Origin of the sequence: Cognatundibacterium crateris (genome assembly GCF_010078235.1) — a bacterium.
Lineage (GTDB): Bacteria > Pseudomonadota > Gammaproteobacteria > Burkholderiales > Burkholderiaceae_D > Undibacterium > Undibacterium crateris.
In genome coordinates this window covers 403,700-461,370 of sequence record NZ_JAABOS010000004.1, presented here as the reverse complement: position 1 = coordinate 461,370, position 57,671 = coordinate 403,700, and the positions used below count along the sequence as shown (strand labels likewise).

The window sequence follows — 57,671 nt, the reverse complement described above, 5'->3', positions numbered from 1 at the left end:
TCTGATTTTGCGGCACGCAGCTGCGCTGTTCCGGCAACAGGGCTATGACCACACTACCGTACGCGATATTGCAGCGGCCAGCGGCATGCAGGCCGGCAGCTGGTTTTACCACTATAAATCCAAGCACGACATGCTGCGCGCGGTGATGGAGCAGGGATTGCTGGACGCTTTGGAAAAGATAGAGGTGATACAGCAGCAGCCGCTGAATGCGCGCGAACTGTTCACGCAACTGGTGACCGCGCATCTGGAAACCCTGGTCGCGCCGGAACATGATTTCATCCCGGTTCTGCTGTATGAATGGCGCGCCTTGAATCCGGAAGCGCGACAAGAGATCGTGCATCTGAAAGACCGTTATGAAGCGGTGTGGGAAGCGTGCCTGCACAGACTGAAAGTCGAGGGTAGCTGGCACATGCCGGGGGAGTTCGATAAGCTCTGGATGTTTGGCGCGCTCAACTGGACCGCACAATGGTACCGTCCGCGCGAAGGCCAGACGCTGGCGACACTGAGTGCCGACGCTGTCCGTTTTTTGCTGCGTTGCTGAGCCAGTACCGGCACTGACTCAGCAACGCAAAGACTGACACCAGCAGAGATCAGGATGCGATGTAACTGGTTTTCATGGTGGTGAAAAACTCGACCGCCGCACTGCCCTGCTCACGCGCACCATAGCTGGAACCCTTAGTACCACCGAAAGGTACGTGATAATCAACGCCGGCAGTCGGCACATTAACCATCACCATACCTGCCCGCGCATGACGACGGAAATGCGTCGCATACTTGAGTGAGGTGGTACAGATACCGGCGGTCAGCCCAAATTCCGTATCATTCGCGAGCTGCAAAGCATGCTCATAATTCTTAGCCGGAATCACCGAAGCGACTGGCCCAAAGATTTCTTCGCGCGTATGCTGCATGGCCGGATCGCAATCCACGAATAAGGCAGGATTGAGGAAATAGCCGTCGGTATCACGTTGCAGGCGCTCACCACCAAAAGCCAGTTTCGCGCCTTCGTCTTTAGCGATCTGTATGTAACGCAAATCCTGATCCAGCTGTGACTGATCCACCACCGGGCCGATGTCGACGCCTGCGTGCAGGGCGTGACCTACCTTCAGTTGGCCCAGTTTTTCTGTGACAGCCGCCACAAAACGGCCATAGATCGCCTCTTCTACGATGATGCGCGAAGAAGCCGTGCAGCGCTGACCGGTAGAGTAGAAGGAACCCTGAACCGCCGCATTGACGGCCACCTCCAGATCACTGTCCGCCAGTACCACCAAAGGATTTTTACCGCCCATTTCCAGCTGAACTTTGGCGCGTCGCGCTGCACATGCAGCGAGTACCCGGCTGCCTGTTGCGACCGAACCGGTGAAGCTGATCGCATCCACGCGACGATCATTCACCATCGCTTCGCCAACCACACGGCCAGGTCCGGCCACCAGATTGAACACGCCGGGCGGCAAACCGGCACGGCTGATAATTTCTGCCAGCGCCCAGGATGAAGCCGGTACTAATTCGGCTGGCTTGAGCAACACGGTATTGCCAAAAGCCAGTGCCGGTGCGACCTTCCAGGCCGGGATCGCGATAGGAAAATTCCAGGGCGCGATGATGCCAACCACACCCACCGGTTCACGGCTCACATCGACTTCGATGCCAGGACGCACCGACGCCAGTTTGTCGCCACGGATGCGCAGGGCTTCCTGTGCAAAGAATTTGAAAATCGCGGCAGCACGCCCTACTTCTCCTATCGCTTCCGGCAGCGTTTTACCCTCTTCGCGCGCGAGCAAAGTACCCAGCTCAGTTTTACGCGCCTGGATTTCAGTACCGATCAGATCGAGCGCATCGGCTCTTTGCTGTACACCCGAATGACGCCAGCTCAGCGATGCCTGATGGGCTGCCGCAATCGCTGTCTCCACCTGTTCTGCTCCTGCCGTCGCGTACTCGCCAACCACATCAGCGCGGTCAGACGGGCTGCGTACGGTAGTGTGCTGAGCGCCGTCTGTCCATTCACCGTTAATCCATAATTTTTTCATTATTCTGTCTCCTTCAGGCTGCCCGCTGCCAGGGCAGCAAGCGTTGATGTTTTGGCGGGAAACACAGGCTGACGCAGCTGTGGTGCTTCCCAACCGTATAAAAACTGACAGGCCGTGCCGCATATCCGGCCCTGACATGGCCCCATACCGGCGCGCGTCACCAGCTTGGCAGTGCGCCAGTCAGCATGTTGCTGTAAGCGGGCGGCACTCACGTCCTCGCACCGGCACACGAGGGTATCCGGTTTGCATAGCGCGCGCAATCCGGCTCTGAGTGCAAAAGTCGTTTGCAACAAATGCGCAAATGCCAGCGTCTGTTGCTGCACGCGTCGTGTGGCAGCCGGAATCGCCTGTGCGGTTGCGGCCAGGCCTGCGATCTGGCCCTGGATCAGCGCCTGTTCCACACCGCCGATACCGGTCACCTCACCTGCGGCCCAGATGTTGCGTACAGACGTCATTTGTTGCGCATCGACCTGCACTTTACCTTCTGTCAGCGCGCACTTCAGCGTATGCGCCAATTCCAGATTCGGCGTTAAGCCATAAGCACAGGCCAGCACATCGCAGCTAAGTTCGATTTCCTGCTGTCCCTGGCGCAGTCGCACTTGCTGCAAACGCTGCTGACCGGATGCCGCCAACACCGTGCTGCGCGCGCGATAGCGTACTTTTCGCAAAGACCAGAACAAGCCCAGCGCCTGCCAGGCTTTGGCGCGCTGCTGGCGCAATAATTGCAAAAAAAATCTGCACAAAGCGGACCAGGGCTGATCTTCAGCAATCAGCAACACCTGCGCGCCAGCTTGCTGCGCAGTCTGCGCTGCAGCCAGTAGCAGTGGGCCGCTACCGGCGATCACTACGCGTTTTCCCTGCAAGCTGGCACCGGCCTTGACTAAGGCTTGCAAGCCGCCCGCGCCCATCACACCGGGCAAAGTCCAGCCCGGAAAAGGCAATAAAATTTCACGCGCACCGCTGCATAAAATCAGCTTTTCCCAGCGTATTGTCAGTACCTGATCGTCCTGCTCTGCCACCAGAGTTTGCGCATGCAGTGCGACGATGCGCGTCGCAGGCAGGTATTGCACCTGTTGACGGCTGCTGATGTGCTGCCACATTGCATGTGCACGTGCATCTTTCCAGCTGGTTTCGCCACCGCGCCAGATCTGGCCACCGGGTGCCGGATTTTCATCCAGTAAAACGATACGCACACCCGCCTGCAGCGCAGCGCTGGCCGCTGCCAGACCGGCTGGCCCGGCGCCGATAATCAGGAGCTGCGCAGAAATCTCTTGCTGTTTCATTTTGCCTCCATCGTCTGATGGGATGCAGTCTGTATCACCATGCAAGGCTTACACAGAGTCTGACAAGCGAGACGTTGCGGCTGTCCATTAATCGTGACCCGGCATTCCTGGCATACACCCATGCCACACAGCGCAAAACGCGGCTCACCGCTGACAGAGCAGCGCGTCAGCCACTCATCCTGCTGCATGAGTAAGGCCGCAACCGTGATACCCGTCTGCGCCTTGATTGGTCTGCCATTCAGCCAGAGCTTGATGGCTTCCTTTTGATCTTGCATAGCTCAGGTCTCCGGCTGGATGAAACGGGATGGACAATAGTGTGCGGCATGCACCGCAGGTGCGCGGCCAGCCATCTGATCCGCGATGATCTGCGCGGTGGCCCAGGCAGTAGTGACGCCTAAACCTTCGTGTCCGGCTGCGATCCAGATTGAGGGATGATGAGGATGCACACCGATCAGGGGATGACCATCGGCTGTCGCTGGCCGCATACCCGCCCAGGCGCGCAGAATGCGCATCTCGCTCAGCCCAGGCAATAAATGCATCGCTGCATTCAATACCGCCGTGAGTGCCTCAGGATCAATCGCGGTATCGGTCTGATGATCCTGGCGGCAGGAACCGATCAGCCACTGACCGGTAGGACGCGGCTGTACATTCGCAGCGACAGTCAGACCATCCGTCCGCATGGTAGTTTGGCCGTAGGCCATACTGACCACCTGATGCTGTAAGCTGCCCGGATAACGTTCAGTAATGGCGAGATGGCCTTTGCGTGGAAATACCCGCAGCTCAGGTAACAGCTCGCTGAGCTGTCCGCCAGTCGTCACGACGATATGCGCGGCATGGATGCGTTCGCCATTAGCGAGAACCACATGATCCGGCGCCAGCGACTGCACACGGCGCCCAGACAAATAGCGGCCACCGGCACCCACCAGTTGCTGACTCAGAAAATGAGCCACTGCGGGTGGGTAAATCACACTGTCCTGCTGCACCCGCACCGCACCGGCTAAACCTTTGCGCAATGCGGGTTCCAGCCGCGCCAGCTGATCACCGCTGATGGCTTCGGCCTGCCAGTCATGCGCATTCAGCCGTGCCGCACGCTGATGGGCTTCAGCCAGTTGAGCCTCATTTTCAGCGACCCATAAAGTGCCACAGGGATGATGCTCACCAGTGCCCGGAAAGGCTTGCAGAAACTCACGCCACAGGCGCAGTGAATACAGACAGAGCTCCAGTTCCTGCTCACTTTCATCAAGTGCCACCAGATGCCCCATACCGGCTGCCGTCACGCCGCAGCCAGCACTGGCGGCGTCGATCAGAGTGACGCGGTAGCCCTCTTGTTGCAAGGTCCACGCACAGGCCGTGCCTATGATGCCAGCACCAACTACCAGCACATCGCTATGCAAACTCATCGCGCTGAAATAGGGGCTCAGGCCAGTTGCGGCAAGACCGGACGGGTCGCCAGTGCAGCGCGCACCACGGCCTCGGCACGGCTACGCACTTCACCCTGCAAAGGCTGGCGTGGCAGGCGCACACGCTCATTGGACTCGATCACCATGGCTTCAACCAACTTGATGTTTTGTACCAGATAGCTGGACACATCCAGATCCAGTAAAGGGCGGAACCAGCGATAGATAGTGAGGGCTTCGGCATAGCGACCAGCCTGAATCAGCTTATAGATCGCAACCGTCTCATGTGGGAAGGCCACCACCAGACCAGCCACCCAGCCTTTAGCACCGGCAGTCAGCGCTTCAAAAGCCAGATTATCGACACCGGTAAACAAGTCATAGCGATCGCCCAGGCGGTTAATGATTTCTGTACTGCGACGGATATCATCCGAGGATTCTTTGACGGCCACAAAGCGCGCATCATCGGCCAGCTCTTCCAGCATATCGGTCGTGACATCCACCCGATAGGCAATACGGTTAGAGTAAATCATGACCGGCAAATCAGCCGCAGCCGCGATGGCACGCAGATTGGCGATGGTTTCCTGATGATTGGTATGGTAAATCGTGCTTGGCACCACCATCAAACCATCGGCACCTGCGCGTGCCCCTTTTTCAGCCAGGGCACAGGCTTCTTTGGTTGAGGCTTCAGCCACGGTCAGCAAGGCAGGCTTAGCTCCGCATACTTCTTTGCTCAGTTTCAGCACATCGATACGTTCGGCGTGGGACAGGAAAGGTCCCTCCCCCAACGAACCGCAAGCGATCAGTCCATCGCAACCGGCATCCATCAGATATTGGAAGCAACGCTGCATTTCCTTGAAATCGAGCGTATCTTCAGGAGTGAATTTTGTCGTTACTGCAGGAATAACACCTTGCCACATGATAGAGCCTGACTTTCTCCGGCCGCTGCCGGTCTGGATGATAGATCTGTCCCACTCAGTCATGGTCTGCCTCTCACGGCAAACCATGATCAACTGAGCACTGCTTACCTCCGCAGCATAACGCAAAGCCTGCGCTGGCTGGCATGAAGTTCAGTACACAGTGTAAGGCGCAACAGATCTTACGTCTTGACCGATGCACAGCATCTGGAAGTAGAAATCTGCACAGCCAGTCTGGCCTGTCTGCGGCAGCAGCAAAAAAAAATGCGGAATCACCAGAATGATTCCGCATAGCAGATGTAAGCAGAGGCGTTCAGCCCAAATCAGCCACCCAGGCCTAACAGATAGATACCGTAAGCAACGATGCCCCAGCCTGCAAAGCGCAGTTTACCCGCGCTGGCCAGTCGTTTTCTGGCCAGGAACAAGGCGGCACCCAAGGCTTGCAGCAGACAGCTGGCCAGTGTGAATCCCGCCGCATAAGCGAGCAGGCTCATACCTGGAGCTAACTCAGCGCCATGTGCGTAACCATGCGCGGCACCAAACACGCTGATCGCCAGCACGCCCGCCATGACCGGCACCCGGACTGCCATCGCCATCACCAGGCCACCGCAGAGTACGGATGCTGCAATCAGATACTCAGTCAGATGCGCCACCCCAAATGCAGCACCGAGCGAGGCACCCAGACACATTGCCAGCGTAAATTGCAGACTGACTGCATAAGGACGCAAATTGCTTTGCTGCACAGACCAGTAACCCACTGCCAGCATCGCCAGCCAGTGATCCGCACCAGTGAAAGGATGTATCAGTCCGGCCAGCCAGCCTGAGCTACCATGCAGGCCATCGTGCGCGAATGCGAGGCCAGGCATGGCCAGCAGACTCAGGCACAGCATCAGTAAGCGTGTTTTATTTTTCGAATACATAGAACAAGTCCCCTTATACAAATTTATAAATACTGCACCGGTCTTCCGTTTTTTCTGGCTAATCAATATATTGTTGCCGAGGTTTTCTTCCCCAACTTATTGCAGCGTTTTTTCCACGTCCAGCATGCCCTGCTCACGAATAAAGCGCACCACTTCCTCCAGCCCTTCACCGCTGCGCAAATTTGTCATCACGAATGGACGGCTGCCGCGCATACGGCGTGCATCCTGCGCCATCACATCCAGATTGGCGCCAACATACGGTGCAAGATCAGTTTTATTGATGATTAATAAGTCGGAACGGGTAATGCCGGGGCCACCTTTGCGCGGAATTTTTTCTCCGCCGGCCACGTCGATCACATATATGGTGAGGTCCGATAATTCCGGGCTGAAGGTAGCAGCCAGATTGTCGCCACCCGACTCCACCAGGATCAGATCGAGAAATGGAAAATCGGCACTCATGCGTGCAATCGCTTCCAGATTGATGGACGCATCTTCGCGGATCGCGGTATGCGGGCAACCGCCCGTTTCCACCCCCATCAGACGTTCCGCTGGCAAGGCATTGGCGCGCATCAGGATTTCCATATCCTCTTTGGTATAGATATCGTTGGTGATCACTGCCATTTCATAATCACCCCGCATGCGCTTACACAGCATCTCGCAAAGCGCAGTTTTGCCTGAGCCGACCGGACCGCCGATGCCGACTCTTAAAGGGTTAGGATTATTCAGTTTGTTCATAGCTAGTCCTGTTTTTGTTTTCTGTTTGTTTTCTGTTTATTGCTGTTGTCCTGCGTAGGAGACGGCGCTTATACCGCATCCTCAGGAGCGGTATAAGCGACTGTATTGCACCTCATGCTGCATCGATAACAGAGACAAGCCCGGTGCCCAGTTACTGAGACTGGCATCGTCCAGTTGCTGCGCCAGTTGCGCGGCCTGCTCCAGTACTGGCCCCAGCGCCAGCAATAAGCGCTGACCAGCCACCTGCCCCAGCGGCACCGATTTGACGCAGACCAGCACCTGATTTTCTGCCCATGCATACAGGCTGCCGAGTAAAGCCTGCGCCGGCGGCACTTGTAAGCTGATGGCAGCACAGGCATAGGCGGTCGGAAAAGGAATCTCCGGCAAGCTCTGCAAAATTCGCGCCGCATCCGCATCGACCACCTGCAAATCAAGCAGCAGCCTGGACAGCGAATAACCCATCTGTATCGTCTCGGCGCGGAATTCCGACGTATCCCGTGCTGCGATAAACAAGGTATTCCAGCTGCTCACCGCTTCCGCATCGGCACTGGCAAAGGCGAGTAACAGGCGCCAGGTCAGCGCAGCCTCGAACGGTGCCACCACTTCCAGTGCATAGGCGGCTATCCAGTCTTTGGCCTGTGCGGCATTCGTGACGTGGCCCTGTTCTATTGCCGCTTCCAGTCCTTGCGAATAGCTATAGGTACCGACCGGTAATGACGGGCTGGCCAATTGCAGCAAATGCAGTAAGGCATGCGCCTGCATCGCCTTAACTCCGGCCTTCAGCGCAGCAGATGTGCATCGTTTTCACTGTGTATCTCCGGGCCGGTGTATGCGCTGACGCAGCGGTATCGGTGCCAGCGGATGATGTCCGTGATGGCCGTCGTGATCCGCATGATGATGACCGCCACCATAGGCACCCGATTCGGGTTCGAAGGCGGCCATTTCCTCATTCACACTGGCCCCCAGACCTTGCAACATCTCTTTGAGTACAGGGTCTTGCCGTATGCGTAAAAAACCTGCCCCGACCTGAGCCTGGGTATGGCGGTTCCCTAAATGAAAAGCGCAACGCAATAAGCTTTGCGCTGAATCGCATTCCACTTTGTAAGTCGGTTCAGCCGCAGCCAGAATTTGCACCGTGCGACCATCGCTGGCCATCAGCAAATCGCCGTGGCGCATCACGCTGCCACGTACGGTCAGCACCGCCACTTCTTCCCCCGACAGCAGTCTGGCGCGTAAGCGTGATTTTTCCCGCAATTCATAGGGCAATTCCAGCTGGCCGTAGAGCTGTTCAGCCTGTTCGGTTTTGGTATGTAAAGTCAGCATGTTGTGTATCCCTGGAATGAGGCCATAACGCCGCTGCGGCAGTTTTGCGCCAGTCCAATTCGATTAAAACAAAAAATAACGCTGTGCCAGTGGCAGGCTGCTGGCCGGTTCGCACACCAGCAATTCGCCATTAGCGCGTACCTGGTAGGTTTCCGGGTCGACTTCCATGTGTGGCGTCAGGCTGTTATGCACCATGTCCTGTTTGCGCAGACTGCGCATATTGCGCACAGCGATTAATGTTTTATTGAGTTGCAATTGTTGTGCCAGCCCGGCATCCAATCCGGCCTGCGATACGAAAGTGAAGGATTTTTTCAGACCGCCGCCAAAGGCGCCGAACATCATGCGGTAGTGCACAGGCTGAGGCGTCGGTATCGATGCATTCGGGTCGCCCATTTGTGCCGCAGCGATCATGCCACCCTTGAGTATCATGGAGGGCTTAACGCCGAAAAATGCCGGTTTCCACAGCACCAGATCGGCGATCTTGCCCACTTCTACCGAACCCACTACATGGCTGATACCATGCGTGATAGCAGGGTTGATGGTGTATTTGGCGATATAGCGTTTAGCGCGGAAATTATCGTTGTGACTGCTGTCTTCAGCCAGTGCACCGCGTTGCTGTTTCATTTTGTGCGCAGTCTGCCAGGTGCGCATAATCACTTCGCCCACCCTGCCCATCGCCTGCGAGTCTGAAGACATCATGGAGATTGCACCGACATCATGCAGGATGTCTTCGGCAGCGATGGTTTCACGCCGTATGCGCGATTCAGCAAATGCAATGTCTTCTGAAATAGCCGGGTCCAGATGGTGGCACACCATCAGCATATCCAGATGTTCATCCAGCGTATTGACGGTATAAGGCCGGGTTGGATTAGTCGAAGATGGCAACACATTAGCCTGCCCGACCGCAGCGATAATGTCGGGCGCATGACCACCACCCGCTCCTTCGGTATGAAAAGTATGAATAGTCCTGTCCTTGAATGCCGCCAGCGTATGCTCGAGAAAACCGCCTTCATTCAGCGTATCGCTGTGGATCGCAACCTGCACATCCATACGGTCTGCCACGCTCAGGCAATTGTCGATCGCCTGCGGCGTACTGCCCCAGTCTTCATGCAATTTCAGCCCAATTGCACCGGCATTGATTTGCTCTTCCAGCGGCAAGGGCAAACTGACATTGCCTTTGCCCAGAAAACCGAGATTCATAGGAAAGGCATCGGCTGCCATCAGCATGGAATGTAAATGCCAGGGACCAGGCGTGCAGGTGGTGGCGGCCGTGCCGACCGCCGGACCAGTACCGCCGCCTATCATGGTGGTGACCCCGCTCATGAGTGCTTCTTCTATTTGCTGCGGGCAGATAAAATGGATATGGGTATCGACCCCGCCGGCCGTGATGATCAAGCCTTCACCGGCGATGATCTCCGTCGCGCCACCGATGATCATATCCACGCCGGGCTGGATATCTGGATTACCCGCCTTACCGATAGCCGCGATCAAACCGTTTTTCAGGCCGATATCTGCCTTCACGATGCCCCAGTGATCCAATATCACGGCATTGGTGATCACCGTGTCCATGACTTCACTATGCGCACGCTGGGACTGCCCCATGCCGTCGCGTATTACTTTGCCACCGCCGAATTTCACCTCTTCACCGTAGATCGCAAAATCTTTCTCGATCTCGATCACCAGGCTGGTATCTGCGAGCCGGATGCGGTCACCCGTGGTCGGTCCAAACATTTCGGCATAGGCCTGACGGCTGATTTTCATATGCTCTCCTTCAAAGCGCCCATGACTTTGCCATTGAATCCATAGACCCGCCGGTCACCGGCCAGCGCTACCAACTCGACGGTGCGCTGCTGCCCCGGCTCAAACCTGACTGCGGTACCGGCCGCGATATTCAGCCGCATGCCATAGCCTGCGGCGCGCTCAAACAGCAAGGCCGGATTGGTTTCGTAAAAATGAAAATGGGAACCGACCTGTATCGGACGATCGCCGCTGTTCGCCACGACCAGCGTGCGGGTCGCGCGGCCGGCATTGAGCGTCAGCTCACCGTCTGCAATCAATAACTCTCCGGGTATCATAGTGACTCCTAGGGGATAGGATGATGGACGGTGACCAGCTTGCTGCCGTCCGGGAAGGTGGCCTCAACCTGGATATCGGGGATCATTTCCGGCACCCCCTCCATCACCTCATCACGACGCAGTATCTGTGCGCCTTCCGACATCAGCTGGGCGACGCTCTTACCGTCGCGCGCACCTTCCATGATGGCCGCAGTAATCAATGCCACGGCTTCGGGATAATTCAGCTTCAGGCCGCGCGCTTTACGCCGCTCGGCCAATAAGGCTGCGGTAAAGATCAGCAGCTTGTCTTTTTCTCTGGGGGTCAGATCCATCGCATTTCGCTTTCAGGCAAGGATTAATCATGTCACCCTTAAGCATTGCAAGAATCACTCCAGCTTATACAGAGAGCTATCCCCAGACTGTCTCACCATAACAGTGCAGCCTGCTCCGCATTGGCGCATGGACGCAGCGACAAGCAGCACAAGGCATTGCCGGGCTACCTCAGCCCGACCCCGACTTAGGATTACAATACGCGTCACACCTCAGACACCGACGCCAACTCAACCGACCTGAACTGACTGCACCATGAATTTTTCCTGGCTCAATGACTTCTTAGTCCAACATCAGCAACTGCTGGTGTTTATCAACGTCCTGCTACAGCAATTGGGCTTACCGGTTCCGGCTGTCCCGACCATGATGTTTCAGGCCAGTCAGGTCACGCACTGGCTGAGCTTACCAGCGCTGCTACTGGCAGCAGTCTGTGCCTCACTGCTGGCGGATCTGATCTGGTATCAGGCAGGAAAACAATTTGGCTACCGCATATTGAAGTTTTTATGCCGCATGTCGATCAACCCCGGCTCCTGTGTGAATCAGACTGAACAACGCTTTGCACGCTGGGGCATCTGGTCACTGGTATTTGGTAAATTCATTCCCGGTTTTTCCACCGTGGCACCACCGGTAGCGGGCGCGCTGGGTATGTCGCGCAGCCAGTTTCTGCTGGCTTCAGCCATCGGTGCTGCCTTGTGGGCCGGACTGGCGCTGGCGGCCGGCTATGCCTTGCAAGCCCAGATCGCGATTATGCTGGCCCTGCTGGCGATACATGGCATACGCATTGCGCTGGTATTTGGCGCGATACTGGCCAGCTGGATAGGCTGGAAATTCTGGCAGAAAAAACGCTTCGAACGCATGGCAGCCATACCCCATATTCAGGCCAGTGATTTGCAAGCCCTGCTACAACAGGGTCGCCAGGCGCAAATCATTGATTTACGCAGCCCGGCGCTGGCGGCGGAAACTGGCCTGGTGCCGGGTGCACTGCAGACAGAACTCAGTCATCTGGCCGACCTGAGCGAACAGTTATCGCGTGATACCCTGACAGTGACTTTCTGTGCCTGCCCCGGCGACGCCAGCGCAATCCATGCCGCACATCGCTTGCAGGAACTGGGCTTTACTCAGGTGCGACCTTTACGCGGTGGTTTTGATGCCTGGCAGCAGGAGACGCAGGCAAAGTAAAGCGGCAGACCGGCAGGCTCAGGTTTGCCAGATACGTGGTATCTGCGCAGCCTTGCCACACATAATGGGCCGCAGATGCTGCCAGACCAGTTGCACCCAGGCGCGCGCGACTTCGCTGGAGTCACCCAGATAGCGGGCCACCAGCACGTTTTTGCTCACACTGGCGCCCACTGCTGCACCCGGCTCCTGATCATCACACAGTTGTTGCATGGCCTCGCGCAAGGTCTGCATCTGTGCTGCATCTGGCAGACGTCCGGCCGCCAGCACAGTGGCTGAAACGGTATGCCCGCGCAAACCCAGCAAACTATGCATGGCGGCTGATCCCGCCTGCAACTGCCCTTGCTCTGACCATAGCAAATGCTGATCGCGCCAGATGCGGGTGCGCTGGGACAGCGAACCCTGGGTGAAACGCTCGCCACTGGCCTGACGGCCAAAGCACAGAATTTCAGACCCCAGATATTGGGCATCGCCTTGCAATCTGACTTCCTGCAGCATGTCCACCTGCGCAGCGTCAAACACGATGGTTTCCTGCGGCAGCCATTCCAGCACGCTGCCCGCAGCCAGCTCCAGATGCACCGCCTGATGCGAAGCCTGCCCCAGACTTTTATACCATTTGGCAGCGCCCGGTGTGCTAATCAGCGCATGGCTGCCAGCAGCGCAACTGACTTGTATCTGCAAGCGGTCGCCGCCCACGATGCCACCGGGTGGATGAATGATGATGGCATGGCAGACATCCGGTCCTTCCGGATATAAGGCTTTCTGTACCCGTAAAGGGCCATGATGCGAGCGCTGCAGCAACCTGCTCGCATCAAATGCACGGGCAAAACCCAGCTGCAGCTGGGCCTCCCATGCACTTTGTTCTTGTGGCGCTTTCTGTGCTGCCTGGCTTGTTGGTGCCACATCAGCCTGATTCTGTGTCATGCCTGCCGGTCCGTTTAGTATTTATCACAATTGGGAAAAGCAGGAAGCATGCCGGAGGAGAGGGTTAACGCATTTGCGGATAGCCGGTGATTTGCTGTATCTCTTTATACAAGGGCTGCAGACGCGCATACATTTTCTGGTACACGCGGTGATACAACTCATTGTAAATCTGATGGTGATGAACTATGGGTTCAAAAGTATCACCTATGCGCGTCATGGCTGCGATGGCACTGGCAAAATCCGGGTAAAAGCCCAACCCTACCGCGGCATCAATCGCAGCCCCCAGGCCGGAAGTCTCGTACACATGCGGGCGTGAGGTCGGCAGCCCGAAAATATCGGCGGTCAATTGCATCGCCGCGTCGCTTTGCGAACCACCGCCCGAAATGCGCAGACTGGTAATGGCGACGCCACTGCGCTTTTCTATGCGCTCCTTACCGTCACGCAGCGCATAGGCCAGGCCTTCGAGTATCGCGCGATACATGTGAGCGCGCGTATGTACATCGCCAAAGCCTATCATCGCACCTTTCGCTTCCGGTCCCGGCACTTTAATGCCCGGCGTCCAGTAGGGCTGCAGCATCAGACCCATAGAGCCCGGCGGCACCGCATTCACCAGCTCATCGAACAAGGCTTCCGGCAATACGCCCTGCTGTTCAGCCTGGATTTTTTCATGATGACCAAACTGTTCTTTGAACCAGTTCACCATCCAGTAGCCACGGAATATCTGTACTTCATTGCTGTACGCGCCGGGGATCGCAGCCGGATACGGTGGAATGAAGGGCACCACTTCCACGTATTTGCGGCTGGTGGTGTTGATAGTGGCGGTGGTGCCATAACTCAGGCAACCGATATGTGGCTGCTGACAGCCAGCGCCTATCACTTCGCAGGCCTTGTCAGCGGCAGCTGCAATCAGCGGTGTGCCCGCCGGAATGCCAGTCGCTGCGGCGGCCTCAGCGGTAATCGCGCCCAGCACGCTGCCGGGTGGCAGCAATTCGGGCAGGGTTTCCGGACGCACTGCGAGTGCCTGCCATTTCCAGTCCAGCTTACCGGCCCATTTCAAGCCCTTGTAATCAAACGGAATATAGCCGACCTGAGAACCGGTAGAATCGACGAAACGATGACATAGCCGGTAATTCAGATAGCCGGACAACATCAGAAATTTATCGGTTTTTTCCCAGATCTCGGGCTGATTGACTTTGATCCAGTTGGCTTCTGCCTCACCACGCAGAAATTGTATGGTGTCGTGCACGCCAGCGACCCGGAACGCGGCCAGCCACAGCGGATGCACAGGCGGCACCACATCGGTACGACGCTGATCCAGCCAGGTAATCGCCGGGCGCAAGGGCTGCCCCTGCTTATCCAGATTGACCACCGTACCGCGCTGGGTAGTTACCGCCACACCAGCCACCCGCGTGGGTTCTATGCCGTGTGTGGTCCACAGGTGCTGGCAAGCCTGACACACGGCTTGCCAGTAATCTTCGGCATGATGTTCGGCCCAACCCGGATGCGCAGAAAAATAAGCTTCCAAATGCACCTGAGATTTCGCCACGATATTGCCGCGCAAATCAAACAAAATGGCCCGCACACTTTGCGTTCCATTATCGATAGAAAGTAGGTATTGCTCAGACATAGGTCCCCTGCCCTGTTGGTTCCTGTCACGCAGTGGTGCAGAAATCGCGTTTTATTTTTTGTATTTTAAATTTTTGTGTTTCAACGCTTTACTGATACCGGCGTTGCTGATGTTGCTGATGTTGCTGATGTCATTGATGTTGCGCTTGGTACGCACAAATGCTGCACACTGTAACAACGCTCCCATAATGCCAGATAATCCGTCCATTCCTGCAGCCAGCGCGCATCACTCCAGCCCAGCTCTTGTTGACAGATACGCCTGAACAAGTCTGCATGAGCCGTTCCACCTGCCTTCAGCAGCAAGCCCAAGCGGGTACGGCGTAACAGTAAATCCTCCAGCTGCCAGACTGCCTCAAAGCGTGCGGCCCAGCGCAGCTCTGCGACCAAGGTCTGGGTACCGGGCAGCGTCTGCAATTCTGTCTGCTGCGCGATCGCAATCAGCGCCAGCGCATCCTTGCCCCAGCGGCCACACAGACGGCGCCATTGCTGCGTATTTAAGCCCGGTGGTAACTCGGCCATGGCGGCGGCTGTCAGCGGATCAGGGAACAGAGTATCAGCCGCTTCGACATCTTTCCAATGGGGGAAATATGGTTTGAGCTGTTTTAACGCATCCAGCGCAATCAGACGGAAAGTCGTCAGTTTGCCGCCGGTCACAGTCAGCAAACCATGCTCCAGCCAGACCGCATGATCGCGCGCTTCTTTGGATGGATCAGCCTGTCCGCTATCGATCACAGTCCTGACACCGGCATAGCAAGACACAATATCTTCGCAGCTTAGTGCCAGTGAAGGAAACTGGAAAGCCAGCGCTTCCATCAGATAATCCAGCTCAGCCTGACTGATACGGGCTTCCTGCTGGACATCCAACTGATGATCCACATCAGTCGTACCTACCAGCGTCACCCCTTCCCATGGATACAGGAATACCGGCCTGCCATCGCGTGGATGCATCAGACTGACGGCCTGTGCCACCGGCAAACGCCAGGCCGGGAAAATCAAATGACTGCCACGCAAAGGCCGCAGCTTTTTAGCGCTATCGGCCTGCACTACGTCTGGCCGCCGCAAACCCGCAGCCCACGCGCCGGTGGCGTTAATCACAGTGCGGCAAGCGATTTGCAAACGCTGACCGCTGACCTGATCCACCACTTGCACCGCGCTTGCCTGACCATCGCTGTACAGCACGTTTTCGACCGCTACATAATTCAATGCAACCGCACCGGCAGCCTGCGCTTCCTGCAAAACCCTGAGCACCAGCCTTGCATCATCCGTTTTGGCATCGGCATAACACAGCCCGCCCTGCAAATCCTGCTGGGCGATATGCGGCGTGAGCAAGTTGAATTCATCCTTGCTGAAATAGTGACGTGCACGCTGGCCCGCCATGCGGTCATAAATCGCCAGGCCCAGTGCAAACATCCAGCGTCCCGGTTTGCGTCCGCGATAATCGGCAAACGCAAAACTCTGGGCTTCCACCAGTCCATCCGCTTGCTGCATCAGGCGTTCACGCTCGCGCACAGAATCGCGGGTCAGATGAAACTTCGCTTCTTTCAGATAACGCAAACCACCGTGTACCAGTTTGGAAGAGCGGCTGGAAGTACCCCAGGCGAAATCGCGCTGTTCCAGCAAGAGCGCAGATAAGCCACGCTTGGCCGCTTCCAGCAAAATACCGGCACCGGTAATGCCACCGCCGATCACCACCACATCCCACGCTTGGCCACGATGCTGCAGGGCTTGCGCGATGTCAGTGTTCGCGCGGTTTTGCCAGGCCGGATGTTTCATGATGCATCCTGTACAGCATCAAATAATTTGCCGGGATTCATACGCTGCTCAGGATCAAAATGGTGCGCCATTGCACGCAGCGCACTGAGCCCGAGTTCACCTTTTTCTGCCTGCAGATACGGTGCATGATCCCGTCCCACACCATGCTGATGGCTGATGGTGCCACCCAGTCTGACGATGGTCTCGGATACCCTGGCCTTCAGGCGCGTCCAGCGTGCCAGATCGGTGTCATAGTCGCCGCTCAGGCGGAATACGAAGGTGGTATAAACACTGGCACCCTGCGCATATAAATGCGATAAATGGGTGTAGGTATGCACCTGCTCTCCAAACTCTGCAAAGCTCTGCTGCGCGGCCAGCTCCACACCCTGCATCATCGCGCGGACTTTAGGCCAGTCGCAGGCGGTTTCCACGGTATCAATCGCATAACCGTGCTGCCACAAGGTATTGCGCAGATAGACGTTACGGAAGCGGCCCTGCTTCCATTTTTCACCCATGGTTTTACCGATATGCACACCACGATGCGAGCCAGCAATTGCCAGTGCCGCGCGTATTGCAGTGCTGACTTGCGCGCGGCTGCCACTGGCACCGATCAGCAACAGGCATTTCTGTTCTTTACAATTGCGCAGACTCAGGTAACGCTCCAGCCAGCGTATCAGGCTGGCATGACCGGCCAGCGTGAGACTGGTCAATGTTTCGGTCGCATTCGATAAGCGCAGCATGGACAAAGGCAATTTGCTTTGCGCGATCTGTTGCACCGCCGCCTGCGCCTGTTCCCAGTCAGGAAAGAACACTGCATGAAAGGCTTCCTGTTGCGGCAAAGGGCTGATCCTGATGGTCGCTTCAGTCAATATGCCCAGCCGTCCTTCGGAACCGAGTACCCATTCACGCAGGTCGGGGCCCGCTGCCGATGCCGGGAAAGTTGGTAACTGCAGACTGCCCGCCGGTGTCTCCAGTCGCCCACCGGCGAACAGCTGTTCTATACGTCCATAACGCAGCGATTGCTGGCCCGATGAACGGGTTACCACCCAGCCGCCCAGCGTCGAATATTCAAAGGATTGTGGAAAATGGCCGAGTGTATAAGCATGCGCTCTTAACTGCGCTTCCAGATCAGGACCAAACACCCCGGCGCCGAAACTCGCTAACTGCGACTGCCTGTCCAGACTGATGAGCTGGCACATGCGCTGCAGCGAGACTGTCAGCACCGGCTGTCCACTATCCACTACATTGATGTGTCCGGCAACGCTGGTGCCACCACCATATGGAATCAACGCCACGCCATGCTGCTTTGCCCAGGCCAGCAAATTGCGCACATCAGCACTGCTCTCAGGAAAAGCCACACCATCTGGAAAATGTGCGATGCGTCCGTAACGCAGTGCCAGCCAGTCCGGCAAGCTTTGGCCCCGGCTATGCCGTACGCGGGTCGCAGCACTCGTATCGATCAGAGGATGCGCTGGCAGCCTGCTGAGCGGCACCTGCGCACAGACTTGCTCCCAACTGGCATCGCTGAAGGGTGCCGCCTCACCTAAGCGCTGCTGCAAAAACTTTAGCGCCTGTGGCTGCACAGGCAGACTATAAGTATCATCGCCCCAACCATTCCAACGTCTCATCCTCATCCTTTCGTCTTTTCTGTGACACGAGCGACGCCAGCTTGCAGTCTGCCGTGTAGTCGCTTATTTGCCAGTCTTCTGATTTTGATCAGCTGCCAGCCAGGGCGGGACAGACTGAATGTTATACTCAGCTTAGACCCAAATCCACGTCAGGTATTGCTGATTCATGTCACAGGAATTGTTCTAACATGCCAGAGCATCGTGCCCATTCCCCCTTAGCAGCCCGCAGCGCGCCAGGTGCCAGCGTTGCACTGGCCTATGCACAGCCCTTGCTGGAACTGCTGGAGGAACGTGGTCAGAACCTGGCGCAAATCATTCAGGATGAGCGCGGGAAGCCGCTGTTCAATCCATCCGGCGAAACTATGTCAGCTACGTCCTATCTGCGCTTGCTGGATGAAGGCGCAAAGCGCTGCGCCGACCCGCAATTTGGCCTGCATGTCGGTGAAAAGGTGAAGCTGGGTACTTACAATGTGTATGGCATGCTACTCATGAGCTGTCGCGATTTTGGTGAGGCGTTTCAGCAAACCATGCGTTATGAGGCATTAGCGCATGATCTGGGCCGCTCCGAGCTGATTGTGGAAGGCGATGTGGCCGAGTACCGCTGGCACAGCCATTTTCCTGACGCCAGCCCGCACCTGGCCGAAAGTGTGTTCGCCGGTATCCGTGTGTTCGGCGACTGGTTTGCAGGCAGCAAACTGCCGCATGCACCGGTTTTTTTTCAGCATGCTGCACCGGACGATATCAGCGAACACCGGCGCGTATTCGGGCCCGAGGTGCACTTCGGTGCCAGCTGTCATCACAGCCGTTTTCCAGCCGTATTACTGAACTGGCCGGTGCCACATGCCGACACTGGCTTATCGGCCATACTGCGTCAGCATGCAGATCAATTGCTGATGCAAAAGCACAGACAACACCGCGAACATGAGATCGTACACAGCTTAAGGCAAGCCATGGGCGAACAACTCGCGCACGAACAATGGCGCTTGAACGACATCGCTGCCACCCTGCAACTGAGCCCACGTACCCTGCAACGAAAACTGGCCGAGGCAGGTGTCAGCTTTCAGCAAATTCTGGACGAAACCCGGCATGAACTGGCGCTGTCATATCTGCACAATGCAGACTTCAGCCTGTCAGACATTGCTTTCCTGCTGGGTTACCGCGAACAAAGCGCATTTCAGCATGCGTTCAAAGAATGGACCGGCGTCACACCGGGCGCGTGGCGACTGCAACATAACGCGATCCGCTAAATAGCCACTATTTAGCCACTATTTAGCTACTGTTTAGCCGCCAGCAGGCGGCATACACTTCACTTGCCCTTGATCTCACTCTCAGGCGCAATCAGCGGCAAAGTCAGCGTGAAACACGTGCCCAAACCTGGCGCGCTTTGCAAATCGATTTTACCGCCCAGGATTTCAGTCGCCAGGTTATACACGATATTCATCCCCAGACCAGATCCCCCCTGACCAAACTTGGTGGTGAAAAACGGATCGAATACCTTGCTCAGATTGTCAGCGGAAATACCGTTACCATCATCCCTGAATTCGATCACCGCCAGTTCGCCAGCGCTACGGGCGATCAAATGCATACTGCCGTTGTCCCTGCCTTCAAACGCGTGGGTCATCGCATTGCTGACGAAATTGCCTATGATCTGACCTAGCGCTCCCGGAAAGCTGTTCATACTGATACCTGGCTCCAGCGTAGTACGCATCTGAAACGGTGTTTTGGTATACATCGCAGAATTAGTCAGCAGGATTTCTTCCAATACCTGCCGGAGATCAAACTGACGCCGCATATCGCTGGACTGATCGACCGCCACATGTTTGAAGCTGCGTATCAGTTCCGAGGCGCGTGTCAGTGAGCGCATCAACACATCGGTGCCAAACAGCATGCCATCGGCAAAGGCATTCAGGCTGCTGCGTTTTATCTGTCCCTGATCAACTTCGCGTTTAATCCGCTTTGCATCATCCTGCAAAGTACTGGCCACGGTCACGCTGTTACCAATAGGTGTGTTGAGCTCATGGGCAACCCCAGCCACCAGTGAGCCTAATGAAGCCAGCTTTTCCTGACGTATCAGTTCAGTCTGCATCAGGCGCAGCGATTGCAAGGCCTCTTCCAGTTCCTGATTCGAGCGCTCCAGATTCTCGGTACGACGCGCCACCCTTTGCTCCAGTTCCTCATTGAGCTCACGCAAAGCGGCTTCGGCTGCATTCTGACGCGTCACATCCTGTGGTGTAATGATGAAGCGCTGCTCGCCATCCGCTTCATAGCGGCGCGCCGACAACAGACAATCATGAATATTGCCGTTCGCATCGCGTAGCCGTGCCGGATAAGAATCGACTTGTGGCTGATTGCGCAGCAGGTCAGTGAATGCTGTCAATTGCTGGCTGTCGACCCAGATATGCGCACTGCTGTTGAACGACTGATCCAGCACCTGCTCACGCTGGTAGGCAAATAAATGCAGCCAGGCGTCATTCACGGCATCAATTTTCCTGCCATGCAGATTCAGCAAAGACAGTGGCAACGGCGAACGTTCAAAGATTTCTGAAAACTTATATTCGGCGGTTCTGAGGGTCGCTTCCGACTGTCGCAATTTACGCATCTGAACCGAGAGTATCCACATCACAAAACCCAGGATACTCACCACCAGTACGGTCAATGCGACCCGTGTTTCCATACGCTGATTCCATTGTGCGAGCATGCTGTCAAAGTCGCGTCCATAGACAATGGTGAGTGGAAAATTCTCAACCTTACGATAGGCATACAAACGTGAAAACTCATCATCGAGCCAGTCTGCATCCTCGAAACTGCCTTCAATATCTGACTGACTGAGCTTTTTAGTTGCGTTGGCCTGGCTGACATCACGGTCAGCAAAACGCGCTTCAAACGGCGAGCGTATCACCACAAAACCGGGGTCCAGTATCAGTGCCACCATCGCATTATTTTCACTCGCGACACTGGCATACAAACCGGCGAAATAAGCAATCCGGATGTCGGTGCTGATAATGCCTACCTGTTGCTGGTTACGGTCAAAGATATTGCGCGCAATCGGTAACACCAACTGGCTGTCATACGGCGAGTGATAAGGGCGTCCGATCACAACTTCGTTGTAATCGGGGGCGTTCAGCAAAAACCGGACATCCTGGCGGTCTGCCACATTCGTGCTATGCGCCGGGAAATCCGGCGAACTGACCCAGCTGTTACCGCCCAGATCGATATAGCGCAAGGATTTGATGTAACGGTTATCCTGAATATCATAGGAAGCGATGACTTTCTGTATCGCGCTATGATCATGCGCAACGGCTGACACCGCCGCCGCGACTGCATCCAGTTTCTGCACACCGTCCTGCATGGTTTGCGCCACGTGCTCTTCCAGTATCCGCACAGCGACATGCGCATTAGTGCGTTCGGCATCCAGTGTCAGTGTGCGATCCTCACGCATACTCAGGTAAGTTTGCGTCACTATCACAGCGACAATCAACAGGGTGACCGCCAGCAGATTGATGTGCTGAAAACGGGAAAATACTTGCTTCATCTTGAACTGCATTGGGTCACCTGGTTACGGAAAAACCTGTTTTTTTTTGACTGACACTGCGTAGAAACTGCTTAAACCTTGCTTACCTGACCCGGCCTTCGCGCCAGGCCTGCAACAACTTTTCATAGGCAATGGTTTCGCCCTGATTTTTTTCCTGAGGGATTTTCTTCCAGGGTGCACCTTTATCGCTCAGATAACGTGACTCATCCGACTTAGGATTCAGGCGCGGCGCGCAATGCTGCATGCCTTGCGCCTGCAGTTCACCCAGCTGTTTATCCATCTGCGCCGCCAGGGTATCGAGAGCTTCTTTCGGACTGGCTTCACCATTGATGGCCGCAGCGATATTCGGCCACCATAAAGTTGCCAGTTGCGGATAATCCGGCACATTACTGCCGGTCGGGGTCCAGGCGATGCGGGCCGGGCTGCGGTAAAACTCGATCAAGCCGCCGTAACGGTCAGCATTCCGGGTGAAATATTCGTGCCGGATATCGGACTCGCGGATGAAGGTCAGCCCGGTGATCGATTTTTTCAGCGATACGGTTTTCGAGGTGACGAACTGCGCATACAACCAGGCCGCCGCTTTTCTGCGTGGAGGCGTGGACTTAAAAAATGTCCAGGACCCGACATCCTGATAACCATTCTGCATACCGTTCTTCCAATACACCCCATGCGGCGAAGGTGCCATGCGCCACTTAGGCGTGCCGTCGGCATTCATCACAGGCAGACCCGGCTTGGTCAGCGCTGCAGTAAACGCGGTGTACCAAAAAATCTGTTGCGCTATCTGTCCCTGCCCGGCTACCGGACCCGCCTCAGAGAAGTCCAGTGCTTTGGCCTGACGCGGCGCGTAATCATTCATCCACTGCAGATACTTATTCAGCGCATACACCGCAGGCGGCGAGTTGGTGGCACCACCGCGCGCCACGCTGGCACCGACCGGTGTACATTGATCGCTGGCGACCCGTATGCCCCATTCATCGACTGGCAAGCCATTCGGCAAGCCCTTGTCTGCCACCCCGGCCATAGACAGCCAGGCATCGGTAAAGCGCCAGCCCAGCGAGGGATCACGCTTGCCATAGTCCATGTGACCATACACAGGCTGACCATCAAGTTCGCGCACATGTTTGGAAAAAAATTCAGCGATATCTTCATAAGCCGACCAGTTCAGTGGCACACCCAGCTCATAGCCGTAGCGCGCTTTGAAACGTTGCTGCAGCTCTGGCCGCGCAAACCAGTCAGCACGAAACCAGTACAGGTTCGCAAACTGCTGGTCGGGTAATTGATACAGCTTGCCATCCGGTGCGGTAGTGAAGCGCAGGCCGATAAAGTCCTTCAGATCGAGGCCAGGATTGGTATAGTCCTTACCTGCCCCTTTCATGAAATCAGATAAGGCTTCAATCACGCCATAGCGGTAATGCGTGCCGATCAGATCGGAATCTGAAATCCAGCCGTCATACGGGCTGCTATTGCTGTAGATAGCTTTTTGCAGGCGTTGTACCAGATCGCCTTCCGGCATGATTTCATGCACTACCCGGATACCGGTGATGTCAAAAAAAGCCTGACTCAGCACATTGGCTTCGTAGGCATGAGTATCAATGACTTCTGACACAACCCGGATTTCTTGTACGCCCTGCGCTTTGAGTCGCTGCGCCGTTTGCATGAACCACTTCATTTCATCGCGCTGCTGCTCGCGCGTCAGGCTGGATGGCTGAAACTCCTTATCTATCCAGCGTTCTGCCGCTGCCGGATGCGCGGCAAGCTGCAAAGGTAAGCTTGAAACACCCATTAAATACAGCAATGCGCACAACCGGACTGACTTCATAAGCACTCCAGAGCGGAACAGCGAACAATCATGCAATTGTTTAAAGGGAAACAGGTTGGACAGTAAGCCTGTGCTGCGGTCTGATCCATGCCAGGAAAATTCCTGCCTCTTTTTTCACAAAGGAAATTTTTCCTGAAAGGAAAATATGCGTCTGATTATAAAGCGCGTATTTACGGGTGACAAATTTATGCAATCTGGAAACAACGCATCAAATCAAAAGTACAAATGAAAACGCGGAACCTGAGTACAGGTCCCGCGCCGGAATTGGATCGGTGGCTTGCCCACCAGAGTGGGCCCGCACACCTTGCTACCGTCATACATATCGGTTGTATGTACAGCAGCTGAGTCGAATCATAGCAAAGAATTGTGACATTGACATGACTAAAATCAAATAAATGTGCTTTTTTGCAAACAAACAACAGTAGCAGACTCAGTTAAACGGATAGGCCGGTGTTTTTCCCTCGATATCCATCCAAATACCGGTTTCTACCTGATTTCCTTTACCCGGAGCCAACGCATACAGGCTCAGCGGCGCTACTTCCAGCTTCAGATCAGCGACAGAATCCAGCGATTTCTGGTCGAGCGGCAAACCATAGGCAAAGAAATAGTTACGCATATCCTTGCCGATAATTTTAGAACTCAGTACATACACCAGATCATGGTTAGTGATGGTGTTGTTGGCATAACGTCCCATGCCGTACTTCGCTGCATTTGCTGCAGTCCAGTCTTTTTCCACCAGACGATCGCCCTTAGTCAGCAAGGTCAGATATTCGATGGTGGTATGTGGTGTTGGTTTTGCCATCCCGAGACGAAAACGGGTGTACAAAAAGCCCAGCTGAAAATGCATGGCGCGCATCGCGTTCTGGTCATCACTGTCCCACAATTTCTTTTGCATCGTCGCGCGCAATGCTTCGCCAGTGGCACCGGTAGCACGGCTATCTACCATGAACTGATACAAACCCTTATGGTTGATACGATCACCACTCACGTCGATACCCGTCAATCCAAACTGGCGTATCGCTGAAGCAGTAGACAGAATATTGTTATCGCACTCCACCACACAACCGGCGCTGCCAGGCGGCACGATGTGATGTACGCGCTGCACGGTGTTGTGACCGAGCTCATGCCACCAGCCCCAGCCAGCAGAAATCCCGGCAAAACCATCCGAAGGATTACCTGAACACAGATAGCCACAAGTCGCAATCCAGCCTATGAAATGCTGTACGCCAGGTGCGCGGTGCAGATCGCCATCGCAAGTCCAGCTCAGGGTATCGCACACTGACTTAACGTTTGCCGACATCGTCATGTTGCTATAGCCATTCGCGATATGGTTGGAATCAAAAATACGTGCGCGCAGGTTGTTGAGGATGTAGTCGCGCGGATCAGTATTACCAATCACACTGAGTGCAAACGCGTTGGTCTGATGCACTTCACCGCCAACAAATTTCGAAGTCTGCCAGCCAAATACCTTGGACTTGATGACAGCCGAAGCCGCATCAATCTCAGCCTGCGACATATCCTTGGTAAAATCAAAGTGGCCGTATTTGGCGGCGCCTTTGACACGCAAGCGTACAACTTTACCAGATGCCAAACCATGGTAATTCAGGTAAACCGGACCACCAAAAGGTGTAGTGAATACATTGTCGCTATCGGTGCGCAGAGGAACCGGGAACGACACCGGACGGCGCGGACGACCATACTTAGTGTTATCGGTTACCGGGTCACCCCAGGTTCTGGCGTAACCAGTCTGCATTCCCAGTGAGCCGCCTGCTGCATCAACCACCTGTATGGTGACGGTTTTGCCAGGGATAGCAGCACGACCAATGGCAGTGGTGCCGCTACCCTGTGCAATCGTGACGTCTATATCTTCGAAGTCAGCGCTGACTGGCATTGTTAATGCCTCTTTAGGCATGTAATCACCATAACCGGCTGGTGCTACTGTGGTTTTCGTCCGGTTGTACACAACCCAGGAATCAGCCGCATACGTACGTAAGAAATCGATGGCTGTGGCCTTCTGATCTGGTGGTAACTGACCATATTTGACTGCATTCGGGCGCCACAAATCTGCCCACAATACCAGCAACTTATGCAAGTCCATGCCCGCCTGCTGAAACAGATTTGCGCCACGTCCATGCTGCCCGGCCAATTCATTCATCAATTGCGTGACTGGCATCAGTGGCGTTGCGTCAGCTTTAAAATCCCAACTCAGTTTTTCATCCTGCAGCTTCTGTAGCGTAGGGATCAATGCACCCATTTTATCTGCGCGTGCAATACTGTCCGCAACAGTGCGTCCGGCAGAAATACCCAGATCTGCGGCAGAACCGAAGTAATTACCAGGGTAGCCACCTACGTCCATACCCATGGCATTGGCGACCTGGCGACCACCGGCAGACTCTATCCAGCTGGGCGCAAAATACATCACATGCTTACCGGCTTTCATATAGGTTTGTACCTGGGAAGTCAGCGTGGCACTGTCTTTCGTGCCGCCACCGAAGACCAGCAGATCCGCGCTCTGCCAGCAGGTATTGGCTGCATCGCTGAGTGCGCAACTGATCTCCTGCCCTTGTACACCAATTTTTTTCAGATAAGCGTTGACGTTGGCTGCGCCATACCCCGTCACCACAAATTTCACCGTAGCAGGTAATGCAGTATCCGGGTCACCTGTCAGCACCCAGTTGAAGGCACGCAAAAACATAGGCTGATGCTGCTGCTGTGTGGTACTGCCTGCCATCCAGGACAAGACGTCCGCGCCATACGCCATGCCACGACCACTGCCCAAGGTGCTCAGTGCAGCCATACCATTTCCATTGTCAGATGACAGGTAACTGATGCCTGAAGTCGAGTTGAGTAATCCTATCTCTATCGAATTCCCGGTGTACGCCAGCGTCTGATCCAGATCAGTGCCATTTTTACGATAAATCTTACCCAAGGTGCCGACCTGGCCGAGCTGTATAGCAGCAGCATTGGCCTGTGCTTTTTGCAATAAGGTAAGCTGCAAGCTGTTATCCAGACCAGACACATCGCCAGACTGCATCGCGGCCGCAATTTTTTCGTCCGCAGTGGGCACACGTGGAGGCTGCACCACACCCTCACCGCCTGAAGACGATGATGATGAGCTGCCACTGTTACTACTGCCGCTGCCGCCACCACCACAAGCCGCTAGCGCAAGCAAGAGAGGTAGCAGTCTGAGATAGGGTAAATTTCGCATGATTCTGTCCAGATTGCAGATTTAAAAAAAAGCACCGGCACAATTGCCGAGTTATGGCAAAGTTTATGCATGGAAAGTTTTCTCGTCTATTGCACCTTAGTGCAAACGACAGCGCATGCTTGCCCTGCCTTTGTGCCAAATCATGTGTTTCGCAATGGCCTGACAGGAAAGTCTTGGTAAAATACAGCTCCACACAAAATGCTGTGTCTCAGAATTCCCGCTCACTCCTATCCGCAATGCAAACAATCACCCCCAATGCAGGCTCAGTTGTAGAAAGTCAAACCATCTCCGGCGACGGGAGCGCGCTGACCACGCTCGCCAGTCAACACATCGCAGGCATACTGGAGCATGCTTTTTGCCACAACGCACAGCAGCAAGCTCTGATCGTCTTTGACACCCAGTCCGCACTGGCCAGCATACTCAGTCAGGCTTATCAGCACTGTCTGCCCCAGGCGAAGTGCCTGCATTTCGGTACGGTGCCTGCACAAGAGATACTGGATGCGATTGCGGCGCTACAGAAATCTGATCTTGTAATCCTGGTGCAGTCCACCAATTTCAGACTGGAAGCCTACAGGCTGCGGGTGGAACTGTTTAAACGTGGTTTGAAAGTGATCGAGCATCCCCACCTGGGCCGTATGAACGGGGAAGAAATCAGCTACTACATAGACGCACTGCAGTATGACCCCGTGTATTACCGGGAAACTGGCAAAGCGATCAAGCGCATCATTGATCAGGCCAGCCAGGCTGTGATTGATAGTGGCGATGGTGCGCAACTGGTGTTTGGCGGTGGCTTAGAACCTGCCAAGCTCAACGTGGGCGACTATAGCGAGATGGCCAATATAGGCGGTCAGTTCCCAATAGGCGAGGTGTTCACCGAATCTGTCCGGCTGGAAGATGTGAACGGCAAAGTGCGTATTTTTATTTTCGGCGATACCAGTTTCCGTATCAATGAACCACCGGTACCGATCACGCTGATTGTGGAACAGGGTCAGGTCGTTGGCACCGAAAACAGCACGGAAGAATTTGATCGCGTACTCGCCAACATCCGTGCTGACGATGGCGTGGTCTGGGTGCGTGAGCTGGGCTTTGGCCTGAATCGCGCGTTTTCTCAGGACAGAAAAGTGATGGACATAGGCACTTACGAACGTATGTGCGGCATCCATTTATCGCTGGGCTCCAAACATGGCAGCTATGCCAAACCCCACATCAAACGTGGCGAGGGCCGCCACCATGTTGATGTATTTGCCGTCACCTGTTCAGTACGCCTGGATGGGCAGGAGCTATACCAGGATGGCCGCTGGTCAGTTTGAACAGCGCAGCCACAACTTAACAAGCTTATACCGCGTTATCCTGCATGAGCTCCTGAGTACGCCAGCCACCGTTGTGCAGCAAGACTTCTATTTTTTTCAGGGCGCGCAGCAAATCCATCTGACGCTCAACGATAGGCGCAAAACCGTATTGCATGATGTGGCTAATGGAAAAGTCACTGCTCAGCCCTAAGGGCAACAAGGCCTGTACGATCAGATATGCCTCAGGATGCAGCAGTGCCAGCCTGGCCTCTGCCGGTTTATTCGCTGATTCAATAAACGCCATATCAAATCCGGCATTCGGCAACATCTCGTTAATTTTTTTTGCCAGATAAAAACGCATCGCAGGCGTCGCCTCGCTACCTTCAAATACCAGCACAAACTCATGCGATGGAATCGCGGTAATGGCGCTACCAGAATGGGCAAGCACACCAGGACGGCCATCTGAAGTTGACAATAAATAATTAATTAATTCAGCATCGACAGACATGTAGGTCTTTTTCATGATAGGGGCAGATCAGGGTTGATCAGAGTTTCCAGGCACAGTCTAACGACTCACAGGCGCGAAAACTATTGCACTTTGGTGCAATCCAGAAAAAAATCCACACGGCTTGGTAAAAGCTGCGAAAGAAATGACTTAAGCGGCCATTTTTTTCGCATGCACTTTGCTGAATCAGGATAGCGGATTGATGAAGCGAAATTAAAGGCGCGTCATTTTCCAGGTGCCAGTATAGCCATTGCTCAGTTTGAGCGTACCACTGCCACTGACAACTGTATCGAGCTTGCCGGTAAAAGTACCATTGATCCCATTGGCTGCCGGTGTGCTGAGTGTGAAGCTCAGATCACCTTCATTGCTCACGCTGGCATTTAACAACTGCGTCGTGAAATCTGTGGTCAAACCACCGGCACTGAGTTCAAATACTTTACTGACCACGCCATTGTGATCAATTTCAATAAAATTAGTGCGCGTATCAGTCCCTATCGTCAGATTCCAACGACCGGCAAATCGCGGCAAAACCTTGACACCCGCATTGCTGATACTCAGTCGGCCTATCAGTTCTGAGCTAATGCTCAGATTTTTACTGCCTCCCGGTATTGCAGATTGAAAGTCGGCATCAAAGCCTGTCGCCACGCATTTAACATACTGACCGCTGACCGTATCGCGCCAGCAGGTACGACTCAGGTCTTTACTGGTTTCAGCGACATTGCCACTTGGTGTTGTACGGTTAGTCACTTCCTTTAGCGTCGCCACTTCCTTTAATCCAGTGAACTTGCCAGCGACAACCGTAACATCTTCTGCGGTTGCCACATTTCCGGTATCGCGGACTGTTTTGTAAGTGCTGACAGCAGACCCGGAATTGCAGCCTAACACGGCGCTGACATCCCAGCTTTGCCCAACGGCATATGGCGATTGCGCGGTTTGATAAGGCTGTGCAAACGAGCAAGGCAATACAGATGCTGAGCGCGGGGAGAACAGGAGCTCTGCGCCATTTGCATCGTAATAACTGGCATAGGAAAAGGTGGCAGAGGTGTTCGTACCAGCAAAGAAGTATCCGGTTTTGGGTAACTTATCGTTGAGTATGCTTGAGCTGCCAGTCGCATTCCGATACGGATTCCAATAAACCTCGGTCGAATAATAAGTCCAGCTCGAACCCTTATCATCTTTTATCTGGTGTTGATAAGTAAAGCTATCGCCCGCGAGCGGTATCTGTCTCTGGAAAGTTTTTTGCGGCACGGGCGGCTCGGTCGTACTGCCGCTACCACCGCCAGTCGCTCCACCACCTCCGCCGCAAGCTGTCAGCACTAAACCGGAAACGATAAAACCCAATAGACTACTGACAGATTGCAATTTTTGGTGATACACGATTTCTGACTCCAAGTTGTTTATATAATATATTTTTAATGATTATATAATTTTCAACTCAGCAAGCAAAGTAAAGCTCAGGCGATTTCAGACTCCAGCCAGGAGCGTATCGCATGCTGTATGGAACGTAACAGCACGTCTTTCTGGACTGGTCGAACCAACAAAGAAACATGATCAGAGACCACTGCAGCAGCAAGCTGAGCATGGGATGTCTGATCAATCAACAGCAGTACGGGCAAATGTAAGCTTAACTGTCTGATTCCTTGCAGCATCGCTTCAGACTCCACTTCGCGCCGGCTCAGAGCCAGCAAAGCGCATGTGCCGCCTGGCTCGTGCCGCGGCAAAGCCAATTCATCCAGGCTGCAGAAACTACGCACACGGTAATCTCTGGCACCCAGCACCAGGCCTAACACTGCGCGTTCATAATCATCGCTGCCAATGAGATTGACATGAATAAGCTCAGATGGATTCAACATAAATACCTGTAATACAGCATAGACAAGACTATCCGGGGAGGCTCAGCAAGCTGAAAGGCGCCAGTGTAGGGAGCCTGAACAAGCCGGTCTATCGTACTTTGGTGCAAAATCAGGAATATTTATTTGAAACTACAGCTCTAACCAGGCTGACTTTGAGAAGTTCGCTGCTCAGGATTTACCCTGATCAAAGACCCCCAGCTGGGTTGCGCGCAACACCAGCTCTGCCAGGGTCTCTACCTGCATTTTTTCCATCACGCTGCTACGCTGCGCCTTGATCGTGCGCTCCGAATTTCCGAGTTCATAGGCGATCTGCTTATTGAGCTTGCCGCGCACGACCAGATGAAATACTTCGAGTTCGCGTTCAGTGAGTAAAGAATAGCGATAGCGCAGATCTTCCAGCTGCACCCTGGACTGATGTGCTTCCTCATACCGCTGATGGGCGGCATTGACTGCTTTCAGCAAGTCTTCTTTTTGCACCGGCTTACTCAAGAAATCTTCGGCACCCGCCTTAATGGCGCGCACACTCATGGATATATCACCATAGGCAGTCAGAAAAATAACCGGAACCGGGCATTGCCGCTTATTCAGGAATTCCTGTACTTCCAGGCCGCTCAGACCGGGCATATTCACATCCAGCAAAATACAACTGACTTCTGCAGGCAAATCTGCCTGAAAAAAATGGGCCCCCGATTCGTAGGTAGATACGCGAAAGCCGCAAGCCTGCAACAATATCCCCAGCGCGGAACGCACTGAGGAATCATCGTCTACCACATGTACGATAGGCGGTAAGCTGGTCTGCATTATTCGCTCCTGATCAGTGGCAATTTGAAGCGCATGATGCCACCGTTTAAGCGGTTCTCAGCCCAGATATGGCCGCCATGCGCCTGCACAATAGAAGCGCTGATCCATAACCCCAAACCTACGCCTTCAGGCTTAGTAGTGAAAAACGATTCAAATACCCGTTCCACCCCCTCATCAAAGCCGGTACCGCTATCCAGAATGGAAATCCTGACGTGATCGGTCCCATACAACATGGTCTCAACTGTGATACTGCGTTCACGTCCTTTTTTGCGGTCTATCGCGTCCATGCTATTGAGCAGCAGGTTGACCAGCACCTGTTGCATCTGCACGATATTGAGCGAGACGATCATGCCATCTGCGCCTAGTTTTTCTTTGATACTGATGCGTCGCACTTTGGCTTCTATCGATAAGAAATGCAGCACTTTACGCACCAGCCAGTTAACTTCTACCGGCACCAGTTCGGTATCCGATTTAGTCAGCAGACCCTGCATGTTTTTAATCAGCTCATCTGCGCGCAAATTATCGCGCCGGATATTCTGCAGTGTTTCCTGCACCAGATCGAGCGTAGGCGGCTCACGCTTCAGAAATATCTGCGCAGCCTCCACATTACTCAGGATCGCTGCCAGCGGCTGCATCAGTTCATGACCGATGGCTTCATTGTAGATAGAGGCCGTCATCTTGCGGTTCATTTGGGTAATCTGACCCAGGACCTGACGCGAGGCATCGACTGCGTGCGCATGTAAGCGCCGTTCTATGACCAATGCAAGGACCGCGATCAGTAAAACCAGTACCAAAGCAAAGGTAAAGATGAGTTGCCAGCGATAGGCCTCCCACACTGTGGGTGTATAAAAGCGCAGCTCACTGCCAGTTGGATATTGCTCAGGTTTGACCTGCCAGCGCAGCACTTGATTTTTATCGAGCAGCGGCGTGAATCCTGAGCTGAGTATCTCTTGCCGCAAGGGCTTACCTGCCAGAATAGACAAGGCCAGCTCAGCGGTTTCCCGGCCTTGCTCAACAAATGCGAAACTCAGTGCTGCCAATGGCCCGGTCCCCAACACTGCCGGATCATCCACCAGCACCGGACGCATGGATGTAGCGATTACCTGCGCCAGAAGCTCATTGCCAGATGAGCGACCGGTCGCAATATCCGCACCCAGCAAACCTTGATACACCACAGCATCCGGTGACAAATTGCTTAGCACCTCCTTCACAGTCTCTACGGGCTGTCCACGCATATCCTGTACATTCAGATTGTCGGCCATGCCACTCAAACGCGAAGGCAGGAAGGTTTTATTAGTTTCAGGGCCGGGCGCATTGCCGATCAAAACCAGTTGCTGCGCATCAGGAAACAAGGCTTTGGCGACACTGACTACATTCGAAAAATTTGCCCGCAATACCTTGCCGGTAAAATTAGGCGGCAAATTCATCTGTACCACATCAATATCACTGGTCAGCGCAAACACCACCGGTGTACCAGGCCACAGATTTTTTTCATGCTGCAGTAAAAAACGCAGTGACTGCTGACCAAACACCAGGATCATGTCCGGATTCTGCGTGCGGTATTTCTCTTTGAGCCATTTACTCAGGTTTTGCTTATACGTTTCCTGCGGAAACTGAGAGATATCCAGATTTTCATGAAAAATCGTGTGCGGCCCTGATTTACGCAATGCAGTCTTTAAGGCACCGTAAAATTCCTGCAATGAAGCGCTGGAACCCATATCCGGACTCAACAGTAAAACCCGCTTCCCCTCCGCAGACTGCGCCTGTACTGACAAAGCCAGACTGGACAGGATAAAGAGTAATAAAAACAAGATTTTTTTCATGAGCGGGCAAAATAATGAAGCACTGGTTTGAGCAATTGCGCCATGTGCGCTGATCAGCCAAACCAGAAATTAATGTTGTTGCAATATGCGATATTGCTATCAGCAGCAACTTCAAAAATGATGATAAATAATTTCCATAGGGAAATTGTGGTCAGGCATTATCAGGGATTTTCCAGCCCCAGGCAAAACAGCTGTTGTTTTCGTCCCATCTCGTGCGCGCCTTGGCCATCATGGCTGAGCTGGTTTTCAATTCGCCGCAGCAAAAGCGACAATTAAATATCAACAGCAGCAGCGCCTAATTCTTTGCCTGTGCGAAAAAAGCCTGCTATTCGCTGTTAGAATATTGCCCTTGTTCCTTACATTCAAAAGTGCATCAACATGACCCGTAAGCTGTTCGTTACTACCGCCCTCCCCTACGCTAACGCGCCTTTCCACCTCGGTCACATCATGGAATACATCCAGGCTGATATCTGGGTACGCCATCAGCGAATGTCGGGTAACGAAGTGCATTTCGTCGGCGCCGACGACGCGCATGGCGCACCGATCATGATTGCAGCAGAAAAAGCAGGCCTCACGCCTCAGGCTTTCGTAGCCGGTATTGCGGCAGGCCGTAAGCAATATCTGGATGGTTTTCATATTCAGTTTGACAACTGGCACTCGACCGATGGCGAAGAAAATCATGCGCTGTCTCAGGATATTTACCGTAAATTGAAAGCCGCCGGCTTCATCACCAGTAAAACCATAGAACAATTTTATGATCCGGTAAAAAACATGTTCCTGCCGGACCGCTATATCAAAGGCGAATGCCCTAAATGCGGCGCCAAGGATCAATATGGCGATTCCTGCGAAGTTTGCAGTGCAGTCTACGCACCGACTGAAGTCGTGAATCCATATTCCGTGCTGACCGGCGCGACACCGGTGATGAAATCCTCAGAACACTTCTTCTTCAAATTATCTGACCAACAATGCGTAGATTTCCTGCGCAACTGGGCCTTGCAAGATAATCGCCTGCAATCCGAAGTGGCGAACAAATGCCGTGAATGGCTGGAAGGCGAAGATGGACTGGGCGACTGGGACATCAGCCGCGATGCGCCGTATTTTGGGATTGAAATTCCGGATCAGCCGGGCAAGTACTTCTATGTATGGCTGGATGCACCAGTGGGCTATCTGGCCTCACTGAAAAATTATTTCAGCAAAACCGGACGTGATTTCGATGCCTTCATGGCGGATCCCAGCACCGAACAAATCCATTTTATCGGCAAGGACATCACCTATTTCCACACCCTGTTCTGGCCAGCGATGCTGAAATTCTCCGGCTACAAAACACCGGACAATGTGTATGCACACGGCTTTGTCACGGTATCCGGTGAAAAAATGTCTAAGTCGCGTGGCACCGGCATTTCACCTTTGCGCTATCTGGACATAGGCATGAATCCGGAATGGCTGCGCTACTACTTTGCGGCCAAACTGAACGCCAAAGTGGAAGATCTGGATATGAACCCGGAAGATTTTGTCGCACGGGTGAATTCTGACCTGATCGGCAAATACATCAACATCGCGTCACGCGCTGCTGGCTTCATTACCAAACGCTTCAACGGCGTCATCAGCACCGACTGGGCGACGGCGGATGATGCCTTCCTGGGCAACCTGCGCACAGCTGCGCCTGAGATTCAAGCCTTGTTTGAAGCCCGCGAATACGGCAAAGCACTGCGCCTGGCCATGGAACAGGCTGATCTGGTGAACGCCTATGTCGATGCCAATAAGCCTTGGGAATTAGCGAAGAAGCCGGAAAACGATGCCAAACTGCAGGAAGTCTGCAGCCGTCTGTTAGAAGCTTTCCGCATCCTGACCATCTTCCTGAAACCGGTCTTGCCACAACTGGCAAGCCAGGTTGAAGCCCAGTTAAACATCGCAGCACTGCAATGGTCAGATGTCGCGACACCGCTGCCACATCTGCATACTATCCATCCGTATACGCATTTGATGCAACGTGTCGATCCTAAGATTTTTGACCAGTTGTTTGATGCACCAACCGCATCTGCTGCCCCTGCTGCAACCGCTGCAACTACAGAAGCCGCAACGACGACTGCAGCTGTCACAGCTGCAACAGGCGCAGCGAGCGACATCGAACCGGTTGCAGCAGAAATCAACATTGCTGATTTCGCCAAGATCGATTTACGGATCGCGAAAATCGTCAATTGTGAACATGTGGAAGGTTCCGACAAATTGCTGCGCTTAACGCTGGATGTCGGTGAAGGCCGCACGCGCAATGTGTTTTCCGGTATCAAATCCGCTTATCAGCCAGAACAGCTGATCGGTAAGCTGACTGTGATGGTTGCGAACCTGGCACCACGTAAAATGAAATTTGGTATGTCCGAAGGCATGGTGCTTGCCGCCTCTGCCGCGGATGAAAAGAATAATCCTGGTTTGTACATACTGGAGCCGTGGCCAGGTGCACAGCCTGGTATGCGGGTTGGCTGATCTATATGGAACTGGTGATACGTGAAGCCAGTCCGGACGATGCGCAACTGATTGCGCATCTGACCCGGAGTTGCTGGGCTGATAAAGTGGCGCCTACGTCGAGTGGGCACCGCGAAGCAACTGAACAGGTTCAGCACGAGTTATTGCAGGGTGGCGGCTTTATCCTGTATATCAACGATGAACCGGCAGGCTCAGTACGCTGGCTGCCGGTGGATATGGATGCTGGCATCTGGGAAATGCGTCGCATGGGCGTGTTGCCAGCCTTCCGTGGCCAGACCCTGTCACAACATTTGCTTGAAGCCGTCATCCTGGCGGCGCAAACCGCAGGCGTGGAAGAACTGCGACTAGGCGTGCGCACCGATCAGCCCAGATTACTCGATTTGTATGCGGCTTATGAGTTCGAGCTGGCACCGGAACTTGACTATGCGCATGCCAATCCAAACGAACCTAAACCTAATGTGATGCGGCGTTTTTTATGAAACTGAGCGCATTGTAGTAGCCACTCAGCCGCAGCAATTTCCTCACTCTGATGCCAACCAGCTATGCCGATGAACACTATTCCTGAACGCTTGCAGGCGCTGCGCCTGACGATGCAACAGCAGCAAATCGACGCCTGCCTGATCCCTTCTGCTGATCCCCATTTATCTGAATACCTGCCAGACCGCTGGCAAGGCCGCAGCTTTTTTTCCGGCTTCACCGGTTCGGTCGGAAATCTGGTGGTCACCCGTGATTTTGCCGGACTATGGGTAGACAGCCGCTACTGGAGTCAGGCCGAGCAGGAGTTAGCAGGCAGCGGCATCAGCATGATGAAAACTATGTCTGCGGCCGCGACCCTGCATATAGACTGGCTGGCACAACATTTGACAACAGGTCAGATAGTGGCGGCCGACGGCATGGTGCTGGCCTTATCCACCGCTCGCCACTTGCAGCACAGCCTGGCGGCGCAAGGCATCACGCTGAAAACTGATACAGATTTACTGGAACAAGTCTGGACTGCGCGGCCAGGCTTACCGGACGCGGCTGTATTTGAACATCAGCCACCGTTTGCACCGGTCAGCCGCACTGACAAACTGGCGCAACTGCGCGCAGATATGCATAAGCTGGGTGCCGACCAGCATTTCGTGTCTACCGTCGATGATCTGGCCTGGATACTGAATCTGCGCGGTGCCGATGTCAGTTACAACCCGGTATTTGTAGCACATGCCCTGATCAGCCAGGACCAGGTACAGCTGTTTATCGCACCCGGCAAAGTTCCCTCAGATTTAGCAGAGCAACTGCGCGCAGAGCACATCTACCTGCGCGACTATGCAGAAGCTGCCGGCGCCTTAAACCAGTTGCCCGCAGGCAGCCGCGTACTGATCGATCCGCGCCGCATTACCTTTGGCTTCCGTCAGGCGATAGCGACCCACTGCAGCGTGATCGAAGCCATCAACCCTTCAGTGTTCAGCAAATCACGCAAAACAGTGGCTGAAGCGCAGTTCGTACGCGAAGCAATGGAACAAGACGGCGCTGCGCTGTGCGAATTTTTCAGCTGGCTGGAACAGGCACTGGCGAATCAGGAAATAGTTACTGAATTCACCATTGATGAGCAGATTTGCGCTGCGCGCGCACGTCAGCCACATTTTATTTCACCTAGCTTCGGTACTATCGCTGGTTTCAATGCCAATGGCGCGATGCCACACTACCGTGCCACGCCGGCTTCACATGCGACCATTCAGGGTGATGGCTTGCTGCTGATCGACTCTGGCGGCCAATACCTGAACGGCACCACCGATATCACGCGTGTGGTAGCGATAGGCAACGTGTCCGAGGCACAGAAGCGCGATTTCACGCTGGTACTGAAAGGTATGATCAATCTGTCGCGCGCGCACTTCCCGCGCGGCACGCTGTCGCCTATGCTGGACAGCCTGGCACGTGCGCCGCTGTGGGCTGAGAATATCAATTTCGGTCACGGCACCGGCCATGGCGTCGGTTATTTCCTGAATGTGCACGAAGGTCCGCAAAGCATTTCCGGCGCCATGCCTGAGCCACATATGGCGATGCAGGAAGGCATGATCACCTCGAATGAGCCTGGCATTTACCGGCCAGGAAAATGGGGTGTACGCATAGAAAATCTGTTGTTGAATGTCGCGGCAGAGGCCAATGAATTCGGGGATTTCCTGCAATTTGAAACCCTGACTCTGTGCCCGATAGATGTACGCTGCATCCTGCCACAATTGCTGAACCATGAAGAGCTGCAATGGCTCAATCAGTACCACCAGCAAGTGTGGCAGCGTCTGTCACCACACGTCTCTGGCGCTGCCAGCGACTGGCTGCGTCAGGCGACACAAGCAATCTAAGCTGGTTCAGTTTGCGGCACCGGCTTCGCCTGGTGTCGCAGTCTGCAAGCCGGATGACCAGCCACGCACCAGCCGCAGAAAATGCCCAAGCTGAGCCGAAGCCGACTTATGGGCATGGTAAATCAGCGAAAAACGCCGCTCACAGGGCGCGAATTCGGGATGTAATTGGATTAAGCGCCCAGCCGCCAGCAACTCCTGCACCACCGCCACCGACAGGCAACTCAATCCCAGACCAGCCGCCACGGCATACTTGATCGCCTCAGAATTCCCCAACTCACCGGTACAGCGGAAAGATTGCAACTGCTGTGACAAATACTGCTCCACCGTTTCACGCGTGCCGGAACCGGCTTCACGCAGTAACCAGGCTTCTTTCTGTAAGTCAGATACCGAGCAGCGCCGCCCGGCAGCTTGTGCCAGTGCGTGTTGCGGATGGCAGACTACGATCAATTGCTCCTGCAGCCAAGGCTCAACCACGATACCAGCCTGATGACAATCCCCTTCAATAAAACCTATATCTGCTTCGTAATTCTCTATGCGTTGCACCACATCGCTGGTATTTCCAATGAACAGCGATGGCAAGCCAGATGTCTTGCTGGCTGCCACGGTAGATTGCAAATGAGCGAACAAATCAGGTAAGTAATAATTCCCGATAGTGGTACTGGCCGCGATACGCAAGCCCTGCCAGGCAGCGTCGGGCCGTGCAAACTGCGCCTCCATCGAGCGCACCGCATCCAGTACCAGATGCGCCTGGGGCAATAGCAACCTGCCGTTTTCATTCAACAGCAGCCCCTTGCCGACCCGATCAAACAATTGTACCTGCAAGGCAGCTTCCAATTCGTTTAAAGCAGCACTGGTGGCAGATTGTGACAGAGCAATTTTCTGTCCAGCGGCACTGGTCGTACCCGTTTCTGCAATTCCTAGAAATACCTGTAACTGACGCAGGCTTAAACGCATTATCAACCTCTTTTCCAGCTTAATAAAAGCAAATTAATTTGTTTTATTAATTTTATCGTTTTCTATATGATGTTTGTGAACCAAACTCCTCGTTTTTGGAACTTGATATGCGAAAAATGATACAAAACCATGCCAGCGGCCTGTTGCTGAGCGTGCTGATGGCTGGTCTTAGCCTGACACTGGCGCAGAACGCGCTATTACAAAGCTGGGGACTGGGCAGCCTGACACTGGCGATATTGCTGGGCTTAATATTGGGTAATTTGCCGTTGGCTGCCAGCCGCGCCCCTTACTGGGACACCGGTCTGCAATTCAGCAAACAGCAGTTGCTGCGCGCTGGCATCGTACTGTATGGCTTACGCTTAAGTCTGCGCGACATTAGCAATGTAGGCATTCCCGGCTTACTGGTCGATCTGGTCATGCTGATCAGCACGCTGTGGCTGGCTGCTTTCCTGGGGCGCAGGGTGTTCCGGCTGCCACGTGAGCTCACGTTGCTGATCGGTGCGGGCAGCGCCATTTGTGGTGCAGCGGCTGTGCTGGCAGCGGCACCGGTGTTGCGCAGTAAGGAGGAAGACACAGGCATTGCGATTTCCGGCGTAGTGTTCTTCGGCACCTGCAGCATGCTGCTGTATCCCTTATTCTTTCAATCGGAACTGCTGCTGAGCTGGTCCGGACTGTCCCCGGCTGGCATAGGCATCTACACCGGTGCCACGCTGCACGAGGTCGCCCAAGTGGTGGTCGCGGGCAAGGCGATGACGTCGCAAATCGCCGATGTCGCCATCGTGACCAAGATGATGCGGGTCATGTTGCTTGCACCGGTACTGTGTGTGCTGGCATTACTGGTCAGCCCAGTCCGGCAAGCTGCCGCAGCTGATAATGCGAACTGGCGCCTGCGTCTGGCCAATATCAGCATCCCCTGGTTTGCCGTTTTATTTGTGCTCGTGATCGTACTGCAATCCTTGCTGAGCGTACCCCCTGCTGTACGTCAGCTGTTTGCGCAGCTGGACCAGGTACTGCTGTCTGCCGCCATGTTCGCACTCGGATTCAGCACTCGCCTCGCCAGTTTGCGCAAAGCCGGCTGGAAACCATTGCTGCTGGCAGGCAGTATCTGGTGTTGGTTGATGCTGGGTGGTCTGCTCATCAGTCAGCTGATCTTGTGATGAATCCTGACTGAACTAAACCTTCCTTTATTCAGGCGGAAAGTCAGCGATAAAATGACGTAAAGCCTGATTCATTTTTTCCAGTTCGCTCACAAACTGACGAAACAGCTCAGGCGTCTGACTAAAATCGGCCTGTTTGCCTTTTTGCTCCAGTGCATAAGCGATATTCTCGGTCGGTTCGGCGCAGAAATTTGCGACCAATCCTTTCAAGGTATGGGCGGCTCTGTGCAATAGCTCCGCATCCTGAGTCGCAATTGCTGTACGCATTTCCTCTACATGCTGCTGGCAAGTCTGCAAAAAAGAATTGGCAATAATCTGCACAATTTCACTATCAGCACGCAGCAATGCCGCTTGATAATCAAAGTCAGACCATTCATCTGCAAGCGCAACAGCGGGTTGAGTATCAGACCTCAGGTCGGGAATCGTCATCTTTGCCCCTTGAAATACTTGTAATTGATATTGATCGAGCAGTTCTTTGAGCGAAGCTGCTTTGATCGGTTTGCTTAAGTAGTGATCCATACCGGCTTCCAGGCATTTTTCCCAATCACCTGGCATGGCATTCGCCGTCATGGCGATGATAGGGATACGGGCAGACCGTTTCGCATCACGCTCCAGCTGGCGTATATACATCGTTGCCTCCACCCCACCCATCAAGGGCATTTGCATGTCCATCAATACCAGATCAAAATGCTGGTGCGAAATCTGGTCTATGGCCATCAATCCATTTTCAGCGATGGTGCTGCTATGCCCCCACTTCTCCAACAGCGAAATCACCAGCTTTTGGTTGACCGAGTTATCCTCCACGACCAGTATCCGCAATGGCTGCAACGGCCTGATACCAGGCACCGGTGCCGATGGCAGAGGCAAGACATGCCGGTCTATGCCAGCCATCACAGCAGCTACCGCATCGAATAGTTCAGACTGGCTGACCGGTTTACTCACATAGTCGTGTATGCCTACCTCGCGGCAACGGCAAGCATGTTCATACGCACCGGCAGAAGAGAGCATGATAATTTTTTGCTCATAACAGCCATCCGCCTGACGCAGGCGCTCTGCCAGCTCAAAGCCACCAGTCTCAGGCATACAGATATCAAGCAAAATCAGATCAAAAGGATGCTGCTTTTCCTTGGCGACAGTCAGTTGCCGCAGCGCCTCTACTGCGCATTCCACAGACTGAGGCAACATACCCCAGGCAATCAGCGTATCTTCAAAAAAATGCCGGTTGATGGCATTGTCATCGACGACTAAAACGCGCAGGCCATGCAGACTGGCTGGTGCCGCTGTCGTTTCTATGCTATTACCCACACCCAGACTCAGCGTGAAAAAGAAGCTGCTGCCCTGACCAGGTTCGCTGAGCACTTCCAGTTTGCCATGCATGCGTTGTACCAGCCGCGAGGAAATCGTCAAGCCTAAACCGGTACCGCCATATTTGCGCGTAGTCGAGGCATCCGCCTGACTGAAAGCCTGAAAAATACTGGCTTGTTTATCATACGGAATACCAATGCCGTGATCCCTGACGGCAAAAAATATGTCGACCTTACTGGTATGGCTAGCGACCAGGCGGACTTCCAGCACCACCTCCCCGGCCTCACTGAATTTGATGGCATTGCCCACCAGATTAGTAATAATCTGCCGTATCCGCCCCGGATCACCAATCAGTATCTCAGGAATGCCGGGGTCTATCTGATACACCAGTTCCAGTTTTTTCTCATTGGCCTTGACCGCCAGCGCCTTGAGCGATGAGGCAAGCAGATCACGGACAGGGAAGTCGATTTTTTCCAAAATAATCTTTTCGGATTCGATTTTGGAAAAATCTAATATATCGTTAATGATAGCCAGCAAAGCGTCGGAAGACAGCTTCACCAATTCCAGGTATTCGCGCTGCTGTGGCTGCAAGGGCGTATCCAGTGCCAGCTCGGTCATCCCTATGATGCCATTCATAGGAGTACGAATTTCATGACTCATGGTCGCGAGAAACTGGCTCTTGGCTTTATTGGCCGCTTCCGCACCTTCCTTGGCCTTGATCAGTGCTGATTCGAATTCCAGGCGCTCGGTGATGTCGCGGCAAGAACAGTAAATGCTCCCATCCGGCAGCAGAGCCGCGTTCAGCTCCACTGGCACGGTACTGCCATCTTTAGTCACCAGCCGAACTTCTGCCCGCAAACGCTGACTTTGCATGAGCTGACACATAAACCTCAGCTCCGAGGGATCGGCGCGCTCATCCAAAAACAGATCGTGAATTGAACTGCCTATCAATTCCTCACGTCGATAACCAAGTAAAGTCAGTACCAGGTCATTGGCGTAAGTACACTTCTCATCGGCACCCGCAACGAATACGGCATCGGCCGCATTGTCCAGCAACATACGTTGCTTCATCTCGCTTTCGCGCAAAGCCTGATCAGTTGCGAGACGTGCCGATATATTCTGGAAAGCGCCGACAGCGCCGACTATTTTGCCCTCTTCAAAAATCGGTGAAACCACAATCGCAGCAGGAAAGCTCTTACCTGTTTTATGCCGCAAAAAAGTCAGGTCGGAACGGAAGGCTTTTCCTGCAGCGATATACAAACGTATTTGCTCAGAAATGTCCATCACGGTTCCATCCACAGGTAACTCTGGATGCAGCAGCTTATGCAATTTCTGTCCCATAATTTCATCAAGCTGCCAGCCAAGTAACTTCTCAGCTTCAGGATTAATGAAAGTACAGATACCCTCCGCATCGACGGTATAAACGCCCTCACCCAGCGTGTTCATCACATTCTGCAATAAGGCCTGACTCGACTCTATCTTTTCGCGCAGCGCAAACTCTTCCGTTATATCAGTACGGATAGAGATAAACTGATAGGGTCGCTGATCCTCATCCAGCAGAGGAACGATAGTTGCGTTGGTCCAGTAAAAACTACCATCTTTCGCGATATTCCTGATTTGACCGTGCCAGACTTTGCCAGACAAAATCGTAGCCCACATCGCTTGAAAGAACTCTTTGCTATGCAGGCCAGAATTCACGATACGGTGGTTTTTTCCCATCAGCTCCTGCGAACTGTATTGACTGATAGTACAAAATTTTTCGTTGGCATAAATCAGCGTGCCTTTGGCATCGGTAATGCTGACGATCGCATGCTGATCCAGTGCGAATTGCTGCTTGCCCAGGTCGGCCATCGCTTCCTGCAATTCATTGCGGGTGGTCAGCAGTTCATTCACCAGGATAGACAATTGTTGCGATAAACCTTCCAGACTCGCATCATCATCGCTGAGTTGCCGGCCAAGCTGACCCAGCGCCTCATTGGCGGTCTGGCGCAAGGCGCTCAACAATTGGCGGCGCTGATCCGCATCAGCTCTTAAAGTTTCATTGGCCTGACCCAGTTCCTGCGAGCTCAGCTCCAGACTGCGCTTACCCAGCTCCAGATCACGATCCGACTGTACATAGGCTTCATCTACCTGCGTAAAAAAATGCCGCATTCCTTGCAATGCGCGCCCAGCCAAAGCCGGACAATCAGCCGATGTCGCAAGCACTTCAAACTCTTGCAGCAGCTGTTGAAACTGCGCTTCCTCTGCAATGCCAAGCAAGCGTTTATACTGACGCTGGGAGAGCTTATGCGCCATCACATGCGCTCAGCCATATAGCTGATGGTCATGGTCTGATTATGCAGGCTGCATACTTGCAATTGATAGCCAGGACAAATCTCGCCATTGGAATAAAAGCCGCATATCACTGTGTGCTGCCCCATCAAGTCCTGCACGACTTCCACTTCCTCATCCACCCGGCCGCCCATCACCAGTTTTCTGCCTACGCAACTGACCAGCATCGCCAGCGCCTGACCGGATTGCAATGCATCTTTGGGCAAAGCCGCGCTGGCAGCAGTTTCTGCCCCATCCACCAATTCATTGGTTTGTGCATGCATGAGGCGCAAATAACCATCGGGATTAATAGAACCTGCCAATATCAGACTACCATCCTGCTCATTGATGCCGAGTATGGTACGTATCTGCCCCATAGACTCGCGCAGATGGGTCAGCATTTCAAATGGAAATAACAAACCTGACCCGGGTAAGTCTGCAGCATAGTCACCCAGATATTTTTTATAGATGTCGAGCGCGGGCGCGCCGTCTAGTTCGTACAGTATATTGTCTTCGCAACGCGTTACCTTGCGCACCGGCCCAAACGGACGCCAGCCCCCATAACTGCCATGCGTGAAAGTCAGGCTATCGCCATACAGACCGAGCGCCACAATCTGCGCGTCAGAAACACCGGCAGGACCCAAGGTATAGGTGCGAGAAAAACTGCCATTATCACCCGCCAGACCACCAGTGACAGGCAACTCCTGCCCCAACTCTGCCACGATGCCATCGATCAGTGCACTGCCATTGATGCCTACGCCTTGACCAAATACGCTGACGGCGCGCAAGCCCTCTTTACTCAATTGCGTAGCCAAAGCGCGTCCGGCTTGCGCACTGTGCTCCATGTCAGGCAAGTTGGCGGTAACGATCTGAAACTGCGTGTTATCGAAATGTATGCCAGTCACGACGACACTTTGTGCACTCACGCCCTGCGTAGAAATCTCACCGGCAGTCGAACATCCCAGCAATTGGGCATGCGGCAGACAAAGTCGTAAGCGAGGGAAAAAATCCGGATTTTCGAAATGTGTAATTGAGGCAAATACCAGCACCAGCTGTGGTGAAATGGCCGCGACATCCTCCAGCTTCCATTCTGCACCGGGTGTACCATATAAAATTTCCTGAGCAATTTTCATAGCAACCTCATTGTAAAAAACGGGGATGATCAGCGCATTTCAAGTGGTGTTTTGATGCCAGCCTGTATCTGCATCAGGTCTGTATTATGTCTGTATCAGGCCTGTATACCCCACTCTGCACCGAAGGCTTTTTGCTGCGATAAATCTTCCTGATACTGATTTTTAATTGTCATTATCTCGCTCAAGCCCGCCATAAACGCATCCACGCAGGCAGGGTCGAAATGCTGGCCTGAGCCTTCACGCAAAAATTCCAAAGCGCGGTCAGTTTCCCATGCCGCCTTATACGGTCGTTCAGAAGTCAGCGCATCAAACACATCGGACACAGCGACGATGCGGGCAAACAGAGGAATATCTTCACCCACTAAGCCTTGAGGATAGCCGCTGCCATCAAATTTTTCATGGTGCGCAAGCGCGATGACGGCACCGGCATTCAGCATTTCAGACGAGCTGCCAGCCAGAATTTCGTAGCCAAGGCGAGAATGACGCTTCATGATCGTGAACTCTTCCGGCGTTAACCGGCCAGGCTTGAGCAAAATACTATCCGGAATACCTACCTTGCCTATGTCATGCATGGGTGCAGCTTCGAGTATCAATTGCTGATCATCGCTGGACAGTCCCAGATGGGCTGCGATGATTTTGGAATAATTTGCCATACGGATGATGTGCGCACCGGTTTCAGGATCGCGCGAATCCGCTGCGCGCGATAAGCGCAATATGGTCTCTCTCTCACGGGCACGAATTTCTGCGGTGGCTTTCTGCACCTCGACATTCAGCCAGCTCGCCCTGTCTTCCAGAAAGCGCTGGCTGCGCCGCAAGGCCAGCATATTCTTTGTTCTGGCCAGGAATTCGATGCGGTCTATCGGTTTGATCAGGAAGTCGGTAGCGCCAACATCCAGTGCCTGATAGCGCAGTTCCAGCTCGCTGTTGGCAGTGATCATGAGTACGGGAATATCGGCGCAGCCTGGCAGCTGGCGAAAATGACTGATGAAGGCCACACCATCCATCTCAGGCATCATATAGTCCACCAGCACCAGGTCGGGCACCTGGCTGGCACACCAGCTCAGCGCTTTTGCAGGCTGAGTAAAACTGATGGAACGGCAACCGTCCAGTTTTTGTAGCAAATGACACAGCAGAGTCACGTTAATCTGTGCGTCATCCAGCACCAAAACATTCATTTCCATCGAACATTCCTCAAAAAAGAATTCCAGATGTCTGGATGACACTGATTTTACTACTAGGAATCTTTTTTGAGTGTACTGTATTTAGCCTGCCTGAATATTTGCGACAAGAAATTTAAACTAAATTTAAACGAAATTTAACTAAATCAAAGCTGAGGTGTATGGCTGACACCTCAGGCATGCTCAGTGCTGTTGATGCAAGACTGAGCCTGGAAACTGCACTGCGAAGACACTGCCGACTTCAGGTGTCGACTCAATAAACAATTGCGCATTGTGGCGTAACAACACATGCTTCACGATAGCCAGGCCGAGACCAGTTCCCTGGGTCTCGCGCGAACGGCTCTTATCCACCCGGTAAAAGCGCTCAGTCAGCCTGGAAATATGTTCGGAGCTAATGCCGATACCATTGTCACGCACGCTGAATTTCGCTCCCTGCTCCACACTCTCCCAGCAAATCTCTATACGTCCACCCTGCGGGGTGTAGCGGATCGCATTGGTAACCAGGTTGGTCAGCGCGCTGCGGATTTCATCGGTACTGCCTTTAACATCTGGCCCTTCAACACTGAGACTGAGCTGATGACGTCCGGCTGATAAGGCTTCTGCCTCCTGCAGAATCTGCTCCAGCAAGCCGCGCATATTGACGATTTCCGAGCGTAACAAATGATCGACCGACTCCAGACGGGTCAGGGTCAGCATATCCTCGACCAGACGTTGCATGCGCTCGCCCTGCTCGGACATCAGTTTCAGATGCGCATTACGAGTCGGTATATCGAGATCTGGCTGCAAAGAAGCGATTTCCAGAAAGCCATTAATGACTGTCAGTGGCGTACGCAATTCATGCGAGGCATTGGCAATAAAGTCGCGCCGCATCATATCTATGCGCTCAGATTCAGTCACATCATGGGTCACCAGAATCTGGCGGCGGTTTTCAAACGGGATAATATGTGCGATCAGTTTTCTGTCGCGGAAAGACAAGGTCAGCGGTGTTTCGTAGCGACCCAGGATAATGTAATCCATGAACTCAGGGCTGCGCACCAGATTGGTGACACGCATGCCCTTATCCTGGCTCAGACTCAAGCCTAAATGATGCTCAGCGGCCGGATTACACCATTCCAAAAACAGCACATCATCCATAATCACCACGCCATCCGGCAGCAGTGTCATCGCCTGGCGGAAGCGCGCCAGCCATTCTGTCAGCTCAGCCTGATTTTTTTCATCGCCACGACGCAGTTTGTATAGACGCGAAAATACATCAGTCCAGGCACCTGAGCCATCGGGCAAGCGGGAACTGCTGGGATTATCCAGCCAGTCACCGAGTCGCTGCAGATAAATCAGCTGTATCAGGAACATGGCTAACAAGCCCAGAAAACCCAGAATCAGACCTGGAACCAGGCCCCAGAAATAGGCCGCCAAGGCAGTTCCGGCCAACACCAGAAAAATTCTGACTACGTTAGAAATCCAGAAAATCAGACGAGGAGACATAAGGGATCCAGATATTATTATGGAATGAGGATGGTAGATGATGGCCTGGCGATCTTGGTCTGATCAGGCCAGCCCGTTGCGACAGCAGCGCAACTGATGTGCTTCCGGAGTGCAGATTTGCGCACTCCGGAAGCCGGGTTTATTTCTCAGACAGCATATAGCCTACACTACGGACTGTCTTAATCAAGGATTCAGCAGACTTTAAGACTTTACGCAAACGTAATACATGCACGTCCACGGTACGTTCTTCAATCACGACGTGATCGCCCCACACCTTGTCGAGTAACTGGCTGCGCGAAAATACTCGTTCAGGATGGGCCATGAAGAACTTCAGCAGTTTGTATTCCGCATGTCCGATATCGACTTTCTGATCAGATATCTTGACAGTGCAGCTGACCGGATCGAGTACCACTGAACCAGCTGTCAGCGCAGTCTGCGCGTGCTCAGGGCTCTTACGGCGTAACAAAGCTTTAATGCGCGCTGTCAGTTCACGCGGTGAAAATGGTTTGGTGATGTAGTCATCCGCGCCATGATCCAATCCCGCAATTTTGTCCTCTTCCATGCTCTTTGCTGTAAGCATGATGATAGGAATTTCATTGAATTGGCGATCACCACGAATCTTGGATAACAAACGCAAGCCGCTTTGATCCGGCAACATCCAGTCCAGTAAAATCAGTTGCGGCGTACGGCGTTGAATAAACTCCCATGCCTCCGCTGTATTGTTCACAGCGAAGGTATTCCAGCCAGCGGCACGCAGGGTAAAGCTGACCAGCTCAACGATAGCCGGTTCATCCTCAACGATCAGAATAGTGGTGTCAGCTGCCATATCTCAATTAGCTCTTTTGCTCTTGTTTGGTTGCGACATAATCAGAATGCCGGATATCTTTACCTTCAACGATGTATATCGTATGTTCCGCAATATTTTTCGCGTGATCACCGATACGTTCTATCGCTTTCGCCACCCACAAGGCATTGAGGGAGGATGAGATTGTGCTCGGATCTTCCATCATGAAGGTGATGAGGTTGCGCATAATCGAGCGGAAGTCATTATCAATGATCGCATCCTGCGCGATCAGCTGGACCGCTTTTGCATCATCCAGGCGCGCAAATGCGTCCAGCGAGTGATGCAGCATATCGGCCACATTCGCTGCCAGTACACGCACAGTTTCGTAGCCACTGAACATAGGCAAACTACGACGGTTGACTGCCGCATCTTTTGCAATACGTGCAATTTTAGTCGATTCGTCGCCAATCCGCTCCAAATCAGTAATAACTTTACCAGTCGCCATCACGGTACGCAGATCGTTCGCAGCTGGCTGACGTTTGACGATCAGATGGCTGCACATATCATCGAGACTGACTTCCAGCCGGTTTACTTCCAGATCCGATTGAATCACGGCCTCTGCCTGTTGCTCATTACCGGTTCTGAAGCAAGACATCGCATCATGGAAATGGCTTTCAACCAGACCGCCCATCAGTAAAACTTTAGAACGGATCGTTTCCAGATCCATGTCGTACTGCTTTGAAGAGTGTTCACCTGTCACTTTTTTCTCCTGTATTCCGTATCACTGGGTGTTATTAACCGAAACGACCGGTAATATAGTCCTGGGTTTCTTTTTTGACTGGGTTCATGAAAATATGATCGGTCTCGCCAAATTCGACCAGCTCACCCAGATACATGTAAGCAGTATAGTCAGAGCAACGCGCAGCTTGCTGCATGTTGTGCGTCACGATAGCGATCGTATATTCTTCTTTGAGCTCATTAATCAGCTCTTCAATTTTGACGGTAGAGATAGGATCAAGCGCAGAGGTTGGCTCGTCCAGCAATAACACATCCGGTCTGACCGACACACCGCGTGCGATACACAGGCGCTGTTGCTGACCGCCGGACAGGCTTAAACCACTCTTATTGAGTTTATCTTTGACTTCAGTCCAGATCGCCGCTTTTTTCAGCGCCCATTCCACACGCTCATCCATCTCGCCTTTGGACAGGTTCTCATACAGACGTACACCAAACGCGATATTGTCATACACCGACATTGGGAATGGGGTTGGCTTCTGAAACACCATACCGACCTTAGCACGCAGCAGATTGATATCCTGATCTGCATCCAGAATGTTTTTGCCGTTATAAATGATGCGGCCTTCTGCGCGCTGGCCTGGATACAGATCATACATACGGTTCAGGGTACGCAGCAAAGTGGATTTACCACAGCCCGAAGGACCGATAAAAGCAGTTACTTTTTTATCGAAAATATTCAGGTTGATATCGCGCAGGCTACGGGTCGCACCGTAGTAAAAATTCAGCCCGTCGATCTCGATTGCTTTCTTTTGGGTAGTTGCTTGAGTAGTTGTCATATCGATGCTCGGATTAATGCTGTGTCTTTTGGTTAAACAAGGTACGCGATAAAATATTCAGGCCCAGAACACTGAAAGTAATCAGCAAGGCTCCTGCCCAAGCCAGATCACGCCAGTTTTCATAAGGACTCATAGCAAACTGGTAAATCACCACTGGCAAGTTCGCCATCGGTTTATTCATATTGCCGTTAAAGAATTGGTTGCTCAGCGCGGTGAACAGCAAGGGCGCAGTTTCACCGGAAATACGTGCCACTGCCAACAAAATACCGGTGACCACACCTGCTTTTACCGCACGCAGACGTACCAGCAGAGCGACTTTCCAACGCGGCGCACCCAGCGCAAATGCCGCCTCACGCAAACTGGCAGGCACCAGGCCCAGCATATTGTCGGTGGTACGCACCACGACCGGAATCGCAATCAGGGAAATCGCGATACTGCCAGCCCAACCGGAAAAGTGCTTCACGTTAGCGACATAGATCGCATACACAAACAAACCAACCACGATAGACGGCGCGGACAACATGATGTCAGTCACGAAGCGGGTCAGGCCACCAAACCAGCTTTTATCGCCATATTCCGCCAGGTAGATACCAGCCAGAATACCAATCGGCGTCGAGATCAGGGTCGCTGCACCAACCATCATAAAACTACCGACAATGGCATTCATCAAACCGCCGCCCTCGCTGCCTGGTGCAGGAGTAGACTCAGTAAACATCGCCAGATTGACTGCCGAAAAACCTTTTAAGATCAGCGTGAATAAAATCCACATCAGGAACACAAGGCCAAACGCCATTGCGATCGAGGACAAAAAAATCCCCACTCTGTGCATATACAGGCGCTTGCGGTAAACCGGATTACGCGCCGCTATTACTTGTTGATCACTCATTATTTTGATCCCTCTTTTTTGCTCAGACCGAGCAACAATAATTTAGCTGCAGATAACACAAAAAACGTAATCACAAACAGTATCAGACCCAGCAGGAACAGCGAGGAGGTATGCAGCACAGATTCTGCTTCTGCAAATTCATTCGCGAGTGTAGAAGCGATACTGTTACCGGCTGCGAACAAGGACCAGGACAGCTTGTGTGCATTACCGATCATGAAGGTAACGGCCATGGTTTCACCCAGCGCACGTCCCAGACCCAGCATCACACCACCAACCACACCGATTTTGGTGTAAGGCAGCACAATCTTTCTGACCACTTCCCATTTAGTGCAACCGAGACCATAGGCAGACTCTTTCAGTACAGGTGGCACGACTTCGAACACATCGCGCATCACGGAAGAGATAAACGGGATAATCATGATCGCCAGGATAATGCCGGCCGACAGAATACCGAGACCTATCATAGGACCTGAGAACAAAGCACCAATCACTGGCAATTTACCCAGGGTGGCAGCCAGTGCAGGTTGCACATATTCAGAAAACAGCGGAGCGAATACGAACAGACCCCACATGCCGTAGATGATACTTGGCACACCCGCCAGCAATTCTATCGCTGTACCTAAAGGGCGTTTGAGCCAGGCCGGGCAGATTTCAGTCAGGAACAGCGCGATACCAAAACTGACGGGAAACGCGATCAGCAATGCAATGACAGAAGTAGCAAGCGTGCCCACAATCGCAATCAGGCCACCAAACTTATCGTTGACCGGATCCCACTCTATGGTGGTGATGAATGCCAGTCCGAATTCCTGCATCGCAGGCAAAGCACGGACAAACAAAGAGAAAATAATACCGAGCAATACGATCAGCACAAATGCTGCGAAGCTCAAGGTGAGTTTATGAAAAAAGAAATCTTGCCAACGCTGACGACGCATAATGACCGCCATGCGCGCATCACTAAGTGGCAAGTTTGCTTGCGGCGAGGAAGAGGCTGTAGAGATAACGGAGGGTGCGTTCATGTTGACGGTAGACGTTGGTAGTGTCATGGGTGTGTTTTTTCACCGGGAGGCGAACCACTGCAGTGGTTCGCCTGATACGAAAATCTCTGAATTGCAGAGAGGCTCACATCGGAATTACAAGTTACTCAGCCTGTGATTACCACAGTGCTTTGCCAGATGCATCTTTGATTTTAGCTTTCCAGCCATCTTCAATCTGCTTTACAACCGGTGTTGGCATGGATACATATTCCAGCTCAGTCGCCATTGCGCCGCCGTTTTTAAATGCCCAGTCAAAGAATTTCAACACTTCTTTGCCTTTTTCAGCGTCCGCCTGGGATTTGTGCATCAGAATGAAAGATGCACCAGTCACAGGCCAGGAAGCTTTACCTGGCTGGTTAGTCAGCACCAGATACATACCGGGTGCTTTTACCCAGTCCGCATTAGCTGCCGCTGCTTTGAAGTTTTCATCGTCCGGGCTGACATATACGCCATCTGTGTTTTTCAGCTGTGTATGCGTCATTTTGTTACGCTTGACGAAAGCGTACTCAACATAACCGATAGAATTCTTGATACGCTGCACGTTCGCGGCAACGCCTTCGTTACCTTTACCACCCATACCGACTGGCCATTTCACTGCAGTCGCAGAACCAACTGCAGTTTTGAATTCTGCACTGACTTTGCTCAGGTAGTCTGTCCACAGGAAAGTTGTACCGGAACCATCAGAACGATGTACTACGGTGATATCTTCAGCAGGCAGTTTCACGCCAGGATTCAATGCAACGATTTCAGCTGCATTCCATTTCGTGATTTTGCCCATGTAAATGCCGGCCAGCACTTCGCCAGTCATTTTCATTGCGCCAGGTGCCACGCCATCCAGATTCACAACCGGAACCACGCCACCAATCACAGCCGGGAACTGGGTCAGACCTTCAGCGTCCAGCTCTTCGAGCTTCAAAGGCATATCGGATGCACCGAAATCCACTGTTTTTGCCTTAATCTGCTTAATGCCACCACCGGAGCCGATGGACTGATAGTTCAGGCCTGTGCCAGTTGCTTTTTTATAAGCTTCAGCCCATTTCGCGTAAATCGGGAATGGGAAAGTCGCGCCAGCACCAGTAATATCAGCTGCGTGTGCAACAGAGAAAGATGCTGCTACACCGACTGCAGCGATCAGGGATTTCACGACATGATTCATTTGCATGTTGACCTCTAGGTTAAATTACATGTTTTGCTACTGCGAGGCGAACTTTACTGGCGAAATATGACAAGAACATGACAAGAGGAAATAATTGTGAAATATTTCTTTTAGTGCAATTTTATTTGTCATAAACTTGTCATGTTTTACACCTACAATAGGTATTGCCATATATATGACAGCTTATGACAGCTTTGATGACATGCGAAAAACTATGCAGACCCCAGAAGTGACAGCCACCACCACGGCATTACCCGAAAATCCAGTTACACCAACTGCTCCGGATACAGTAAAACCTGAAAAATCCAAGCCGCCAGCAAGGAATGTGACAAGTGCCAGCAAAGCTGAAACATCCAAGGCTGTCATTTTTCTGGACCGGGAGATGTCACAAATCGCATTTAACTGGCGCGTGCTGGCTCAGGCCGAAGACCGCACCATCCCTTTGTTAGAAAGACTCAAATACCTGTGCATTGTCGGCAGCAATCTGGATGAATTTTTTGAAGTCAGGGTAGCCAGCCTGCTGGCGCAAAATACGATAGACGGCGAACTGGCTCAACACCCTGCTTTCCAGTTTATGCTGAAGCGGGTATCGACCGAATGCCACCAATTAGCACAAAAGCAATACGAATTACTCAATCAGGAAATCCTGCCGCAACTCTCCAGAAAAGGCATTCATTTATTACGCCACTCAGAACGCAATGAAGCCCAGCGCGCCTGGGTCAAGCAATATTTTGAGCGTGAGGTGCGCCCGCTGCTGACCCCGATAGGCCTGGACCCAGCTCACCCATTCCCACAAGTTGTCAATAAGAGCCTTAACTTCATCGTTTCTTTAGCTGGCAAAGATGCTTTTGGTCGCGGCACTGGCATCGCCATCGTTAAAGCCCCGCGCGTACTGCCACGCGTGATTAAGCTGCCGGATGAATTGTCGGATAAGGGCGCATCTTTCTGCCTGCTGTCCTCGATTATTCACTCCCACATCGAAGATTTGTTTAATGGCCGTGAAGTCCTGAGCTATTCCCAATTCCGTGTAACACGCGATAGTGATCTGTGGGTGGACGAAGAAGAAGTCAAAAACCTGCGCCAGGCCTTACAGGGCGAATTGCAAACCCGCCAGTTCGGTGCAGCGGTGCGGCTGGAAGTCGCCAAAAACTGCCCGGAAGATTTGGCTAAATTCCTGCTTGAACAGTTTTCCCTGAGCCCGGATCGCCTGTACCCGGTCGATGGCCCGGTCAATATGGTCAGGCTCAGCGAATTGATAGATCATGTAAAGCAGCCCAACCTGCGCTTCCCACCGTTCTCTCCAAGAGCGATCAGCAAATACCACCACGCAGATATTTTCACCTTACTGCGCAAGCAAGACATCTTGCTACACCACCCATTCCAGCCCTTCCAGACCGTGATTGATTTCATCCGTTCTGCTGCGCAAGATCCGAATGTGGTCGCGATCAAGCAAACCATTTATCGCACCGGTATGAATTCCGATTTAATGGAATCCCTGATTACCGCCGCACGTCTGGGCAAGGAAGTCACCGTCGTGGTGGAATTGATGGCGCGTTTTGATGAAGAAGCCAACATCAATTGGGCCGACAAATTGCAGCGCGCCGGTGCTCAGGTGGTGTATGGCGTGGTTGGCTTGAAGACCCATGCCAAACTGGCGCTGGTGATACGGCGCGAAGAAGGTGGCCATCTGCGCCACTATGCCCATCTGGGTACAGGCAACTACCATCCATCGACCACCCGTTTTTACACTGACTTTGGTTTGCTGACAGCCCATCCCGGCATCGCAGCAGAAGTGAATGAAGTGTTTATTCATCTGACCGGTCTGAATAAACCGAAAAAGCTGGAATATCTGTGGTTAGCACCGTTTGCACTGCAACCGCAAATTATCAAGGCCATCCGCAATGAGGCAAGGATAGCGCGCGAAGGCCGTCCGGGCCGCATCATCGCCAAGATGAATGCCTTACTGGACGAGTCGGTAATACGCGCACTGTATGCAGCGTCTGCCGATGGCGTTAAGATTGATCTGATCGTACGCGGTGCCTGCGCACTGCGCCCCGGCGTGCCTGGACTGTCAGAAAACATCCGGGTCAGATCGGTGATCGGTCGCTTCCTGGAACATAGCCGGATTTACTACTTCCGTAATGATCTGGCGCATGATGTATATCTTGCCAGCGCAGACTGGATGAACCGCAATCTGTTCCGCCGTATCGAAGTCGCCTTCCCGGTACTCGAAAAATCGCTCAAAAAGCGCGTCATTTCAGAAGGCCTGGATCCCTACCTGAAAGACAATGTGAATGCCTGGGTACTCGATAGCGAAGGTCATTACGAGCGTAAGAAAGCACGCAGCAAGCAAGCTTCTTTCTGCGCACAGCAATACCTGATGCAACAACTGGGCTCTTTATCTGAACGAAACGAGGAATAATGGACTTAATCCTGTGGCGTCATGCCGAAGCCGAACTCGCCAGCGGAGATATCACTGATGAGTTTCGTAAGCTGACCAGTAAAGGCTTGAAGCAAGCCAGTAAGATGGCCTACTGGTTAGACAGCACCTTACCAGACACGTGCAAAATTCTGGTCAGCCCGGCGATCCGTACCCGGGATACCGCAGAGGCTTTGGCAACTTGCGGCAGGAAATTCAAGATTTGCCCTGAACTCGGCACGGCTGCAACCGTACAGGACGTCCTGTTGGCAGCGAATTGGCCCCACAGCCGTGAACCGGTGCTGATCATAGGTCATCAGCCTTACCTGGGTCAGGTAGTCGGCGAGTTACTAGGACATCCTTTGCATGATTATCCGGTCAGGAAGGCGAATGTCTGGTGGATCTCGCAAAAACAAAGAGATGCGGAAGAAATGCAAACCTATCTGAAGGCCATCATGGCACCGGATCTGGTCATACGCTAATCACGCCAAGAGCCAGGCAAAAAAAAGCTGTGTAACCACACAGCTTTTTTCATTATTCATCACAGATTACATACAACTACATCTTTACGAAGATGGACGAAGGAAAAAAAACAGCGACAGCGCTCAAGAGATAAGGATCACTCAGCCGGCAATTGCAGCTACGTCCGTTTCCATGCCCGACTGCGCAAGCTCAGTGTGTCCATGCTGAACCACATCATGCCAGGTAATCAGACGTAGTTTGCCATCAGCGTCTTCCACCAAAGCGGACAGACTTTCCACCCAGTCGCCATCATTGCAATACAGGATGCCATTGATGTCCCGAATTTCGGGTTTGTGAATATGGCCGCAAATGACACCATCCAGACCTTTACGGCGCGCCTCTTCGGCCAATGCATCTTCAAACTGGGTGATGTAACTCACCGCATTTTTGACTTTAAGTTTCAGATACTGAGACAAGGACCAGTAAGGCAAACCGGCACGGGCGCGCCAGTTATTGAATACCTGATTGAATTTCAGGATCACGGTGTACAGATTATCACCGACATAGGCCAGCCACTTTGCACAGGCAATCACACCATCGAAACGGTCGCCATGCAAGACCAGCAGACGCTTGCCTTCTGCCGTCGTATGCACCAGTTCATCGCGTATCTGTATACCACCAAAGTTCAGATCAATGAACTGACGCACCGACTCATCATGATTCCCCGGAACAAAAATCACATTCGTTCCTTTTTTGGCTTTTTTCAACACCGTTTGCACCACATTATTGTGGGTCTGATCCCAATACCAACGGCGCTTCAACTGCCAGCCGTCGATGATATCGCCAACCAGGTACAGAGTTTCCGACTCGGTCGCACGCAGAAACTCCAGTAGCTTCGCTGCCTGACACCCGCTGGTTCCCAAATGCAGATCCGAAATCCAGATCGTTTTAAACCGCGTCACTTCTTTTTTTGCGGCCTTATGCAGTTTTTTATTCAGGAACTGATCAGCGGGCTTCATCTTTTACTCCCCTGTTCCGTAGTGCTTGGCGTAGCGATTATCCAGATTTGACAAAGGCAGCATCACAAACAAATCGGCGCTGTGGAAATCCGGATCCCAGGCTGGATCACCGCACACCCAGGCACCGGCACGCAGATAGCCTTTCAACAAAGGCGGAATGCGTGCTTCGGTATTGCTGGTATCAATTTCATCGAGAGGGAATGGCAGATGTGGCGATACGCGGTACTCTAATGGGCAGAAATCTTTCTCTGCCAGACCGCGGTAAATGGCTGCTGCATTCTGACCACCATCGGTCAGGCTGATGCTGGCACAACCAATCAGATGACTGCAACGCTCACGGCGCATATAGGCCGCCAGACCAGCCCACAACATCATAATCACAGCGCCACTGCGGTAATCCGGATGAATACAGGCACGACCAGCCTCAGCGATACCGGAACGGATATGCTGCAGGCGGGACAGGTCGAATTCTGTTTCAGAATAATAACGGCCCATTTCGCGTGCCGCATTCGGGCCCAGAATACGATAAGTGCCGACCACTTTGAGTGTTTTACTGTCGCGCACGATCAGATGATCGCAATACGCGTCAAAATCATCCTTATCCAGTCCATCCGGATTAGATAAGGCAGACAAACCCATACTTTCGATAAATACTTTATAGCGTAAGCGCTGTACTTCTTTAACCTCTTCCGGCGTGGTCGCCAGACTCAGACTGAGCTTGGAAAAGCTGGGATTGGCATCGGCAGGTATGGTGAGTAATCGCATTCGTCGTCCTTGTAAAGTCGCATGATTGAAACGCTGACGGACGAAGAATAATGAGCGAATACTTCAGCAAGATGACAGCTGTGTGTCGGTTTAATGACAGCGGTATAAGCAGATAAAAAAACAACAGCCTGCAGGATTTTCATCGCTGCAGGCTGTCCGTTATGCGCAGATTTTACTTCTCTTTTTTAGGGCGACCGGCTTTTAAAGGAGCCAGTTCAGCGATCAGTTTCTTAAGTTCCGGCGTGCCGCTGCGGCTCAGCAAGACCAGTCCTATCCGCAGTAACTGGCTCTTTTTCACTTCTACGCCAGCTTTCAGGCAA

48 protein-coding genes (2 of these 48 running past the window's edge) are annotated in these 57,671 nt (G+C 53.1%); 10 read left to right on the top strand and 38 right to left on the bottom strand.

Going from position 1 to position 57,671, the window contains the following annotated elements; genetic code table 11:
- Nucleotides 1-541, top strand: partial view of a TetR/AcrR family transcriptional regulator gene (locus EYB48_RS10485; RefSeq protein WP_162020275.1) — the 3' portion only. 80 nt of this gene lie to the left of the window's left edge; only the last 541 of its 621 coding nucleotides appear in the window; the start codon falls outside the window, past its left edge; it ends in the stop codon at nt 539-541.
- A 49-nt stretch (nt 542-590) separates the two neighbouring features.
- Here EYB48_RS10485 and EYB48_RS10480 read toward each other — a convergent pair whose 3' ends face one another.
- The 12 genes from EYB48_RS10480 to EYB48_RS10425 form a co-directional block, all read right to left on the bottom strand.
- A complete protein-coding gene (locus EYB48_RS10480) occupies nt 591-2,021 on the bottom strand; it encodes an aldehyde dehydrogenase family protein (protein WP_162020274.1) in 1,431 nt (476 codons plus the stop codon).
- Nucleotides 2,021-3,304: an NAD(P)/FAD-dependent oxidoreductase gene (locus tag EYB48_RS10475; protein ID WP_162020273.1), complete on the bottom strand. Its 1,284-nt coding sequence runs from the start codon at nt 3,302-3,304 to the stop codon at nt 2,021-2,023. Before EYB48_RS10475 ends, EYB48_RS10480 begins: the two co-directional genes overlap by 1 nt.
- The gene (locus EYB48_RS10470; protein WP_162020272.1) at nt 3,301-3,579 is read right to left on the bottom strand and encodes a (2Fe-2S)-binding protein; all 279 of its coding nucleotides are present in this window, start codon (nt 3,577-3,579) and stop codon (nt 3,301-3,303) included. The genes EYB48_RS10475 and EYB48_RS10470 overlap by 4 nt, the downstream gene beginning before the upstream one ends.
- Before the next feature lie 3 nt (nt 3,580-3,582).
- Nucleotides 3,583-4,704: an NAD(P)/FAD-dependent oxidoreductase gene (locus EYB48_RS10465; protein WP_162020271.1), complete on the bottom strand. Its 1,122-nt coding sequence runs from the start codon at nt 4,702-4,704 to the stop codon at nt 3,583-3,585.
- A 17-nt stretch (nt 4,705-4,721) separates the two neighbouring features.
- Nucleotides 4,722-5,618: a dihydrodipicolinate synthase family protein gene (locus EYB48_RS10460; RefSeq protein ID WP_162020270.1), complete on the bottom strand. Its 897-nt coding sequence runs from the start codon at nt 5,616-5,618 to the stop codon at nt 4,722-4,724.
- A 320-nt stretch (nt 5,619-5,938) separates the two neighbouring features.
- Entirely contained in the window at nt 5,939-6,535 is a 597-nt protein-coding gene (locus EYB48_RS10455) for a HupE/UreJ family protein (protein WP_162020269.1), read from the bottom strand.
- 96 nt (nt 6,536-6,631) lie between these two features.
- Nucleotides 6,632-7,270, bottom strand: a complete 639-nt coding sequence (gene ureG / locus EYB48_RS10450) for an urease accessory protein UreG (RefSeq protein ID WP_202927750.1) — start codon at nt 7,268-7,270, stop codon at nt 6,632-6,634.
- A gap of 81 nt (nt 7,271-7,351) precedes the next feature.
- Nucleotides 7,352-8,032, bottom strand: coding sequence for an urease accessory protein UreF (locus EYB48_RS10445; RefSeq protein ID WP_162020268.1), 681 nt, complete (start codon nt 8,030-8,032; stop codon nt 7,352-7,354).
- A 42-nt stretch (nt 8,033-8,074) separates the two neighbouring features.
- On the bottom strand, nt 8,075-8,593 hold the full coding sequence (gene ureE / locus EYB48_RS10440; RefSeq protein ID WP_162020267.1) for an urease accessory protein UreE: 519 nt from the start codon (nt 8,591-8,593) through the stop codon (nt 8,075-8,077).
- A 63-nt stretch (nt 8,594-8,656) separates the two neighbouring features.
- Entirely contained in the window at nt 8,657-10,354 is a 1,698-nt protein-coding gene (ureC, locus tag EYB48_RS10435; RefSeq protein WP_162020266.1) for an urease subunit alpha, read from the bottom strand.
- Nucleotides 10,351-10,668: an urease subunit beta gene (locus tag EYB48_RS10430; protein ID WP_162020265.1), complete on the bottom strand. Its 318-nt coding sequence runs from the start codon at nt 10,666-10,668 to the stop codon at nt 10,351-10,353. Before EYB48_RS10430 ends, ureC begins: the two co-directional genes overlap by 4 nt.
- A gap of 8 nt (nt 10,669-10,676) precedes the next feature.
- Nucleotides 10,677-10,979, bottom strand: a complete 303-nt coding sequence (locus tag EYB48_RS10425) for an urease subunit gamma (RefSeq protein ID WP_162020264.1) — start codon at nt 10,977-10,979, stop codon at nt 10,677-10,679.
- Between the two features lie 253 nt (nt 10,980-11,232).
- Between EYB48_RS10425 and EYB48_RS10420 the strand changes: the two genes are divergently transcribed.
- Complete coding sequence (locus tag EYB48_RS10420; RefSeq protein WP_162020263.1) at nt 11,233-12,156, top strand: VTT domain-containing protein; 924 nt, start codon at nt 11,233-11,235, stop codon at nt 12,154-12,156.
- A gap of 18 nt (nt 12,157-12,174) precedes the next feature.
- Here the strand turns inward: EYB48_RS10420 and EYB48_RS10415 are convergent, their stop codons facing one another.
- The 4 genes from EYB48_RS10415 to EYB48_RS10400 all read right to left on the bottom strand — a co-directional run bounded on the left by EYB48_RS10415 (nt 12,175) and on the right by EYB48_RS10400 (nt 18,083).
- Nucleotides 12,175-13,077, bottom strand: coding sequence for an urease accessory protein UreD (locus EYB48_RS10415; RefSeq protein WP_162020262.1), 903 nt, complete (start codon nt 13,075-13,077; stop codon nt 12,175-12,177).
- Nucleotides 13,078-13,141: 64 nt separating this feature from the next.
- Nucleotides 13,142-14,704 (bottom strand): FGGY-family carbohydrate kinase, encoded by a 1,563-nt coding sequence (locus EYB48_RS10410; RefSeq protein ID WP_162020261.1) that lies wholly within the window; start codon nt 14,702-14,704, stop codon nt 13,142-13,144.
- 80 nt (nt 14,705-14,784) lie between these two features.
- Nucleotides 14,785-16,476 (bottom strand): glycerol-3-phosphate dehydrogenase/oxidase, encoded by a 1,692-nt coding sequence (locus EYB48_RS10405; protein ID WP_162020260.1) that lies wholly within the window; start codon nt 16,474-16,476, stop codon nt 14,785-14,787.
- Complete coding sequence (locus EYB48_RS10400) at nt 16,473-18,083, bottom strand: FAD-binding oxidoreductase (RefSeq protein WP_162020259.1); 1,611 nt, start codon at nt 18,081-18,083, stop codon at nt 16,473-16,475. Before EYB48_RS10400 ends, EYB48_RS10405 begins: the two co-directional genes overlap by 4 nt.
- Nucleotides 18,084-18,271: 188 nt before the next feature.
- Between EYB48_RS10400 and EYB48_RS10395 the strand changes: the two genes are divergently transcribed.
- Nucleotides 18,272-19,330 (top strand): AraC family transcriptional regulator, encoded by a 1,059-nt coding sequence (locus EYB48_RS10395; protein WP_162020258.1) that lies wholly within the window; start codon nt 18,272-18,274, stop codon nt 19,328-19,330.
- Nucleotides 19,331-19,389: 59 nt separating this feature from the next.
- On the opposite strand, the gene EYB48_RS10390 is transcribed toward EYB48_RS10395, so the two are convergent.
- From EYB48_RS10390 to EYB48_RS10380, 3 genes are all read right to left on the bottom strand, one after another.
- A complete protein-coding gene (locus EYB48_RS10390; RefSeq protein WP_162020257.1) occupies nt 19,390-21,615 on the bottom strand; it encodes an ATP-binding protein in 2,226 nt (741 codons plus the stop codon).
- A gap of 82 nt (nt 21,616-21,697) precedes the next feature.
- Nucleotides 21,698-23,398, bottom strand: coding sequence for an ABC transporter substrate-binding protein (locus tag EYB48_RS10385; RefSeq protein ID WP_162020335.1), 1,701 nt, complete (start codon nt 23,396-23,398; stop codon nt 21,698-21,700).
- A 466-nt stretch (nt 23,399-23,864) separates the two neighbouring features.
- Nucleotides 23,865-26,642, bottom strand: a complete 2,778-nt coding sequence (locus tag EYB48_RS10380; protein ID WP_162020256.1) for an ImpA family metalloprotease — start codon at nt 26,640-26,642, stop codon at nt 23,865-23,867.
- A 236-nt stretch (nt 26,643-26,878) separates the two neighbouring features.
- On the opposite strand from EYB48_RS10380, the gene EYB48_RS10375 reads away from it, so the two are divergent.
- Nucleotides 26,879-27,952, top strand: a complete 1,074-nt coding sequence (locus EYB48_RS10375; RefSeq protein ID WP_235935024.1) for a M29 family metallopeptidase — start codon at nt 26,879-26,881, stop codon at nt 27,950-27,952.
- Nucleotides 27,953-27,977: 25 nt separating this feature from the next.
- Here EYB48_RS10375 and EYB48_RS10370 read toward each other — a convergent pair whose 3' ends face one another.
- From EYB48_RS10370 to EYB48_RS10350, 5 genes are all read right to left on the bottom strand, one after another.
- Nucleotides 27,978-28,439 carry a hypothetical protein gene (locus tag EYB48_RS10370; RefSeq protein ID WP_235935021.1) on the bottom strand — a complete coding sequence of 154 codons (462 nt, stop codon included), beginning with the start codon at nt 28,437-28,439 and terminating at the stop codon, nt 27,978-27,980.
- Between the two features lie 210 nt (nt 28,440-28,649).
- Nucleotides 28,650-29,813, bottom strand: a complete 1,164-nt coding sequence (locus EYB48_RS10365) for a hypothetical protein (protein WP_162020254.1) — start codon at nt 29,811-29,813, stop codon at nt 28,650-28,652.
- Between the two features lie 77 nt (nt 29,814-29,890).
- Entirely contained in the window at nt 29,891-30,289 is a 399-nt protein-coding gene (locus EYB48_RS10360) for a hypothetical protein (protein WP_162020253.1), read from the bottom strand.
- Between the two features lie 168 nt (nt 30,290-30,457).
- Nucleotides 30,458-31,090 (bottom strand): response regulator transcription factor, encoded by a 633-nt coding sequence (locus tag EYB48_RS10355; protein WP_162020252.1) that lies wholly within the window; start codon nt 31,088-31,090, stop codon nt 30,458-30,460.
- Nucleotides 31,090-32,901: a sensor histidine kinase gene (locus EYB48_RS10350; protein WP_162020251.1), complete on the bottom strand. Its 1,812-nt coding sequence runs from the start codon at nt 32,899-32,901 to the stop codon at nt 31,090-31,092. The genes EYB48_RS10355 and EYB48_RS10350 overlap by 1 nt, the downstream gene beginning before the upstream one ends.
- A 390-nt stretch (nt 32,902-33,291) precedes the next feature.
- On the opposite strand from EYB48_RS10350, the gene metG reads away from it, so the two are divergent.
- From metG to EYB48_RS10335, 3 genes are all read left to right on the top strand, one after another.
- A complete protein-coding gene (metG, locus tag EYB48_RS10345; RefSeq protein WP_162020250.1) occupies nt 33,292-35,394 on the top strand; it encodes a methionine--tRNA ligase in 2,103 nt (700 codons plus the stop codon).
- 5 nt (nt 35,395-35,399) lie between these two features.
- Nucleotides 35,400-35,873 (top strand): GNAT family N-acetyltransferase, encoded by a 474-nt coding sequence (locus EYB48_RS10340; RefSeq protein WP_162020333.1) that lies wholly within the window; start codon nt 35,400-35,402, stop codon nt 35,871-35,873.
- Nucleotides 35,874-35,942: 69 nt separating this feature from the next.
- On the top strand, nt 35,943-37,733 hold the full coding sequence (locus EYB48_RS10335) for an aminopeptidase P family protein (protein WP_162020249.1): 1,791 nt from the start codon (nt 35,943-35,945) through the stop codon (nt 37,731-37,733).
- A 6-nt stretch (nt 37,734-37,739) separates the two neighbouring features.
- Here the strand turns inward: EYB48_RS10335 and EYB48_RS10330 are convergent, their stop codons facing one another.
- Nucleotides 37,740-38,687: a LysR family transcriptional regulator gene (locus EYB48_RS10330; protein WP_162020248.1), complete on the bottom strand. Its 948-nt coding sequence runs from the start codon at nt 38,685-38,687 to the stop codon at nt 37,740-37,742.
- A gap of 107 nt (nt 38,688-38,794) precedes the next feature.
- Here EYB48_RS10330 and EYB48_RS10325 point away from each other — a divergent pair, with 107 nt between their 5' ends.
- Nucleotides 38,795-39,844 (top strand): YeiH family protein, encoded by a 1,050-nt coding sequence (locus EYB48_RS10325; RefSeq protein ID WP_162020247.1) that lies wholly within the window; start codon nt 38,795-38,797, stop codon nt 39,842-39,844.
- Between the two features lie 27 nt (nt 39,845-39,871).
- On the opposite strand, the gene EYB48_RS10320 is transcribed toward EYB48_RS10325, so the two are convergent.
- From EYB48_RS10320 to pstS, 10 genes are all read right to left on the bottom strand, one after another.
- Nucleotides 39,872-43,444, bottom strand: a complete 3,573-nt coding sequence (locus tag EYB48_RS10320; RefSeq protein WP_162020246.1) for a PAS domain S-box protein — start codon at nt 43,442-43,444, stop codon at nt 39,872-39,874.
- Complete coding sequence (locus EYB48_RS10315; RefSeq protein WP_162020245.1) at nt 43,444-44,592, bottom strand: FIST signal transduction protein; 1,149 nt, start codon at nt 44,590-44,592, stop codon at nt 43,444-43,446. The genes EYB48_RS10320 and EYB48_RS10315 overlap by 1 nt, the downstream gene beginning before the upstream one ends.
- Nucleotides 44,593-44,687: 95 nt before the next feature.
- Nucleotides 44,688-45,773: an HD domain-containing phosphohydrolase gene (locus tag EYB48_RS10310; protein WP_328823354.1), complete on the bottom strand. Its 1,086-nt coding sequence runs from the start codon at nt 45,771-45,773 to the stop codon at nt 44,688-44,690.
- A gap of 180 nt (nt 45,774-45,953) precedes the next feature.
- The gene (gene phoR / locus EYB48_RS10305) at nt 45,954-47,252 is read right to left on the bottom strand and encodes a phosphate regulon sensor histidine kinase PhoR (RefSeq protein WP_162020244.1); all 1,299 of its coding nucleotides are present in this window, start codon (nt 47,250-47,252) and stop codon (nt 45,954-45,956) included.
- 139 nt (nt 47,253-47,391) lie between these two features.
- A complete protein-coding gene (gene phoB, locus EYB48_RS10300; RefSeq protein WP_162020243.1) occupies nt 47,392-48,078 on the bottom strand; it encodes a phosphate regulon transcriptional regulator PhoB in 687 nt (228 codons plus the stop codon).
- Nucleotides 48,079-48,085: 7 nt separating this feature from the next.
- A complete protein-coding gene (gene phoU / locus EYB48_RS10295) occupies nt 48,086-48,796 on the bottom strand; it encodes a phosphate signaling complex protein PhoU (RefSeq protein WP_162020242.1) in 711 nt (236 codons plus the stop codon).
- Nucleotides 48,797-48,830: 34 nt separating this feature from the next.
- A complete protein-coding gene (gene pstB / locus EYB48_RS10290; RefSeq protein WP_162020241.1) occupies nt 48,831-49,610 on the bottom strand; it encodes a phosphate ABC transporter ATP-binding protein PstB in 780 nt (259 codons plus the stop codon).
- A 13-nt stretch (nt 49,611-49,623) separates the two neighbouring features.
- Entirely contained in the window at nt 49,624-50,496 is an 873-nt protein-coding gene (gene pstA / locus EYB48_RS10285) for a phosphate ABC transporter permease PstA (protein ID WP_162020240.1), read from the bottom strand.
- Nucleotides 50,496-51,440, bottom strand: coding sequence for a phosphate ABC transporter permease subunit PstC (gene pstC, locus EYB48_RS10280; protein ID WP_230403765.1), 945 nt, complete (start codon nt 51,438-51,440; stop codon nt 50,496-50,498). The genes pstA and pstC overlap by 1 nt, the downstream gene beginning before the upstream one ends.
- Before the next feature lie 208 nt (nt 51,441-51,648).
- On the bottom strand, nt 51,649-52,692 hold the full coding sequence (gene pstS, locus EYB48_RS10275) for a phosphate ABC transporter substrate-binding protein PstS (RefSeq protein WP_162020239.1): 1,044 nt from the start codon (nt 52,690-52,692) through the stop codon (nt 51,649-51,651).
- A 376-nt stretch (nt 52,693-53,068) separates the two neighbouring features.
- On the opposite strand from pstS, the gene ppk1 reads away from it, so the two are divergent.
- Together ppk1 and EYB48_RS10265 are read left to right on the top strand one after the other, a co-directional pair.
- Entirely contained in the window at nt 53,069-55,108 is a 2,040-nt protein-coding gene (ppk1, locus tag EYB48_RS10270; RefSeq protein ID WP_230403764.1) for a polyphosphate kinase 1, read from the top strand.
- Nucleotides 55,108-55,587: a SixA phosphatase family protein gene (locus EYB48_RS10265; RefSeq protein WP_162020237.1), complete on the top strand. Its 480-nt coding sequence runs from the start codon at nt 55,108-55,110 to the stop codon at nt 55,585-55,587. Before ppk1 ends, EYB48_RS10265 begins: the two co-directional genes overlap by 1 nt.
- 141 nt (nt 55,588-55,728) lie before the next feature.
- Here EYB48_RS10265 and EYB48_RS10260 read toward each other — a convergent pair whose 3' ends face one another.
- The 3 genes from EYB48_RS10260 to EYB48_RS10250 form a co-directional block, all read right to left on the bottom strand.
- Nucleotides 55,729-56,586, bottom strand: a complete 858-nt coding sequence (locus tag EYB48_RS10260; protein WP_162020236.1) for a UDP-2,3-diacylglucosamine diphosphatase — start codon at nt 56,584-56,586, stop codon at nt 55,729-55,731.
- Nucleotides 56,587-56,589: 3 nt separating this feature from the next.
- A complete protein-coding gene (locus EYB48_RS10255) occupies nt 56,590-57,351 on the bottom strand; it encodes a GNAT family N-acetyltransferase (protein ID WP_162020235.1) in 762 nt (253 codons plus the stop codon).
- A gap of 172 nt (nt 57,352-57,523) precedes the next feature.
- On the bottom strand, nt 57,524-57,671 hold the end of the coding sequence (locus EYB48_RS10250; protein ID WP_162020234.1) for a hypothetical protein. The gene runs 263 nt beyond the window's last position; the window shows 148 of its 411 coding nt (coding positions 264-411); its start codon lies off the right edge, out of view; the stop codon is at nt 57,524-57,526.

Bases quoted from the DNA above. Each gene is read 5' to 3' on its own strand.
- EYB48_RS10470 (WP_162020272.1), bottom strand. From the start codon at position 3,579: ATGCAAGATCAAAAGGAAGCCATCAAGCTCTGGCTGAATGGCAGACCA.
- EYB48_RS10370 (WP_235935021.1), bottom strand. From the start codon at position 28,439: ATGTCTGTCGATGCTGAATTAATTAATTATTTATTGTCAACTTCAGAT.
- EYB48_RS10380 (WP_162020256.1), bottom strand. From the start codon at position 26,642: ATGCGAAATTTACCCTATCTCAGACTGCTACCTCTCTTGCTTGCGCTA.
- phoB (WP_162020243.1), bottom strand. From the start codon at position 48,078: ATGGCAGCTGACACCACTATTCTGATCGTTGAGGATGAACCGGCTATC.
- EYB48_RS10465 (WP_162020271.1), bottom strand. From the start codon at position 4,704: ATGAGTTTGCATAGCGATGTGCTGGTAGTTGGTGCTGGCATCATAGGC.
- EYB48_RS10310 (WP_328823354.1), bottom strand. From the start codon at position 45,773: ATGGAAATGAATGTTTTGGTGCTGGATGACGCACAGATTAACGTGACT.
- EYB48_RS10395 (WP_162020258.1), top strand. From the start codon at position 18,272: ATGCCAGAGCATCGTGCCCATTCCCCCTTAGCAGCCCGCAGCGCGCCA.
- EYB48_RS10410 (WP_162020261.1), bottom strand. From the start codon at position 14,704: ATGTCTGAGCAATACCTACTTTCTATCGATAATGGAACGCAAAGTGTG.
- EYB48_RS10325 (WP_162020247.1), top strand. From the start codon at position 38,795: ATGCGAAAAATGATACAAAACCATGCCAGCGGCCTGTTGCTGAGCGTG.
- EYB48_RS10385 (WP_162020335.1), bottom strand. From the start codon at position 23,398: ATGGGTGTTTCAAGCTTACCTTTGCAGCTTGCCGCGCATCCGGCAGCG.
- EYB48_RS10405 (WP_162020260.1), bottom strand. From the start codon at position 16,476: ATGAAACATCCGGCCTGGCAAAACCGCGCGAACACTGACATCGCGCAA.
- phoR (WP_162020244.1), bottom strand. From the start codon at position 47,252: ATGTCTCCTCGTCTGATTTTCTGGATTTCTAACGTAGTCAGAATTTTT.
- EYB48_RS10260 (WP_162020236.1), bottom strand. From the start codon at position 56,586: ATGAAGCCCGCTGATCAGTTCCTGAATAAAAAACTGCATAAGGCCGCA.
- EYB48_RS10475 (WP_162020273.1), bottom strand. From the start codon at position 3,304: ATGAAACAGCAAGAGATTTCTGCGCAGCTCCTGATTATCGGCGCCGGG.
- EYB48_RS10480 (WP_162020274.1), bottom strand. From the start codon at position 2,021: ATGAAAAAATTATGGATTAACGGTGAATGGACAGACGGCGCTCAGCAC.
- pstC (WP_230403765.1), bottom strand. From the start codon at position 51,440: ATGGCGGTCATTATGCGTCGTCAGCGTTGGCAAGATTTCTTTTTTCAT.
- metG (WP_162020250.1), top strand. From the start codon at position 33,292: ATGACCCGTAAGCTGTTCGTTACTACCGCCCTCCCCTACGCTAACGCG.
- EYB48_RS10375 (WP_235935024.1), top strand. From the start codon at position 26,879: ATGCAAACAATCACCCCCAATGCAGGCTCAGTTGTAGAAAGTCAAACC.
- EYB48_RS10390 (WP_162020257.1), bottom strand. From the start codon at position 21,615: ATGAAGCAAGTATTTTCCCGTTTTCAGCACATCAATCTGCTGGCGGTC.
- EYB48_RS10415 (WP_162020262.1), bottom strand. From the start codon at position 13,077: ATGACACAGAATCAGGCTGATGTGGCACCAACAAGCCAGGCAGCACAG.
- EYB48_RS10355 (WP_162020252.1), bottom strand. From the start codon at position 31,090: ATGCAGACCAGCTTACCGCCTATCGTACATGTGGTAGACGATGATTCC.
- EYB48_RS10455 (WP_162020269.1), bottom strand. From the start codon at position 6,535: ATGTATTCGAAAAATAAAACACGCTTACTGATGCTGTGCCTGAGTCTG.
- EYB48_RS10340 (WP_162020333.1), top strand. From the start codon at position 35,400: ATGGAACTGGTGATACGTGAAGCCAGTCCGGACGATGCGCAACTGATT.
- EYB48_RS10420 (WP_162020263.1), top strand. From the start codon at position 11,233: ATGAATTTTTCCTGGCTCAATGACTTCTTAGTCCAACATCAGCAACTG.
- ppk1 (WP_230403764.1), top strand. From the start codon at position 53,069: ATGTCACAAATCGCATTTAACTGGCGCGTGCTGGCTCAGGCCGAAGAC.
- EYB48_RS10400 (WP_162020259.1), bottom strand. From the start codon at position 18,083: ATGAGACGTTGGAATGGTTGGGGCGATGATACTTATAGTCTGCCTGTG.
- EYB48_RS10460 (WP_162020270.1), bottom strand. From the start codon at position 5,618: ATGTGGCAAGGTGTTATTCCTGCAGTAACGACAAAATTCACTCCTGAA.
- pstB (WP_162020241.1), bottom strand. From the start codon at position 49,610: ATGACAACTACTCAAGCAACTACCCAAAAGAAAGCAATCGAGATCGAC.
- EYB48_RS10265 (WP_162020237.1), top strand. From the start codon at position 55,108: ATGGACTTAATCCTGTGGCGTCATGCCGAAGCCGAACTCGCCAGCGGA.
- pstS (WP_162020239.1), bottom strand. From the start codon at position 52,692: ATGCAAATGAATCATGTCGTGAAATCCCTGATCGCTGCAGTCGGTGTA.
- pstA (WP_162020240.1), bottom strand. From the start codon at position 50,496: ATGAGTGATCAACAAGTAATAGCGGCGCGTAATCCGGTTTACCGCAAG.
- ureG (WP_202927750.1), bottom strand. From the start codon at position 7,270: ATGAACAAACTGAATAATCCTAACCCTTTAAGAGTCGGCATCGGCGGT.
- EYB48_RS10425 (WP_162020264.1), bottom strand. From the start codon at position 10,979: ATGGATCTGACCCCCAGAGAAAAAGACAAGCTGCTGATCTTTACCGCA.
- EYB48_RS10320 (WP_162020246.1), bottom strand. From the start codon at position 43,444: ATGGCGCATAAGCTCTCCCAGCGTCAGTATAAACGCTTGCTTGGCATT.
- EYB48_RS10360 (WP_162020253.1), bottom strand. From the start codon at position 30,289: ATGTTGAATCCATCTGAGCTTATTCATGTCAATCTCATTGGCAGCGAT.
- ureC (WP_162020266.1), bottom strand. From the start codon at position 10,354: ATGAAAATCAGCCGTCAGGCCTATGCCGAAATGTTTGGACCGACCACG.
- EYB48_RS10430 (WP_162020265.1), bottom strand. From the start codon at position 10,668: ATGATACCCGGAGAGTTATTGATTGCAGACGGTGAGCTGACGCTCAAT.
- ureE (WP_162020267.1), bottom strand. From the start codon at position 8,593: ATGCTGACTTTACATACCAAAACCGAACAGGCTGAACAGCTCTACGGC.
- EYB48_RS10315 (WP_162020245.1), bottom strand. From the start codon at position 44,592: ATGAAAATTGCTCAGGAAATTTTATATGGTACACCCGGTGCAGAATGG.
- EYB48_RS10255 (WP_162020235.1), bottom strand. From the start codon at position 57,351: ATGCGATTACTCACCATACCTGCCGATGCCAATCCCAGCTTTTCCAAG.
- EYB48_RS10445 (WP_162020268.1), bottom strand. From the start codon at position 8,032: ATGCAGGCGCATGCCTTACTGCATTTGCTGCAATTGGCCAGCCCGTCA.
- EYB48_RS10335 (WP_162020249.1), top strand. From the start codon at position 35,943: ATGAACACTATTCCTGAACGCTTGCAGGCGCTGCGCCTGACGATGCAA.
- EYB48_RS10330 (WP_162020248.1), bottom strand. From the start codon at position 38,687: ATGCGTTTAAGCCTGCGTCAGTTACAGGTATTTCTAGGAATTGCAGAA.